Below are 57671 nucleotides of genomic sequence, written 5' to 3'. Positions count from 1 at the left end.
GCCGTGTTGCCGCCGAGCATGGGCAGCCGGGCGACCGGCTGTTCGGCCCGCAGCCGGGCGTACTCCGCCGGTGGGCTGAACGGGCACCGGCGGGGCAGCGGGAACGCCTCGATCCCGGCCACGCCCTCGGGCCGGTCGCCGCTCTCGGCCACGCCCTCGGGCCGGTCGTCGTGCCCGGTCACCGCAGCGCCCGCAGGCAGAGCAGGAGGCTGCGGGCCTCGATGTTGACCTGGTAGCTGAAGGCCGCCATCGCGGTCAGCTGGCGCAGGGTCAGCCAGGTGTAGCCCGGCGGCGTCGTGGTGGGGAAGTCCGCGCCGACCTCCACCACCATGTGCCGGGTGACCGCGTGGTGGAACCGCCCGCCCTCCTCGGACTGGAGCACGTCGTAGTGCACGCGCACCCCGTCGGAGAGCACCAGGTCCAGGTACTCGGGGCGGCCGGGCCGCGCGGGGCCGGTGAAGTTGTCCGGGGTGCACTGCACCGTCGGTCCGAGTTCGACGGTGTCCCGGTAGCCGGGCCGCAGGTCGGCGTGCGCCAGCACGTGCAGCACGCCGCCGATGCGCCGGACGACGAACGCCACGAGACCCGTCCCGCACGGGGCCAGCAACGGCTGGCACCACTGGGCCACCTCGCGGTTGCTGGCCCGCACCCGCCGACCCACGATGCGGAAGAACCGGCCCGAGCGGTGGCGGATCTCGTCGTCGGTGCGGTGCCAGTCCCGCACCTCGCGCAGCGGCACCCGCCGGGTCACCAGGGTCGGGCCGGCCTTGTTGGCGGTCAGCCAGTTGCGCACGTCGAGCAGCGACTGCCACGCGCCCTCGCCGACCAGCGAGGATGCCGCAACCCCGGCGCCGATCGTCCCGGCGTCGGGATCGGCGTCGGCGGCGGCCGCGTGGCCCGGCAGGCAGGACAGCACGGTACGGGCGTCCATGTTGACCAGGTTCGGCCGGTGCAGCAGGTCGTGGATCTGGCCGAGGGTCAGCCACACGAAGTCCTCGTGCGGTTCCACCTCGTCGGCGACCTCGACGACGATGTTGCGGTTGCGCTTGCCCCGGAACCAGGAGCCCTGCTCGGACTGGAGCACGTCCACCAGCACCCGGCCGCGCCCCGGTTCGAGGAAGTACTCCACGTACCGGGACCGGGCGCCGCGGTGGGTCCGCTGGTAGTTGCTCGGGGTGGACTGCACGGTGGGGGAGAACTGGACGCCGTTGACGTTGCCCGGCTCCATCTTGGCCTGCATGAGGAAGTGCAGCACCCCGTCGATCTCCCGGGCCAGGATGCCGAGGATCGCCCGGTCGGGCTGGTGGATGATCGGCTGCCACCACTCGCCGACCGGGCCGCGGTCGGTCCGCACGTGCAGGCCCTCCACGCTGAAGAACCGCCCGCTCTCGTGCACCAGGTCACCGGAGTCCGGCGCGAAGCGCCAACCGGTCAGGTCGGCGAACGGCACCTCGGTGACCTCGAACGGGTTCGCCCGCTGACGCTGCGCGAGCCAGGCCGCCAACTCCGCGACCGGGCGGGGGCGGTGGGCGGCCGACCGGGCCAGCCGGCGGCCGAGGTGGTCACGGTCGGCCCGCCCGGGGCCGGGTCGGGCGTCGGTGTGCGGCAGGAGCATGCTTCCTCCCTGACGGGGACGCGCTCGGCGGGACGCCGGTGGCCGGACGCCCCGGGTCGGGCGGGCGTCCGGCCGGTGGGTCAGCCCCCGGCCAGCGGCGGGATGATGGCGACCGTGCTGTCGGATCGGGCGGTCACCCGGGACCGGTCCGCGTTCTCGACGAGGTCCCCGTCGAGGTAGACGTTGTAGTAGGTCAGCGGCTCACCCGTGTCGTCGAGCAACCGGCGGCGGTAGACGGGGTACGTCTCGACGAACTCCTTGATCACGTCCCGCACGGTGCCCTCACGGCACTCGAAACTCTTCTGGCCCCGGTGGGCCCAGCCGGCCGACAGCAGCACCGTGACCATCGTTACCTCCCGTTGTCGTCCGCGTCGGGGACCGCCGCGACGTCACGCGCGCAGCGGAAGCCGAGGGCGAAGTTGGACCATCCGGTCGGGTCCCCGTACAACCGTTCCGCGCACCGGACCTGGTAGCGGAAGTTCATCCAGGACCCGCCCCGGATCACCCGGAACCGTCCCATCACCAGGTGGATCGTCGGGTCGCACCGGGTGTCGGGCGAGTACAGGTGCGCCAGCGTGGACGTCCACTCGTACACGTTGCCGGTCATGTCGGCGCACCCGTCGACGCTGTCGCCCCGCGGGGAGAAGGCGCCGACCGGGGTGGTCTGCGGCATCGGCCCCTGCGCGGCGTGGATCGCCCCCCACCAGGTCCGCCAGGCGGCCAGGTCGCCGAGCGCCCCGGCGGTGTGCTCGGCGGTGTTGGCGTTGCGGCTGTCCCAGGTGTCCCCCCAGGGCCAGCGCCGGTACGACGGGCCGGTGGCGGCCCGCTCCCACTCCGACTCGGTGGGCAGCCGCCGGCCCGCCCAGCGCGCGTACGCCTCGGCGTCCGGGTAGGAGATGTGCACCACGGGGTGGTCGTCGCGGTTGCGCAGGCCGCTGCCGTACCCGGCCGGACGGTGCCAGCAGGCGCCCTCGCGGATCTCCCAGTAGTCGCCGTAGACCATGCTGCCGCCGGCGCGTTCCGCCGACGTCACGTAGCCGGTGCGGGACACGAAGTCGGCGAACCGGGCCACGGTCACCGGGTGCCGGTCGATGAGGTAGTCGGGCAGCGTGACCGGCACCTGCGGCGTCTCGTCGGTGAACCAGTCCCGGGGGAACGCCTGCCCCTCGCTCTCCAGCCAGTCGAGCGTCCGCTCGGGCGAGCCCTGCAGGAAGGTCCCGCCCGGGATGCGGACCATGTCCGCCGGGGTCGCCTCCGACGCGGGCCGGGTGGCGTCGAGGTCGCCGATGCGCGCCATCGCCTCAGCTCCCGTCCGGTCCGCCGGCCGGGGACGGCACCGCCTCCAGGATGCCGACGACGCTCGGCGCCGGGCAGGGCGTGACGGACTCCAGCCGGAAGCCCGCCGCCCGCAGCAGCTCGCGGAACTCCGCGACGGTGCGTTCCCGGCCGCCGTGGCAGACCATCATGTTCAGGTCGTTCATGACGACCTGCGCGACGCTCGGCGCGGTCGTGACGGTCGTCGGCATCAGCGACTCGACGAGCAGCACCCGGCTGTCGGGCCGGGCCGCGCGGCGGACGGTCCGCAACACCCGCACGCACTCCTCGTCGTCCCAGTCGTGCAGCACACTCTTGAGCACGTAGGCGTCCGCGCCCGGCGGCACCGACACGAAGAAGTCGCCGGCCTGCACCCGGCACCGGTCGGCCACGCCCTGCTCGGCGACGGTGCGCGCGGCGTCGGCGACGCCGTCAGGGGTGTCGAAGACCGTGCCGCGCAGGTGCGGGTGCGCCGCGAGCACCCCGGCGAGCAGGGCGCCGCTGCCGCCGCCCACGTCCACGACGGTGTCGAGGTCGCCGAAGTCGTACGCCGAGAGCAGGGTGGGCACGAACGCCCGCGACCCCTCGGCCATGGCCGCGTTGAACGCCGCCTGCCGCTTCGGGTCCGCCATGAGGTGCTCGAAGCAGCTCCGGCCGTGCACGTGGTCCCAGGCCACCTCGCCGGTGCGCACGCTGTGTTCGAGATGTCCCCACGCCGCCCAGCTCTCCGGGCCGGAGAGCAGCAGCACCAGCTCCCGCATCGACCCGGTCACATCCGCCCGCAGCACCTCGCCCTGCTCGGTGAGGGCGAAGGTGCCCGGCGTGGGCTCGTCGAGCACCTCCAGGAAGACCAGCGCCCGCAGCAGCCGGCGCAGCGACGGTGCGTCCGCGTCGGTGGCCGCCGCGAGGTCGGCGACGTCCCGCGCGCCGTCGGCGAGCAGGTCCGGTATCCGCAGCCGGACCGCCACGTGCAGCGTCTGCGCCGTGAAGAACCCGTAGATCAGCTGTTGCATGCGGTGCCGCAGCCCGGGCCGGGCGGCGGTCGTGGTGAGTTCCATGCGCTCCTCCGGGTCGACGCGTCCGGTGGGTCAGCGGGCCACGGCGTCGGCGACGGCCTCGTCCGGCGACGGGGCGGCGATCAGCTCGGCCAGGTGCACCGCGATCGCCGTGACGGTGGGCTGCTGCCAGAACAGCGAGGCGGGCAGCACCTGGCGGTAGGTCTTCTCCAGCCGCCGCCGCACGATGACCGTCATGACCGAGTCCATGCCCTGCTGCACCAGCGGCAGGCGCGGGTCGAGCGCCTCGACGGCCAGCTTCATCTCGGCGGCGATCACCGCGCGCACCTCCTCGGTCAGGCGTTCGCGCAGCTCGTCCGGGTCGAGGTCGGCCAGGGACTGCCGGGCCGGGCCGCCCCCGTCGGTGTCGGCGGCCGGGGCGTCGGGGACCACCGGGTAGCGCAGGCCGCTGAGCCGGGCGACCACCGTGCCGTCCGGCCCGGCGACCGTGACGTCGACGGTGTCCTCCCGGGCGTCGTCCAGGACGACGTCGACGAGGGCGACGGTGGGCGCCGCGCCGGTGGTCCAGAGCCGCTCGATCGTGTCGACGAGGCGCAGCCGGGGCTCGCCGGGGAACGCGGCCGGCGCGATGGAGACCGCGGCGTCGACGACGGCGGCCCAGTCCCCGGCCGGCTGCGGGAAGCGGACCCGGGCCCGCAGCCCGCCGTTGCCGGTGGTGAGGCGGTCGACCGTCCACGGGAAACCCGTCTCCGGCACGCCGACGCGGGCCAGCCGGTCCCGGACGAGCCCGGGGTCGGCGACCACTCCGCCCGGCCCCCGGGCGTCGGCGGCCCGGGCCGGCGGCGCGGCGTCGTCCGTGACGCGCGCGGTGGCGTGGGTCAGCCACGGCGCGGCGTCCGCGCCGGCCGGGCGGGAGGCGAGCAGCAGCTTGCCGCCGTCGTCCACCACCTGGATCTCCTGGCGCCCGGCCGTGGCCAGCGGCACCCGCATCGACAGGTCGTGCAGGGTCACCGGCGCGCCGTCGCGGGCGCCGGCGGCGAGGAAGGTGGCGGCGAGCACCGCGGCCGGCACGAGCTCCGCGCCCTGCACGGTGTGGCTGCCCGGGTACGGACGGCTGGCGTCGCTGAGCACCGTGTGCCACAGCCGCAGGTCGCTGCCGGCGACGGTGGTCGCCGCGCCCAGCAGGGTGTGCGAGCCGATGTCGTGCCCGCCGGCGGCCACCGGTGCGGTGGGCTCGCGCCAGAGCTCCTGGTGCCGCCAGGCGTACCGGGGCAGGTCGGTCAGCCCGCCGCCGGGCCGCAGCCGCGTCCAGTCCACCTCGACGCCGTGGCAGTGCGCCTCGGCCACCGCGGCCAGGGCCGACCGGTGCCCGGGGGCGTGCCGGCGCAGGGTGGTCCCCACGTACCCGTCCTCGACGCCGGCGTGGTCCAGGGTCTCCCGCAGCGAGTGGGCGACCACCGGGTGGGCGGAGATCTCGACGAAGGTGCGGTGCCCGTCGGCCAGGGCCGCGCCGACCGCGTCGACCAGGCGCACGGGCCGGCGCAGGTTCGCCGCCCAGTACTCCCCGTCGCACCCGGCCGCGGCGCGCGGGTCGTCGAGCACCGTCGAGTACATCGGCACGGTGGCCGCCGAGACGCGCAGGTCGGCGGCGGCGGCCCGCAGATCGTCGGTGAGGGCGTCCATGTGCGGGCTGTGGAAGGCCACGTCGGACTGCACCCGGCGGACCGCGATCCGGTCGGCCGGCCACTGCTCGATCACGGCGTCCACGGCGGCGATGTCGCCGGAGACGACGGTGGAAGCGGGGGCGGACGCGATCGCCGCGACCAGGTCGGTGCGGCCGGCGAGCCGCTCGGCGACGTCGGCGAACGGCAGGGTGACCATGGCCATCGCGCCCCGGCCGGCGGCCCGCCGCAGCAGGGCGGACCGGCGGCAGATGAGCCGGGCCCCGTCGGCCGGGGTCAGGATCCCCGCGGTCACGGCGGCGGCGACCTCGCCGACCGAGTGCCCGATGACGGCGGCCGGGCGGGCCCCGTAGGCCCGCCAGAGCGCGGCCAGGCCGACGTGCATGGCGAAGGTCAGCGTCTGGATCCGGTCCACCCCGGCCAGCTCGGCGTCGGCGAGCGCCTGCCGCAGCGAGAAGCCGGCCTCCTCGGCGACGACCGGTTCGATCTCGTCGATCGCGGCGGCGAAGGCGGGCTCGTGGGCGAGCAGGTCGCGGCCCATGCCGGCCCAGTGCGAGCCGTGCCCGGAGAAGACCCAGACGGGCTGGGTGGGCCGGCCGGCCGGCGCCACCCCGGAGACCGTCGTGGGGTCCGGCTGGCCGGCGGCGAGCCGCCGCAGGGCGGCGACCACCTCGTCGCGATCCTGCCCGGTGACCACCGCCCGGTGGGGCAGGTGGGCGCGGCGGCGGGCCAGGGTGTGCCCGACGTCGGCCAGCTCCGGCCGGTCGTCGCCGTCGAGCCGGTCGGCGAGCCGGGCGGCCTGCTGGCGCAGGGCGGCGTCCGAGCGGGCCGACAGCGGGTACAGCGGCCGGGCGGCGTCGGCCGCCGGCGCCTCGGCGCCGGACGGCACGGGCGGCGCCTCCTCCAGCACGACGTGGGCGATGGTGCCGCCGTAACCGAACCCGGAGACCGCGGCCCGGCGCGGACCGTCCCGCTCGGGCCAGGGCAGCGTGCCGGTCACCAGGCGCAGCCCGCTGCCGTCGGCGACGGCGTCGATCGCCCGGCCGCGCAGCGGGGTGCCCGGGATCTGGCCGCGGTGCAGCGCCAGGATGGCCTTCATCAGGCCGGCGACCCCGGCGGCACCCTCCAGGTGCCCGATGTTGGACTTGATCGAGCCGATGAGGCAGGGCCGGTCGCCGGGGCGGCCGGCGCCGTAGACGGCGGCGAGCGCGGTCGCCTCGACGGGGTCGCCGAGCTGGGTGCCGGTGCCGTGCGCCTCGACGTAGTCCACGCTGGCCGGGGCGACGCCCGCCCGGTCGCAGGCCCGCCGGACGACGTGCTGCTGCGCGGGGCCGGACGGGGCCATGATGCCGTCGGTGTGGCCGTCCTGGTTGACGGCGCTGCCGCGGATCACCGCGAGGATGCGGTCGCCGTCGCGTTCGGCGTCGTCGAGCCGCCTGAGCACCAGCACGCCGCACCCCTCGCCGCGGCCGTACCCGTCGGCGTCGCGGTCGAAGGACTTGCTCACCCCGTCCGGGGCGAGGGTGCCGGCGGCCTGGAGGGAGGCGTTCTGCCCCGGGGCGAGCACCAGGTTCACGCCGCCGGCCAGGGCCACCGTGCTCTCCCGTAGCAGCAGGCTCTGGCAGGCCAGGTGCACCGCGACCAGGGACGCCGAGCAGGCCGTGTCGACGGCGACGCTCGGCCCGCGCAGGTCCAGCGCGTAGGAGATGCGGTTGGCCAGCGCGCAGGTGGCCGCCCCGATGCCGGTGTACGCCTCGACGGTCGGCAGGTCCTCCATCAGCCGGTCGCCGTAGTCGGTGGTGCTGACCCCGACGAAGACCCCGGTGTCGGTGCCGGCCAGCCCGGTGGGCGGGACACCGGCGTGCTCCAGGGCCTCCCAGCCGACCTCCAGCAGGATCCGCTGCTGCGGGTCCATCTCCGCGGCCTCGCGGGGCGAGAGGCCGAAGAACTCCGCGTCGAAGCCCGCCACGTCGCGCAGGTAGCTGCCGGCGGTGACGGTGTCGCGCAGGACCGCCTCGTACTCGGGGCCGCGCTCGCGGTAGGCGCGCCAGCGCCGCGCGGGAATCTCCCCGGCGGTCTGGCCGCCCTTGAGCAGCAGCTCCCAGAGGGCGTCCGGGGTGTCGACGTCGCCGGGCAGCCGGCAGCCGATGCCGATGACGGCCACCTGGTACGGGCGGTCGGCGGGATCGTCCCGGGTCATCGTCGTACCTCCGTTGGTCGGGTCGCGGCGCGGGCGGGTCGGTCAGCGGTCGACGTAGGGGTTGTCCAGGACGCGCAGGACGGCGGCGGTGAACTCCACGCCGGGGCCCATCGCGAGCCAGAGCACGTGGTCGCCGGCGGCGACCTCGCCGGTGCGCAGCGAGTGGTGCAGGGCGAGCAGGTGGTCGCTGGCCCCGCAGTGGCCGATCATGCGCCCGAAGTCCCAGGTGGACTTCTCCATCGTCAGCCCCAGCGGCGCCATGCAGCGCTGCTCGACCACCTCGCGGGAGTAGTTCATGAAGGAGACCTTGGCCAGGTCGGCCGTGCCGATGCCGGCCTCGGCGAGCGCCTGCTCCGCGACGGTGGTCATGGTCTCCTGCGCCTCGCCGAGCACGGCGAGCACGGGCGTCTGCTCGGTGATGTGGTAGAAGAGCCGGGCGCCGAAGTCGAGCTCCTTGGCCAGCGTCGCGCCGGGCGGGAACATCGGCTCGCCGCCGCGGTGCACCTCCTCGGCCTCGGGCACGGTGATGGAGCAGACCGACAGCAGCTCGACGAAGCCGCTCTCGGTGCTCAGCACCACGGCCGAGGCGGCGTCGCCGAGGATGAAGCCGAGGTTGGTGCGCCAGCGGTCCAGCAGCGGGGTGCCGTAGTTGTCGGCGGCGACGAGCATGGCCGCCTTGCGTTCCGGCGCGGCCTTCAGGTAGCTGGCCGCGAGTTCGAGCATGGTGAACATGCCGTTGCAGCCCTGCCGGATCTCGGTCGCCCGGGGCACCCCGCCGAGCAGGTAGTGCTGGATGTAGGAGTGCGCCAGCCAGCCCTCGGGGCCCTGGTGCCAGGCGGCTGCGTAGAGCAGCAGGTCGATGTCGCCGCGGCCCAGCTCACTCTCCTTGAGGGCGTCCTGGGCCGCGCGCAGCGCCATGTCCGGGGCGGGCATCTCGCCGGCGACGGCCGCGCCGCCCAGCCCGTGCGTCTCGATGTCCTCCTGCGGGTACAGGCCCTGGGCGACGGCCTCCTCGACGGTGACGGTCTCAGGAAGGTAGGCCCCGATCCCACGGATGTACGTTCCGGCGGTGCGCATCGGCTTCTCTCCTCGGCGTTGGAAATGATCGAGGCATTTCGCTTTAAGATTATATAGCGCTGCGCCGTCGGTCAATGGCTGTCGGTGCCGCCGCCGTCCAGCGACTCGTCGCCCCGCACCAGCCCGGACAGCAGCGTGACGAACGAGATCTTCGCGGGCAGCCGCCCCTGCGGGTCCACGATGGCCTGCGCCCGCAGGTGCAGCTCGTCCTTGCCGTGGGCGCCGGCGTAGAAGAACCGGGTCAGCTCCAGCAGCGCGCCGAGGAAGTCCCGGTAGCGGTCCTCGTACACCTGCATGATGTGGCGTTCCTTCTCGGGCGCGGCCAGCGCCTCGTGCACCGCCCGCGCCACGCTGAGCGCCCCGCGCATCGCCAGGGTCACCCCGGAGGACAGCAGCGGGTCGATGAAGGCGGCCGCGTCGCCGACCAGCACCCACCCGGGCCCCGAGAACTGGCTGCACGCGTACGACCAGTCCCGCGCGGCACGGTAGACGTCGACCCGCCGGGCGCCGGCGGTGAGCCAGGAGACCTCGGTCGACTCCGCGATCTGTTTCTCTAGCAACTGCTCGGGAGGCAGCCCCGACTCGACCAGCCGGGCCGTCGGGGTGACGTAGCCGATCCCGGTCAGCGTCGGGCTCAGCGGCGCGTACCAGAGCCAGCCCTGGGAACGGCTCTCGGTGAGCAGGTCGCCCTCGTTCTCGCCGGGGTAGCGCAGCGCGCCCGCGTAGTAGCTCCACACCGCCACGTTGCGCAGGTCCTCGTGCCAGGAGACGAGCCCGAAGTGCCGGCCGAGCCAGCGCTGCTGCCCGGACGCGTCGACCACGACCGCGGCGCGGGCCTCGATCGGGTCCGACTCCCCCCGGAACTGGTAGCTGACCCCCGCGATCCGGTCGCCGTCGGTCAGCGGCCCCCGGACGGTGGCGCCCTCGACGACCCGCACCCCCAGCTCTCTGGCCCGGTCCAGCAGCAGCGCGTCGAACTCGGCGCGGCGGACCTGCCACGAGTACTCGAACCGGGAGTCGCGGATCTCCCGGAACCGGAACGACCACGGGGTGGTTTGGTTCGCCCCCCACAGCAGGCTGCCGCCGTACTTGACCTGGAAGCGCAGGTCCGCCATCCGCTCCCGCAGACCGAGCGCGTCGAGGGTGGGGATGACGCCGGTGATCAGGGACTCCCCGATGTGGTAGCGGGGGAACTTGTCGCGCTCCAGGAGCAGGACCCGGTGGCCCTCCAGGGCGAGCAGGCCCGCCGTGCTCGATCCGGCCGGGCCGCCGCCGACGACGATCACGTCGTACTCGGGTTCGGGATGGCTCATGGTCGACAGATCCTCCTGCTCGGACAGGGGCGACGCGGCGCTCAGGCGCCCGGCGTGAACGCGATCGGCAGGCTGGCCAGGCCCCGGAACATGGTGCGCGGCTGGTAGGTCAGCCCGTCCGGGGCACAGGCCAGCCGCAGGCCCGGCAGCCGGACCAGGGTGCCCAACGCGGCGCGCAGCTGGGTGCGGGCGAGGTAGGACCCGAGGCAGTAGCGCATCCCCGCGCCGAAGGACATCGACGGGACCGGGTCCCGCCGGATGTCGAACTCGTCGGGCCGGTCGTACCGCCCCGGATCCCGGTTCGCCGCGCCGGCCAGGACGACCACGACGTCGTCGCGGCGCAGCCGCCGGCCGTGCAGCTCCACGTCGCAGTCCAGCTGCCGGGTGTTCGACTGCACCGACGGGTCGTACCGCAGGCACTCCTCGACGGCCCGGTCCAGCAGCTCCGGCCGGCCCCGGAGCAGGTCGAGCTGGTCCGGGTGGTCCAGCAGGCTCAGCAGGGCGTTGCCCACCTGGCTGGCCACCGTCTCGTGCCCGGTGAAGATGAACGTGACCACCGTGCTGACGATCTCGTTGCGGCTCATCAGGCCGCGGTCGTGCGCGGCGAGCATCAGCGTCAGCAGGTCGTCGCCGCCGTCGCGTCGCCGCCGGTGCAGGGCCCGCTCCACGTAGTCGGCGAACTCCGCGATGGCGGCGTGGCCGCGCAGCATGTCGTCGGCGCTGGCGCCCCGGTCCAGGGTCCGTCCCACGTCGCGCGACCAGCGCCCGACCGCCCGCCAGTCCGCGGCGGGCAGGCCGAGCAGGCCGAGCACCGCCCGCAGCGCCAGCGGGTACGCCAGCTCGTCGACCACGTCCGTCGCGCCCCGGGCCAGCGCCGGCCGCAGCAGGTCGTCGACGGTGCCGGCGATCACCGGCTCCAGCCGGCGCAGGGCGGACGGGGAGAAGGCCGGGCCGACCACGCCGCGCAACCGGCCGTGGTCGGGCTCGTCCTGGAACAGGATGATGTCGCCGACGATCTCGGCGAGCAGCCCGGGCCCGACGAGGTCGGTCCAGAACCGCCGGATGCCGGTGCGGGCGAAGCGCTCGTCGCCGAGCACCCCGCGCACGTCGGCGAAGCGGGAGACGTACCAGACGCCGTGCGCGCCCCGGTGCACCGGGTCGTGCCGCAGCAGCCAGTGGTAGGACGGGTACGGGTCACGCCGGACGTCGGCGTCGGTGGGATCGAACGCGGTCACGGCATCGACCAGCACGAGGTGCCCCTTCCAGTGGCTCGGCGCGTCGCCCGCCGCCGGCGGCCGAGGCCGGGCGGCGGGCGGTGCGACCGGATCAACCCGAGACGCGCTCGACGATGCGCCGTACCGTCTCCGCGGGCGTGGGCAGCGCGATCATCTCCTCGCGCACCTCCCGGGCGGCGGTGCGCAGCGACTCGTCCCCGATCAGCCGGCGCAGCAGGTCGGCGTCGACCTTGTCCGACGTGCTGACCAGGCCGAGGCCGCGCCGGCTGACGGCCTCCCGGGCGGTGTGCTGGAACTGGTCGCGCGGGTCCGGCGCGAGCAGCTGCGGGATGCCCGCGTCGATCGCGGTCATCACCGTGCCGCCGCCGCCGTGGTGGACCACCGCGGTGCAGGTGCGCAGCAGGGTGTGCAGCGGCGTCCAGCCGACCGCCCGGACGTTGCGCGGCAGCGTGCCCAGCGGGCTGATGTCGAGGTCGCCGAGGGCGAGCACGAAGTCGGCGTCCACCTCGCCGGCGGCGGCGATGATGGGCTCCACGGCGCCGATGCCGAACGCCTGGAGCTCGATGGTGCCCATGGTGATCGCTACCTCGGGCCGGGCGGGCACCGGCGGCAGCCGGTCGCCGAGGACGGCCCCGCCGCCGTACGGCACCCAGCGCATGAACCAGCCCTCGGGCTCCGCCTCGAGCAGCAGGCTCGGCGGGAACGACTCGATGGTCGCCACCGGCTCGGGCAGGTTGACCTGGTGCTTCTCCATCAGGTCGGTGAGGAAGGAGGCGATCGAGCGGTGCATGCCCCGGGTCCGCCAGGCGCTCTGGTTGCGCTGCACGGCCGGCACCCCGGCGCGGTCGGCGGCCAGCAGGCCGACGGTGGCGCCCTGTTCGTAGACCACCAGGTCGGGGCGGTAGTCGTCGACCAGGGCGATGGTCCCGTCGACCAGCGGGCGGTTCACCGCCGCGATCTGCACGCCCCACTCCTCCAGGTCGATGGCGGGACGGGTGGCGACGGTCTCGGCGAAGCGCGGGTTGTCCTTGGCCACCTGCTCGAAGACCTTGACCGCGCTGAAGTCCGGCGCCACGTCGACCACCTCCAGGCCGGCGGCGGCGGCCCGGTCGGCGTGCTCGGCGACCGCGATCAGCACGTCGTGGCCGGCCGTGCGGAAGCCCCAGGCGAGCTGGATCAGCGGGAAGAGGTGGCCGATGCCGGGGGAGGAGACGAACAGCACGCGCATGTCGGAGCCCTTCTGTTCGGGGTTCCGGCGGGGGTCACCAGCCGGACTTGATCGTTTCGACGACGTGGGACCGGTCGTCCTCGGTGAGCCACCAGCCCACCGGGATGTGGACCACCCGGTCCGCCACCCGGTCCAGTCCGGGCAGGGTGGTTCGGGCCGACGCGACGCAGCTGTGCGCGTCGTTGCGACGCGACACGACGCTGGTGGCGATGCCGGCGTCGTGCAGGCGGCGCATGAAGGCGGGGCGGTCGCGCACCTTCAGCGGGTACATCCAGAAGGCGGGCTCCCGGTCGTCGGCACGCTCGGTCTGCTCGACGCCGTCGATGCCCGCCAGCTCCTTGTCGTAGTACGCGGCGTTCTCCCGGTGCCGGCGCAGCAGCTCGTCGACCCGCTCCAGGTTGGACAGGCCGATCGCCCCACCGATCTCGTTGAGGATGAACCGGTAGCCCCACTCGGCGACGTCGTAGTCGCCGGTGATCCGGTCCGACGCCCGCTCGATGCCGAGCCAGCGGCGCAGCCGCAGCCGGTCGTACAGGTCGTCGTCGGGCAGCACGACGAAGCCGCCGCTGCCGGTCGTGAGGATCTTGATCGCACCGGTGCTGAACACGCAGACGTTGCCGTGCGTGCCCAGCGGCGCGCCGCGGTAGGTCGCGCCCCACGCCTGCGCACAGTCCTCGACGACCAGCGGACGGCGGTCGTACCCCGCCGTGGCCCGGTCCACGACGGCGCGCAGCCGGTTGAGGTCGACCGGGTAGCCGAGCCAGTGGACCACCACGATGGCCCGGGTGGCGGGCGAGATCTTCGCGGCCAGGTCGTCGAGGTCCATGTTGAGGGTGGCCGGGTCGACGTCCACCCACCGGATGCGCAGCCCGTTGGCGAGGATCGGCCAGTTGGTGCCCTCGAAGGTCAGCGGCGTGGTGAGCACCTCGCCCGGCTCGTCGTGCTCCGCCTCGCCGGCGCCCGGCCGGGCGGCGAGGCTCAGCGCCAGGTGGAGCCCGGCGGTGCCGCAGTTCACCGAGACCACGCGGGGGTTGCCGATGCGGCTGCCCACGGCCGCCTCGTACTCGGCGACGGTCGGCCCGTGTTCCAGCCGGCCGCTGCTCAGGACGGCGGAGACGCGCGCGCCGACGTCCGGAGACATGGCGACCTTGGACAGCGGGATCATGACACCCCTCTCGCTAGTTGCAACATGATTCTCAAGTGCCCGAGGGGGGTCGTCAAGGGAGCCCCGTCCATATCGCCCGTAGGGCGTTCTTCCTGCTTGCGGAACTCGTGAGCCGTCCGGTGTCGGGGTTGAGAAATGTATATCTTCAACGGGTCGCCGGACGCCGCGTCCGGCACCGGGTACGCGGGAGGTCCGGGTGTCGTCGCTGCATGTCCGGCTCGGACGGACCGGCCTGCGGGTCAGCCGGGTCGCCATCGGGACCGTCAACTTCGGCGGCCGGGTCGACGAGGCCGAGGCCCACCGGCTGCTCGACCACGCCGTCGCGCAGGGGGTCAACCTCGTCGACACCGCCGACATCTACGGCTGGCGGGTGCACCGGGGGTGGACCGAGGAGATGATCGGGCGCTGGCTGGCGAAGGACCCGACCCGCCGGGACGAGGTGGTCCTCGCGACCAAGGTCGGCAACCCGATGGGCGACGGGCCCAACGCCCGCGGCCTGTCCGCCCGGCACATCGTCGGCGCCTGCGAGGCGTCGCTGCGCCGGCTGCAGACCGACACCATCGACCTCTACCAGATGCACCACGTCGACCGGGAGGTCGGCTGGGACGAGATCTGGCAGGCCATGGAGCAGCTCGTCCGGCAGGGCAAGGTCCGCTACGTCGGATCCTCGAACTTCGCCGGCTGGGACCTGGTGCGCGCCCAGGAGGCCGCGCGGCGGCACCGCCTGCTCGGGCTGGCCAGCGAGCAGTGCGTCTACAACCTGGTCAGCCGGTACGTCGAGCTGGAGGTGCTGCCGGCCGCCGCCGCCGAGGGCATCGGGGTGCTCGTCTGGTCACCGCTGCACGGCGGGCTGCTCGGCGGCGTGCTGCGCAAGCTGGCCGACGGCACCGCGGTCAAGTCCGCGCAGGGCCGGGCCGCCGAGGCGGTCGAGCGGCACCGCGCCACCCTGACCGCGTACGAGCGGTTCTGCGCCGAGACCGGCCGGGACCCGGCGGAGGTCGGCATGGCCTGGGTGCTGCACCGCCCGGGGGTGACCGCCGCGGTCGTCGGGCCGCGTACCCCCGAACACCTCGACGGCGCCCTGCGGGCCCTGCACCGGCCACTGTCGGCGGCCGAACTCGCCCGGCTCGACGAGCTGTTCCCGCCGCCCGGCCGGGGTGGCGCCGCCCCGGACGCCTGGATGTCCTGACCTGACCCGTGCCGGCGCGCCCGGGACCCGACCACGGACGGAGCCGACGATGGCCCACTTCCTGATCGTCAACGTCGCCAGCCACGGCCTCATCCTGCCCACCCTGACCGTGGTCACCGAGCTGGTCCGGCGCGGGCACCGGGTCAGCTACGTCACCGCCGGCGGGTTCGCCGAGCCGGTACGCGCCGCCGGCGCCACGGTCGTGCCCTACCGGTCGGAGATCATCGACGCGGACGCCGCCGAGGTGTTCGGCTCGGACGACCTCGGCGTCCGTCCGCACCTGATGTACCTGCGGGAGAACGTGTCGGTGCTCCGGGCCACCGCCGCGGCGCTCGACGGCGACGTCCCGGACCTGGTGCTCTACGACGACTTCCCGTTCATCGCCGGGCAGTTGCTGGCCGCTCGCTGGCGGCGCCCGGCGGCCCGGCTCAGCGCGGCCTTCGCCTCCAACGAGCACTACTCGTTCTCCCGCGACATGATCGCCCTGGCCGGCACGATGGACCCCCTGGACCTGCCGGTGTTCCGCGACACCCTGCGTGACCTGCTCGCCGAGCACGGCCTGTCCCGGTCGGTCGTGGACTGCTGGAACCACGTCGAAGAGCTGAACCTCGTCTTCATCCCGCAGGCGTTCCAGTTCGCCGGCGACACCTTCGACGACCGCTTCGTCTTCGTCGGGCCGTGCTTCGGCGACCGGCGGTTCCTCGGCGAGTGGACCCGTCCGGCCGACGACCGGCCGGTGGTCCTGGTCTCGCTCGGCACCACGTTCAACGACCGGCCCGAGTTCTTCCGCGACTGCGCGCGGGCCTTCGACGGCCAGCCCTGGCACGTGGTGATGACGCTGGGCGGCCAGGTCGACCCGGCGGCCCTCGGCGGCCTGCCGCCCAACGTCGAGGCGCACCGCTGGGTCCCGCACGTCGACGTGCTGGAACAGGCGACGGTCTGCGTGACGCACGGTGGGATGGGCACCCTCATGGAGGCGCTCTACTGGGGGCGGCCGTTGGTGGTCGTTCCGCAGTCCTTCGACGTGCAGCCGATGGCCCGGCGGGTGGACCAGCTCGGCCTCGGCGCGGTGCTGCCCGGCGAGAAGGCCGACGGTGACTCGCTGCTGGCCGCCGTCGGGGCCGTCGCGGCCGACCCCGGGTTGCTCGGCCGGGTGGCGGCCATGCGGGGGCACGTCCGGCGGGCCGGCGGCGCGGTCCGGGCCGCCGACGCGGTGGAGGCGCACCTGGCCCGTGCGCGCTGACGACCGGGCCCGGCGGCGCGGTCCGCCGCGTGGGCCCGGTGGGGGCGGATCAGCGGGCGGCGGGTGCCGGGCGCGGCCGAGCTGGAGCAGGGCGAGCGGGCGCGTCGGCAGGCCCGGCGGGCGCGGCGCCGGCGCGGAGCTGCGCGGGAAGCAGCTGCTCGGTCAGCAGGGTGCGGTACCGCGCGACGAGCGGCTCGCCGGCCGGCCGGGCCGCGAGCCACCCGCCGACCAGCCGCGCCCCCTCGATGTACGTCACCGAGTAGGCCCGCCACAGCGGGTCGGTCAGGAAGGTGGCGATCTGCGCGGCCCGGTCGCGCGGCAGCAGCAGCCACCGGTGCAGGTGCTCCACCGCGTCGTCGAGCGACGCCCCCCGGTCGTGCAGCAGGATCGCCGCGTCCTGCCGGGCCGGCATCAGCTCGTTGACGAGCCCGACCATCCGCTCGACGAGTTCACCCTCGACGGGCACCCCCTCGTCGGCCAGGACCTCCGTGGTCCACCGGCCCCAGCCGGGCCCGGGCAGCACCGCCGCGGCGTGCTCGGCGGTGCCCTCCGCCACGAGGCACTGCGGCGTGTTGACCAGGGCGATGCGGTGCTCGTCCTGCCCCCGCTCCCGCACCAGGCCGGCCTCCTTGAGGCAGTGCTCGACGTGGTGGCCCGGGTACGCCTCGTGGGTGGCCATCAGCGGCAGGGCGGCGATGGCGCGCCCCGCCGTCTCGTTCAGCGTCACCGTGGAGCGGAACCCGCCGTGGTACCGGTTGAACGCGTTCCACGGCCGGTCGCGCACCACCTCGATGTCGACCCGCTCGGTCTCCGGCAGCCCGAGCAGCGGCCGGGCCCGGGCGCGCAGCGCGTCGGCGACGGCCCGCACGGCGCGGCCCAGCCGGTCCGGCGGCACCACGTTGCGCGCGTAGAACGCCTCGACCTTGTCCATCAGCCGACCGGTGCCCGGGAGCAGGGCGTCGATGGCGTCGTGGACGGCCGCGTACCGTTCGGGGTCGCCCAGCCGCACCTCGACGTCGAAGTAGGTCTGCACCTCCGCGAGGAAGCCGACCTGCTCGCCCGCCGCCCGCCGGGCCGCGCACTCCACCGCCGTCAGCTGGGCGGCCAGGAACCGCCGTCGCTCCGCGTCGAGGCCCGCGTCGTCCAGGCGGCGCAGCAGGTCGCGGGCCTGCCCGGCCAGCTCCGCCGGGTCCGGTGCCGGCTCGGCGGCGACCCGGTCGGCGAGGGCCGGGTCGCCGAACCAGCAGTCGACGTAGCCCTCGATGATCCGGCCCATCCGCAGCCCGAGCGCGAGGTAGTCGGCGACCACCGCGTCGGCGGCGCCGGCACCGGTCACCGGTCCACCCCGAGTCGCACGTCGGCCAGATCGGGCAGGCCGGCGAGCGCCGGCAGGGCGGCCGCGCGGCGCACCCGGGGACCGCGCGGCGCGGCGTCCGTGGCCCGCCGGAACAGCAGGGGTACGACCGCGGCGTCGGCGAGCAGCAGCCGTTCCACCTCCTGCCACAGCGCGACCGCCTCGCGCGGGTCGGCGGCGTCCAGCGCCCGCTCGACCATCCGGTCGACCCGGGGGTCGCGGTAGCCGCCGGGGTTGCCGGGCCCCGCGCCGACCAGCGGTTGCAGGAACACCCGGGCGTTGCCGTAGGCCCACGGCGCGGTGAACGCGGCGGTCGCCAGGTCCCACCGCAGGCCGGGCGCGTCGCCCGTGCCGGTCAGCAGCGCCCGGTGGTTGGCGTCGTCGAGCGCGACCAGGCGTACGTCGATGCCGGCGGCGCCGAGGTCGGCCGCCCAGGAGCGGGCCAGCGCCAGGTCCTCCGCCGTGTCGGGGTGCACCGCGGTCAGGACGAGCCCGTCCGGGTGACCCGCGGCGGCGAGCAGGTCGCGCGGGTCGGCGTCGGGGGCCGGGTCGGCGAGCGGGTCGGGCTCCCGGTGCCCGTCGTTGCCGGGCGGTACGACGGTGTGCGCGGCGCGGACCTCGGACCACGGGTCGGCGGCCCGCGCGATGCGCACCAGCGCCGCCCGGTCGACCGCCCCGGCGACGACCCGCCGCACCGCGGCGTCGGTGACGGCCGGGTTGGCGGGGTCGCGCAGGTTGAACACCAGGCAGGGGTCGAGCCGGTGGCCGGGCACCGGCCCGCTCGGCACGCCCCACGGCAGGTCGGCGTCGTCGGCGGCGAGCCGGTCGGCCAGGTCGCGCGGGCCGCCCGTGGCGGCGCGGAACTCCACCGCGTCGAACCGCTGCTGCCGGATCGGGTCGCTCTCCGCCCGCCAGGCCGGGTTCGGCTCCAGCCGGATCGTGCCGCCCGGGTGCCACGACACGACGCGGTACGGGCCGTTGGCGATCAGGTGGCGGTGCAGCTCGGCGCTGCCCGGCAGGTGGGCGTCGTACTCCGCCGGCGCCGGGGAGGCGCAGCTCTGCGCGAGCATGTCGACGAAGTCCAGGGCCGGTCGGTCGAGCTCGAAGACCACCGTCTCGTCGTCGACGGCGAACACCCCGGGGATGTCGTGGGCGTCCTGGAAGCCGGCGAGGAGGGCGGCGGTGGCCGGGCGGCCGGCGACCGCCGCGGCGTACTCGTCGCAGTACCGGCCCATGCCCCGCAGGGTGCCCCGGAAGTACGCCAGCGCGGGGTGGCGGGTGAGCGGGTTGGCCAGCCGCTTGAAGCCGCGTACGACGTCGTGGGCGGTCACCGGGCGGGGGACCGGGGTGTCCCAGAGCACGCCGGGGCGCAGGTGCACCACGTAGCAGCGGTGGCTGGTCCCCAGCCCGGCGTTGTAGGTCGAGGGCACGTCGGCGGCCAGGTCGGCGACCGGGGCGAGGGCGCGCCAGTCGTCCGGGTCGGGCTCGGGGCGGTAGCTGATCAACTGCCGGGTGCACAACCGCAGCAATTGGCGTTCGGCCGGCAGCCAGGCGGCGGCCGGGTCCGCCTGGTGGACGGCGGCGGGCCCGAGCAGCCGCAGGGTGCCCCGCGGCCGGGTGTCGTTCGTCGTCGTCGGTGCACTGCGCGCCCGCGTCACTTAGGACATCTCCTCGGCCAGGCGGACCATCGTCCGCACGGTGTGGTCGATCTCTTCCCGGGTGTTGAACAGGTGGGTGGTGATGCGCGCCGCGTAGTGCTGGTGCGGTGAGCCGGGCACGTCGAACTCCGTCCAGCGGGTCCAGATCCGGTGTTCGGTCTCCAGGCGCCTGACGAAGCCGATGAACTTCTTGATGTTCCAGGCGTCCTCCGGCCGGCGGAACGGGTTGAACGCGATCAGCGGCGAGCGCAGCCGCGGGTCGGCGCCGGGGGAGTACATGGCCTCGACGCCGAAGGCGTCGATGAGCCGGCCGCGGGCGTACTCGGCGAGGTCCATGATGTACGCCTCGATGCGGCCCCGGCCGATGTCGTCCCACAGCTCGAAGGCCCGGGCCAGGGCGGCGCCGCGTGCCAGGTTGGCGCTGCCGGCGCTCTGCAGGTAGTCGCCCATGTTGTAGCTCTCCACCGCGGTGGTGGTCCGCGGCGGCGGACTGCCCATCATCGGGTACCAGGTCGAGATGAGCGGCCAGAACGTGGGCAGCGGCAGGGGGTTGTGCTCCGGGATGACCTTGTTGCGGACGTAGATCAGCCCGGTGCCGAGCGGACCGCACTGGAACTTCGAGCCGGAGCAGGTGATGAAGTCCGCCCCGGTCGCCCGCAGGTCGCAGTCGAGCATGCCGGGGATCAACGCCCCGTCGATGACGGTGGTCAGCCCGTGCCGGTGCGCCAGCTCGCACAGCTGCCGGATCGGGAACATCGTCCCGGTGAACAGGGTGATCGCGGCGAACGAGAGCACCTTGGTCCGGGGCGTGATGGCGGCCTCGACCAGCTCGACGATCTCCTCGGCGCGCACCTCGTGACCGGACGGCGGGGTGACCGTCTTGAGCACCACCCCGAACCGGTTGCGCAGCAGGTTGAAGTTGGACAGCACGGAGTAGCACTCGTGCGTGGTCGTCACCACCTCGTCGCCCTCGCGCAGGTCGAGGCCGTGGATGACCCGGGCCACCCCCTCGGTGGCGTTGTGACAGATCACCATCTCGTCCTCGTCCACGCCGAACGTCCTGCCGATGGCGGCCCGGTACTCGGTGAACATCGCCGGGCGGTAGACGTCGAGCAGGCCGCCGGTCCACTGCCGGGTCACCCGGTCCACGGTGTCCAGCACCTCGTACGGCATCGCGCCGACCGTGCCCGTGTTCAGGTGCACGGTCGTCGGGTCCAGGGCGAACAGGTCGCGGATCTGGGCCCAGGAGGCGGTGCGCAGCGGGCTCCGCGCCGGGGACGCCGACGCGGCGGTCGGGCCGGGGGACTCCACGGTACGGCTCACGGTGATCCCTTCGTAGCCGACGACGGGCCGGGAGCGCGGTGCGTCCCGGGCCGGGGAACTGCCACCACTTTCTCAAGTGAAATTGACGCCGACTATCGCGCAAGTTGCGCTCCTAGCCGCCGCCGCACCTGACATGCACTTGACTCTGGTATAGCATTCGACGCAGTGCATCGGCACAGTCCGCCATCACGGGCCGGAGGGGACATGGACAGGTTGCAGTCGGCGCTGGCCCTCTACGAGGAGGCGATGGGCTACACCTACGCGGCCGCCCTGCGGGCCGCCGCCACCATCGGCGTCGCCGACCACCTGGTCGACGGCCCCCGTACGCCCGCCGAGCTGGCCGCGGCGACCGGCACCGACGCGGACGCGCTCCGCCGGGTGCTGCGCCTGCTGGCGGTCCGCGACGTGGTCCGCGAGGTCGACGGCCGGTTCGCCCTCACCGACAAGGGCGCCGCGCTGCGCTCGGACTCGCCGGTGCCGGCGCGGGCCGGCATCCTCATGTTCACCGACACCATGTTCTGGACGATGAGCCACCGGGTGGCGCGCGCCCTGGAGCCGGAGCGGCCGGCCTTCGCCGACATCTTCGGCGGCTCGCTCGACGCCTACTTCGACGGCGACGCGGAGGTCGAGGCGCTCTACTACGAGGGCATGGAGACGGTCAGCGCGGCGGAACACCTGATCCTCGCCCGCGCCGGCGACTTTCCCGCCACCGGCACCGTCGCGGACGTCGGCGGCGGCCGGGGCGGCTTCCTGCTCACCGTCCTGCGTGAGCATCCCGGCTTGCAGGGCGTGCTGCTGGACCGCGCGGAGGTGGTGGCCCGGCACCGGCTGGACGCCCCGGACGTGGCGGGGCGCTGGAAGGTCGTCGAGGGCGACTTCCTCCGCGAGGTGCCCCACGCCGACGTGCACGTGCTCAAGCGCATCCTGCACAACTGGGGCGACGACGACAGCGTCCGGATCCTCGCCAACTGCCGTCGGGTGATGCCGGCGCACGGGCGGGTGCTCGTCATCGACGCCGTCGTCCCGGAGGGCAACGACGCGCACCAGAGCAAGGAGATGGACTTCATGATGCTCGCCGCGCGCACCGGCCAGGAGCGCACCGCCGCCGAGCTGGAGCCGCTGTTCGCCGAGGCCGGGCTGCGCATGGACCGGGTGGTCGGCACCTCGTCGGTCATGTCCATCGCGGTCGGCGTGCCGGCCTGACCCGGGGAAGGGCGGCAGACCCGTGCCGGAGCACGACCAGCACCCCCGCCACGGCGGCACGCTGCGCTACTACGGGCCGGGTGGCCTCGACCACCTGGACCCCGCCGCCGCCTACTACGCCTTCTCCCACCAGGTCATCCGGCTCTTCGCCCGGCAGCTGTTCAGCTATCCCACCACCGAGGACGCCACCGCGCTGGTGCCGGTGCCCGACGTGGCGGCCGAACTGCCCACGGTGGACAACGGCGGCCTGAGCGAGGACGGCAGGACCTACACGATCCGCCTGCGGGACGGGGTCCGCTGGGACACCAGCCCGCCGCGCCCGGTGACCGCCGGGGACTTCGTGCGCGGCTTCAAGCGGATGGCCAACCCGGTCGCCGGCGCCGGCGCCATCGCCTACTACACGAGCACCATCGCCGGGATGGCGCAGTTCGCCGAGGGCTACCGCGCCCGCTTCGCCGGCCGTACGCCCACCGCCGCCGAGCTCGCCGACTACCAGAACGGCCACGAGATCAGCGGGCTGTGGGCCAAGGACGACCGGACCCTGGTGATCGAGCTGCTGCGCCCCGCCAACGACATGCTCAACCTGCTGGCGATGCCGTTCGCCTCCGCCGCCCCGCGGGAGTTCGACGACCTCGTGCCGGACGGTCCGGACTTCGCGCGCCTGGTCCGCTCCAACGGGCCGTACCGGATCACCAGCTACGTGCGGGGCAGCCACCTGACCATGGACCACAACCCCGCCTGGCGGGCCGACGCCGACCCGATCCGCCGCCGGTACGTGGACCGGATCGACGTCCGCATGGCCAAGGTGAGCGACGAGCGGGTCCGGGCCGAGATCGAGAGCGGGGCGGCCGACCTGTCGTGGGGCGCCGCCGTGGGCAGGCCCCGCCGGCGCACCGAGGCCGACCGGCACCTCGGCTGGGCGCTCAACCCCTACCTGGCGTTCAACCTGCACAGCCCGCACGAGCGGGGGGCGCTGCGCAAGCGCGCGGTGCGGCTGGCGATCGCGTACGCCGTCGACAAGGCCCGGCTGGTCCGGTTCTTCGACGACATGAACATCGGCACCGTGACCCGGCCCGCGCACACCGCCATCCCGCCGGGCAACTTCGGGCACCGGGCGTACGACCCGTACCCGACGCCGGGGGACCGGGGCGACCGGGCGCGCTGCCGGGAGCTGCTCGCCGAGGCCGGGTATCCCGACGGTCTGCGGCTGACGATGATCTACCGGATCGACGCGGTGCACGGCCAGGTGGCCAAGGCGATAGCCGAGGACCTGACCGCCGGCGGCGTCGACGTCCGGCTGGTGGAGATCGACCAGACCGACGAGTACTACCGCATCCTGCAGGATCCGGCCCGCGCGGCGGCCGGGGAGTGGGACATCACCCCGGCCGCGTGGATGCCGGACTGGTTCGGCAACAACGGGCGGTCGTACGTGCAGCCGATGTTCCAGTCCAACACCGGCGTCGGCACGGCCAACTACGGCGGCTACCACAACCCGCTCGTCGACGAGCTGATCGACCGGGCGCTGTCCGCCCCGACCGAGGCCGAGGCGGAGGAGCTGTGGCACCGGGTCGACCGGCAGGTGCTCCAGGACGTCGCGATCGTGCCGATCCTGGCCTGCGAGCCGACCATCGAGCACCTGACCAGCTCCCGGGTGCGGGGGGCGATCCCGCTGCCGCACGTCGACCGCTGGTACGACGCGGCGAACCTGTGGCTGGACCCGCCCGACTGAATTCGGCCCACGGCTAATAGCAGCCTTGACTGATATAAGCAGCTCTTGTAGTTTGGCCCCGACGGGACTTCGTGATCCGGCTATCCGAGTTCGCCTGTGACGCGACAGGAGTGAGCATGACAACCAATCCGGCCCTGGCCATCGAGACCCGCGAGCTGGTGAAGGTCTTCGGCCAGACGCGCGCGGTCGACGGACTGGACCTCGTGGTGCGGGCCGGGACGATCCACGGGGTGCTGGGCCCGAACGGGGCCGGCAAGACGACGGCCATCAAGATGCTCACCACCCTGATGCGACCCACGTCCGGCACCGCGTCCGTGCTCGGGCACGACGTGGTCCGCGAGGCCGCCGAGGTCCGGCGCCGCATCGGGCTCACCGGCCAGACCATGTCGGTCGACGAGGACATGACCGGGTTGCAGAACCTGATCCTCGCCGGCCGCCTGCAGGGCCTGCGGCACGCGTCCGCCGCCGCGCGGGCGGAGCAGCTGATGGAGGCGTTCGACCTCACCGAGGTCGGCAACCGGCTGGTGAAGACCTTCTCCGGCGGGCAACGGCGCCGCATCGACGTGGCCGCGAGCATGGTGGTGACCCCCGAGCTGCTCTTCCTCGACGAGCCCACCACCGGCCTCGACCCGCGCAGCCGCAGCGAGGTCTGGGAGATGATCCGGGCGCTGGTCCGCGACGGCGGCACCGTCCTGCTGACCACGCAGTACCTCGACGAGGCGGACCACCTCGCCGACGAGCTGACGCTCATCGACCGCGGCCGCATCGTGGCGCAGGGCACCCCGCCCGAGCTGAAGGCGAGCCGCGCGGCCGGCGTGCTGGACGTCCGGCTGCGCGACCCGGAGCGCCGGGCCGACGCGGGCACCCTGCTCGCCGGGGCCGTCGGCGCCTCCGTCGACCTCGACTCCGACCCCGCACGCCTGTCGGTGCGGGTGACCGACGCCGACCGGGCCGCGCTGGCGCTGGGTGAGCTGGCGCGGGCCGGCATCCACGTCGACGACTTCACGCTCGGCCAGCCCTCGCTCGACACGGTGTTCCTCGCCCTCACCGGTCACTCGACGCTCGACGCCAGCGAAGAAGAGGAAGCAGAGGTACGGGCATGACGACACCCAGCACGGAGGTGCGGCCGCTGCCGGCCGAGATCTTCAGCCGGTCGGTGGCCGGCGCGGAGCGACCGCCCCGCCCCGGTCCGCTCTTCGCCGTCCGCACGTTCGCCTGGCGGAACCTGATCAAGCTCCGGTACGTGCAGGACCATCTCGGCACCGCGGTGGTCTTCCCGATCATCCTGACGCTGGTCTTCACCTACCTGCTCGGTGGCGCGATCGCCGGGTCGCCCCGGGAGTACCTGCAGTTCTTCCTCCCCGGCGTGATCGTGCTGTCGCTGGTGTCGTCGAGCATGATGAGCGCGTTGACGCTCAACCGGGACATCGCGACCGGCATGTTCGACCGGGTCCGCAGCACGCCGATCTGGCAGCCCGCCGTGCTGGTCGGGGCGATGGCCGGCGACGCCGTGCGGTACGCCCTGACGTCGATCGTGCCGCTCTCGCTGGGCCTCCTGCTGGGCTTCCGGCCGGACGGCGGCCTGTCCGGCGTGGTGCTCGCCCTGCTCTACCTGCAGCTGTTCACCTTCAGCGTCGCCTGGCTGTGGATGCTGTTCGCGGTGCTGATCCCGCAGCCGACCGCCGCCGCCGGCGTCGTCAACCTCCTGCAGTTCGTGCTGCTCTTCGGCAGCAACATCCTGGCGCCGTCGCAGACCATGCCGGGATGGCTGGAGGCGGTGGTCAAGCTGAACCCGGTCACCCACGCCGCGACCGCCGCCCGGGGGCTGATGCACGGCACGGTGACCTCGGGAGAGATGGGCGCCGGCCTGCTGGCCTGCGCCATCCTCGTCGCGGTGCTCGCCCCGCCCACCATCTGGCTCTACAGCCGCAAGCAGCGCTGACGCACCCCGCCGACGGCCCCGGTGCCCCTGCTCCCCGGCAGGGCCCCGGGGCCGTCGCGGCGTCGCGTGCCGGATCGGCCCTCGCAGGTGTGCGGTCGGCCGGGGCGCCGCGGGCCGCCGGGTACGACCTCGGGGGAGCCGCCACCGGCCGGCGGACAGACGACAGCCCCGGTCGGACTCGTGTCCGTCCGGGGCTGCGACGTGGTGGGTCGAGCCGCTCCTGCCCGGCTACGAGCCGGACTGCACCAGCGCGGCCCAGGTCTCGGCGCGCTCCTGCGACACCCGCATCATCTCGGGGCTCGGCTCGAACTCCTCGGCCGCGTCCTCGGGCACCGGACCGCCGGGCAGGTCTCCCCGGACGAACATGCCGAGGAAGTCGAGGGCCATCTCCCAGCCGACGCCCACCTCCACGAGCATCGGCTCCGAGACCGTCGCGTGCTCGAGTTCGAGGAGGGTGCCGCCGCCGTCCTCGCTGAGGCGCAGCTCCACCTCGCTGTCGGGCTTGCCCTCGTACACCCAGCTGAGGGTGAGCCGACGCGGCGGCTCGCAGCGCAGGATGTCCCCGTGGGCGTTGCCCTGGAGGGCGAAGTGGCCGCCCTCGCGGAGGTCGCCCTGCGGCTCGATGAACCAACGGTTGATGCGGTTCGGGTCGGTGCAGGCGCTCCAGACCTCGTCGACGGGCGCGTCGTAGCGCTGCCGGATGATGATGCTGCGGGCGTCGCCGGCCGCGATCCGACGCCGGCCGAGGACGCGTTCCGTCGCCTGGCCCGATGCCACCGGGTTGTTCACTTCTTCGCCCCTTCCTCATCGATCTTGGCCTGGAACGACTGGAGGATGGTCGGCCAGCCCTTGTCCATGCCGTTGCGGACCCGCTTGGCGTGCTTGGTGCCCATCCGGTCGAAGTGGGTGTGCTCGACGTCCACCCGGGTCTTCTTCTGGCCGTCGGCCACGAAGGTCACGGTGAACTCGCTGGCGTTGTCCGGGTCGATCCGGCCGAAACCGTTGAGCCGCCAGCCGATGACCAGCGTGTCCGGCTCGTCCACCTTCCGGATCAGGCCGAACGTGTGCTCCTCGCCCTGCTCGTCGATCTCGTACCAGCGGCCGCCCTTCTTGTCGACGCCCAGCGGGGCCCCCACCTTGGTGGTGCGGAAGTTGTTCGGCCACCACTCGGGGAATCCCTCCAGGAACACCTTGAAGGCGGTCTTCCGGTCGGCCTTGACCGTGACGCTGTGCCGGACGAACGGGTCGTAGTTCGGGGGCTTCGGCTTCTTCTCGGCGGTGCTCTTGGTCGCCGTGCTCTTCGCGGCCGGCGCGGTCTTCTCCTGAGTCATGTCTCGTCCTCACTGTCGCTGTGCGGAAGATGGGCGCGTCAGGCGGGGTCCGCCCATCCTCCTCCATAAGTCGGCACGAACGTAAGTTATAGTTTATACGTAGTCCGGTCAATCGCGCGGCGAGCGCGGCGGACCCCCGCCGGGTGTCGGCCCTCCCGTGTGGCGGAAGGCGTCGCGGCTCAGTCGCCCCACCGCAGGTAGGCCGGCGCGGGTCGCCCGGGGAGCAGCCGCAGTGGCGCGTGGTCCAGGCCGAGCACCTCCCGCATCGCGATGTTCTCGCCCGGCCACTTCGGATTGTCGAGCTCGTCGAAGGCGACGATGCTGCCCTTCGTCAGGTAGGGCCGGATGGCCTCCAGGACCGCCTTCGTCGGCTCGTAGAGGTCGAGGTCGAAGTACGCCAGCGCGATGACGGTCTGCGGGTTCTCCGCGAGGTAGCGCGGCACCGTCTCGCGCACGTCGCCCTCGACGAGCACGCTGCGCCGGGTCACGTGGCCGAAGAACTCGCTGCACTCGTGCGCGTCCAGCACCTCCCGCAGGTACGCGGGGTAGCCGCCCGGCACCGCGAAGCGGCCCTGGTACGCCGTCGGACCCACCCGGTCGACGTCGTTGACGTCGGGGAAGCCGGTGAAGGTGTCGAAGCCGACGATGCGCCGCAACGGGTTGTACGGCTCGTAGACGCCGCGCAGGGCGGCGAAGGTGGCGAGGTGGCGACCGAAGCGGACGCCGAACTCCATGATCACGCCCGGCACGTCGAGGACCTCGCGGTAGAGCGCGTCCATGGAGAGCAGGTCGGTCATCTGGTGGCGGCGCAGGAACAGGGGGAGGTTGTTGACCAGTTCCTCCGTCGGGATGGGGGAGTTGGTCAAGAGCTTCGTCAGGCGCTGGGTGGTCTCCGTCTCCTCCGGTGAGTCGTGCACGAACGCACGCAGGTCCTGACCGTCGCCGCTGTCCATCCGCAGCCTCCACTAGCTAGATCACTTTATAGTTTCAAGCGTAATGGAGGGGTGTTGTCGACACAACACGGTCGCGCCGGCCGAGATCCTCTGGCTGCTGGGGCTGTCACCATCTCCGCAAGATGGACCACTGTAGATCGACTTGCCCGTGTGCTAGATATGACTCAAGTAGACGGGTCGCCCCTGCCCCACTCCCGGAAAGGCAAGTGATCGCCGTGCGTGTGCTGTTCGCCAGTCTCGGAACCCATGGCCACACCTACCCCCTGCTGCCACTGGCCACGGCCGCCCGTGCGGCGGGCCACGAGGTCACCTTCGCCACCGGCGAGGCCTTCGCGGGCACCCTGCGGAAACTGGGCTTCGAACCGGTCGCCACCGGGATGCCGGTCTTCGACGGGTTCCTGGCGGCACTGCGGATCCGCTTCGACACCGACAGCCCGGAGGGCCTGACCCCCGAGCAGCTCAGCGAGCTGCCGCAGATCGTGTTCGGGCGGGTCATCCCGCAGCGCGTCTTCGACGAGCTCCAGCCGGTGATCGACCGGGTGCGGCCCGACCTGGTGGTGCAGGAGGTCAGCAACTACGCCGCCGGCCTCGCCGCCCGCAAGGCGGGCATCCCGGCCGTCTGCCACGGGGTCGGCCGGGACACGCCGGACGAGCTGACCGGGTCCATCGAGGAGGAGGTGCGGGGGCTGGCCCAGCGGCTCGGCCTCGACCTGCCGCCCGGTCGTATCGACGGCTTCGGCAACCCCTTCATCGACATCTTCCCACCCTCGCTGCAGGAGCCGGAGTTCCGGGCCCGGCCGCGGCGGCACGAGCTGCGCCCGGTGCCCTTCGCCGAGCAGGGCGACCTCCCGGCCTGGGTGTCCTCCCGCGGAACCGGGCGCCCGCTGGTCTACCTGACCCTGGGCACGTCCAGCGGCGGCACCGTCGAGGTGCTGCGGGCGGCGATCGACGGGCTCGCCGGCCTCGACGCCGACGTCCTCGTCGCCAGCGGCCCCTCCCTCGACGTCAGCGGGCTGGGCGACGTGCCGGCCAACGTGCGGCTCGAGTCCTGGGTGCCGCAGGCGGCCCTGCTGCCCCACGTCGACCTGGTGGTGCACCACGGCGGCAGCGGCACGACCCTCGGCGCCCTCGGGGCCGGTGTGCCGCAGCTGTCCTTCCCGTGGGCGGGGGACTCCTTCGCCAACGCCCAGGCGGTGGCCCAGGCCGGTGCCGGTGACCACCTCCTGCCCGACGCCATCAGCCCCGACGCGGTGGCGAGCGCCGCCAAGCGGCTGCTGGCCGACGAGGGCTACCGGAAGGGGGCGCGGGCCGTGGCGGCCGAGATCGCCGCCATGCCGGGCCCCGACGAGGTCGTCGGCCTGCTGCCGGAATTCGCCGGCCGGAGCGCCGGCTGACGGCACACCGCCGGGGTCGGCGTCCGTCGGCCCCGGTCGGGCGGCCGTCGTCCGCGCGCCCGACGCGCCGGCCGGTGTGCGGCCCGCGGGGCGGCCGCCCCGCCCTCCGTTCCCCGACGCCGGGGCGAGCCGTCGCGCCGTGGGCGGCGAGGGCGCGTGCCGCTCAGTCCTGGCCGTCGTCGGTCGCCGGGCGGCGCGGCCGGCGACCCTCGGACCCGCCGGTGCGCTCCCCGGCCTGGCGCGCGCGACCGCGCGCGAGCTCCGTGCCCAGGGCGTCGAGGCGCTGGTTCCAGAAGCGCCGGTAGCGGTCCAGCCACCGGTCGAGCTCCTGCAGGGGGGCGGGGTCGACCGCGTAGAGCCGACGGGTGCCCTGCGGGCGGACGGTGGCGAAGCCGTTCTCGCGCAGCACCCGCAGGTGTTGGGAGACGCCGGGCTGGGAGATGCCGAACTCGCGCTGCACGACCGCGCCGACCTCGCCGGCCGACAGCTCGCCGTCCGCCAGCAGCTCGATGATGCGCCGGCGGACGGGGTCGCCCAGGATGTCGAACGCGTGCACGGTACGACAATATCAGACCGTGGTTATAGAAGCGGCGGATTCGCCCGCTCGCTCCGCCGGTCCCGCCCGTCGGCGGGTGGCGGACGGGCGGCCGGGCCGCGAGGGGGAGAGATGTTCGGACCGGAGCACGCCGAGGTGTACGAGGCGGCCTACCGCGGCCGGGGCAAGAGCTGGCACGCCGAGGCCACGGACGTGGCGGACCGGATCCTGGCCGCCCGTCCCGGCGCCGCCCGGCTGCTGGACGTCGGCTGCGGCACGGGCGCGCACCTGGAGACCTTCGCCACCCGCTTCCCCCACGTGGAAGGGCTGGAGCTGGCCCCGGCGATGCTGGCGCTCGCCCGCCCCCGGCTGCCCGGGGTGCGCCTGCACGCCGGGGACATGCGGGAGTTCGACCTCGACGCCACGTTCGACGCCGTGACCTGCCTGTTCACCGCCGTCAACTTCCTCGGCACGGTGGGGGAGATGCGCGCCGCCGTGGCCAGGATGTCGGCGCACCTGGCGCCGGGCGGCGTGCTCGTGCTGGAGCCGTGGTGGTTCCCGGAGCGGTTCATCGACGGGTACGTCGGCGGCGACCTCGTGCGCGAGGAGGGCCGCACCGTGGCGCGGGTGTCCCGGTCCACCCGGCAGGGCCGGGTGACGCGGATGGAGGAGCGCTGGCTGGTCGGCGACGCCGCCGGGATCCGCGAGTTCAGCCAGGTCGGCCTGCTCACCATGTTCACCCGCGAGGAGTACGACGCGGCGTTCGCCGACGCCGGCTGCGAGGCCGCGTACGTCGAGGGCTGGTTGACGGGCCGGGGCCTTTTCGTGGCGACGCGCACCGGCGGGTCCGCCACCCCGTCAATGGGTTGACCGCCCGGATCGGGTGGCGCGGCGGCCGAGATATCCGGGCCGTTCATATAGCCGACAGGACGCTAGCCGTGGCATTGCTGACGTGGCAGTCTCCTGTTCACAACGATCTATTCGTCAGTTGTCGGAAAATGCTGGACCGGACGGTCGTTCCGTTGTCGTGACCTGTTCACGATCCGGTCGGAATGTGTCGCGGTTCAATTCTCCGTGCCTGACCGGATCGACCACGACGGCGTGCTGCGCCCGGCCGAGGACGGCGGGGGGACGCCGTGCGGTCCGGCCGGCCACGGCGGACCGCACGGCACCCCGACCCCCCGTCGCCCGCCGCCGCGGAGGCGCCTCGACACCTCTCGATCGAGGAGCGACGTGACCGACACCGACGGACGACCGCACCGACTGCCGGCTCTCACCGGGTACCGCTTCTTCCTCGCACTCACCGTGGCGCTGGTCCACGTCTTCTCGACGTCCCAGCTCTTCGCCGACGACGCACTGCAACTCGGGCTGGGGCTGACCACCCCCCTGGCCTCGGCGGCGCTGGCCTCGTTCTTCACCCTCAGCGGCTTCGTCCTGACCTGGTCGGCGCCACCGGGCGACACCGCCGCCCGGTTCTGGTCCCGCCGGTTCTGGAAGATCGTGCCCCTGCACGTGCTCGGCTGGGCCGTCGCCGTCGGGTTCCTCGTGGCGACCACGGCGCCCTCGCCGGCCACCGGCGTCTCCGCCGACCTGGAACCAGGGCCGGCGGTGACGAGCCTGCTGCTGGTTCAGGGGTGGGTGCCCTCCTGGGACTACCTGTCCTACCTCAACGCGCCCGCCTGGTCGATCTCCACGGAGGCGTTCTTCTACCTGCTCTTCCCCCTGCTGCTGCCGCTGGTCCAGCGGATCCCGGCGCACCGGCTGTGGCGGTGGTGCCTCACGTTCGGCGGCGGGATCCTGCTGGTGTCGGTGGTGAGCCCGCTGCTGCCGGGGGCGCCGCAGCTGGGCTGGCTGCCCTTCAACCTCAACGAGTACTGGTTCGTCTACACCTTCCCGCCGGTGCGCCTGCTGAACTTCCTGCTCGGCATGGTGCTGGCCCGGATCGTGCTGACCGGCCGGTGGCGTCCGGTGGCCCGCTGGAAGCTCGTGCTCGGCACGGTCCTCGCCTTCCTGGTCACGCCGATGCTGCCGTTCACCTTCATCTTCAGCGCCGCGCTGTTCGTGCCGTTGTTCGCCGTGATCCCCAACCTGGCGCTGGCGGACCTGGCGGACCGCGGGCGGGTGCTGCGCGGCCGGGCCCTGGTCGCCCTCGGCGACGCCTCCTACGCGCTCTACATCATCCACTTCCCGATCATGCTGATCGTGCGCCACCTGGTCGGCGCCGAGCGGCGCTTCGGGGCCGGCACCGCAGCCCTGATCGCCCTGGGCATCCTGCTCGTCTCGACACTCGTCGCGCTGGGCCTGCACCGGTGGTTCGAGGAGCCGCTGCGGCGGCGCTTCGCCGCGCCGCGTCCCGCCGGCCGGCCCGACCTGGGCACCGGTACGGGGCCGGCGACGATCCTGCCCCAGCAGGTCTGACCACCACCCGGCCGCGCGGGTTCCCCGGCCCGGGTCCACCCGGGTCGGGGCGCCGGCCCGGGTCCACCCCGGGCGCGCGTGCCCGGCGGGAGGGACGGCGACCCGCCGGTGGCCGCCGGGCGCCGCCCCGAGGGACGCGCCCGGCGGCACGGACCGGCGCGCACCCCGACCTACCGGACGACCAGCCCGTCGTCGGCCTGCGCCGTCCACCACGGGTTGCGGCGGGCCCACTCGACGGTCCGGCGCAGGCCGGTCACCAGCGGCACCCGGGCCCGCCAGTCCAGCAGCGCCGCGGCCTTGCCGCAGTCCGGGACGCGGCGCGGGATGTCCTGGTAGCGGGCCCCGAGCCCGGCGCCGGTGTCCGCGCTCAGCGCCGCCACCGGCACCCCGGCCACCGTGCCGGCCAACCGGACCGCCTCGGCGACGGTGGTCTCCACGCTGCTGCCGATGTTGAAGCACTCGCCGACGGCCCGCGGATGGGCCGCCGCCAGCAGGGTCGCCTCGGCCGCCTCGTCGATCCAGGTGAAGCACCGCGTCTGGCGGCCGTCGTCGTAGACCACGGGCGGTACGCCGCGCAGCAGCCGGGCGATGGTGCGGCTCAGGACGTAGGCCGGGCGCTGGCGCGGGCCGTAGACGTTGAAGTACCGCAGCACCGTCACCGGCAGGCCCTCCTGCCGGTGGAAGGCGAAGGCCAGGTGCTCGGCCGCCGCCTTGCTCGTCGAGTACGACCACCGGTCCGTCGCCGTGCTGCCGAGCACCCGGTCGTCGTCCTCGCGCCACGGCACCCGCGGATTGCGCCCGTACACCTCGCTCGTGCTGGACACCACGACCCGGGCGCCCGCGCGCAGGGCGGCGCGCAACGCGTTCCGGGTGCCGTCCACGTTGATCTCGACCACGTCCAGCGGGCGACTGAGGTACCGGTCGACGCCCACGACCGCCGCGAGGTGGTAGATCTCGTCCACCCCGGCGGCGGCCCTCGCCAGCGCGTCGGCGTCCCGGACGTCCCCGCGGACGTGCCGGATCGCACCCGGCGGGTGCGCGAGGTCGGGCGGCGGGTCGGCGAGGTCGTAGACGACGACCTCGTCACCCCGGCGGGCCAGCCGTTCGACGACGTGGCTGCCGACGAAGCCGAAGCCGCCGGTGACCAGGGATCTGGGCACTGTCGCTCACCTTCCAATGCCGCGGTATGCGAAGCCGAACCGGTGCAGCTCGCGGATGCGCGCCGGCGAGAGGTGCATGCGCCCGTCGAAGACCAGGCAGGGCTGGTCCACCTGCCCGGCCAGTACGCCGAGGTCGAGCTCGTGGAACTGGCGGTGCCCGGCGAGGAAGGCCAGGCAGCCCGCCCCCGTCACCGCCTCCTCCAGGCTCGCCGCCGGCGCGACGCCGAAGCGGGCGACGATCTCGGCGGGGTCGGCCAACGGGTCGAAGATCCGGACCCGGAAGCCGCTGTCGCGCAACGCCGCCACGACGCCGCGTACCGGCGTGTTGCGCACGTCGCCGGTGTCGTTCTTGAACGCGGCGCCGAGCACGGCGATCGTCGTGTCCGACGGGTCCCGCCCCAGCTTGACCAGCTCGTCGCCGATGACGGCGGCGGTGTGGCGGGGCATGTCGTCGTTGACCGCGCGGGCCGTCTCGACCGTGCGCAGGGGCACGCCCCGGTCCCGGCCGTCCCGCCAGGCCATCCACGGGTCCTTGGTCAGGCAGGAGCCGCCGACACCGACCCCGGGCAGCAGCAGGTTCACCATGCTGCTGCCCTTGGGCAGGGTGTTCGCCGCGCCGATCACGTCGAGGACGTCCACCCCGAGCACCGCGCAGTACCGGGCCAGCTCGTTGGCGATCGCCACGTTCGCGTCGATCCACCAGTTGGTCGCGAGCTTGACCACCTCCGCGGCCTCGGCCGACGGCACCTGCCGCACGTCGACGCCGAGCGCGGACCGCCAGAACCGTTCGGCCGAAGCGGCGCTGCGCGGGCCGCACCCGCCGACCACCACCGGCAGCGTCCGCACCTGCGCCAGCGCCACGCCCTCGGCCAGCCGCTCCGGGCAGAAGGCCAGCCCGAAGTCGCGCTCGTGCACCAGCCCGCCGCTCTCCAGCAGGGGCGCGACGAGGGTGCGGGTGGTGCCCGGGGAGACCGTCGACTTGAGGATGACCAGTTGTCCGGCGCGCAGCCGGGGAGCGATCTGCTCGCACGCCGCCACGAGCTGGTCGGTGACCATCTCGTGGCCGGGGTCGGTGGGCGTGCCGACCGTCACGATGACCACGTCCGCCCCGTCGACCGGGTCGTACGACGTGCTGGCCGTCAGCCGTCCGGTGGCGGCGAGGTCCCGGACCGCCTCGGCCAGGCCGGGCTCGGGCAGCCGGCAGCGGCCGGCCCGCAGGTCCGCGACCGTGCCGGGGTCGCTGTCGACCGCGACGACCTCGGCGCCGCGGCCGGCGAGGGTGACGGCGAGACAGGTGCCGACGTAGCCGGCACCGGCGATGACCACCCTCAGCGGGGACGGTCCGCCCGGGTCGGGAAGGAACGGCATGATGGCCCGGCACCGCCTTCCTGGTCACGACCTCGTGGTCCTGTCGCCGACAAGAGCGCGTGCCCGTGCCGCCGGGTCACGCGATGGCCGCCGTGGCGAGCGCGGTGCGGCCGGCCGTCCAGGCCGGGCCCGAGCGGCCCGCCGGTCCGGACAGCCGCATGAACCGCTCGACGAGCCGGCACACCGGGCCGATGGCCAGTGCCGGCGGGTCGGTCGGCCGCGGCGGCGCGGCGTCGACCCGGGCGACCGCGTACCCGTCCTGGGGCAGCACCAGGTCGGTGGTGCCGAACAGGTGGCTCGTGGGCTCCTCGTCCACCAGGGCGCGGGTCAGCGTGCTGTCGCCCCGGACCAGCACGACCCGGGCCTGGTACGGGCCCGGGCGGGTCGCCACCCGGACCGGCGAGCCGCCGGCCGCCACCGCCCAGGCGGTCGGCGCGTCCGTGGCCTCCCGGTCGCCGCGCAGGCCGACCAGCACCAGGTCGCCGGGCGCACTGCCCGGCACGTGCAGCATCAGCCGGGGCCGGGCCACCTCGGCGGCCGCGTGGCGCAGCCAGCCCGCCAGGGCGTGGCAGGGCCGGCCGGCCAACAGCCGCGACATCTGCCGGAAGTGCCCCGGCGACGTGCCGACGAGCCGGGAGAACTGGGTCGTGAAGGTCCCGGCGCTCGTGTAGCCGACGTGGCCGCTGATCGCGGTCACCGTGAGGCCGGAGTGCAACAGCATCCGGCGAGCCTCCGCCATCCGCAGCGCGGCGAGGAAGCGGGCCGGGGTCATCGTGGTCACGTCGCGGAACAACCGGTGGAAGTGGAACGGGCTGAAGGGGACCACACGGGCCAGGTCGGCCAGCTGCAACGGCTCCGACAGATGCCGGCGCATGTAGTCGATGGCCCGCGCCGCGGCCGCCTCACGGGACTGTTCCACCGTGTTCCGGGCAACGCCAGACGTCGATTTCACATCAGCTCCCTGTGGCAGTGGATCGGGCACCGCAGAGGAGTCTGCGCAGTCCTCCTTGACGTTTTCTTGAACGCCTCGGACACCCGCTGGTGGCGCCCCGCACGCCTCAGCCGAGCAAGTTGGGAGAAGCAGATCCGATGAACGCCGTGAAACATGGGTCCGGAGCGGTACGGCGATCCGGAGCTTCACTCGGAGCTGGATTTGGGCGAACCATTTCGCCAATGTCGTCAGATTTACCGCGTCCCACCTGCTCGAGGAGTGCGCCATGCCCGCAAATTGGCGAGCCATTCGTCAATACGTCCTGACGCCGGGGATGGCCCAGACCACGTTCGCGACCCGGGGCTTCCGGGCCCGCGACGAGGCGACCCGCGAGCGGCTGGAGTCGGTCGGCGCCCACTTCCTCACCGGCTACGGGCACGCCGTCGGCGCCCGGGGCCCCGCCGAGGCGACCGTGGCGCTGGAGACCGTCGAGCCGGAGCTGCGCGGGTTCGCGTACGAGGGCGCGGCGATGGGCTTCGCCGTCCTGGACGGGCTGACCGGTGGCCGCCGGGTCGCCGAGTTCCTGGCCGGGCCGGCCGCCCGGCACGTCTACATGGTCCACGTCGGGGTGGGCTGGGCGATGGCGCGACTGCCCCGTTGGCGCCGGCACGCGATCCAGCCCGCCGACCGGCTGCTGGGCTGGCTCGCCCTCGACGGTTACGGGTTCCACCAGGCGTACTTCCACACGGGGCGGTACGTGCGCTCGCACCGGCGCGACGAGGTGCTGCCCTGGCCGGGCGACCCCGTCGGGCGGTGGACCGGGCGGGTCGTGGACCAGGGCATCGGCCGCGCGCTGTGGTTCGTCGAGGGCGCCGACCCCGACCGCATCGCCGACACCGTTGACGGGTTCCCGCCGGACCGGCACGAGGACCTGTACAGCGGGGTGGCGCTGGCCGCCACGTACGCCGGTGGGGCGTCGCCCGAGGAGCTGCGGCGGCTGCGCGAGCGCGGCGGCGCGTACGCCCCCGCGATGGCCCAGGGCAGCGCCTTCGCGGCGGAGGCCCGGGAGCGCGCCGGGCTCACCACCGTGCACACGGCAGCCGCCACCGAGGTCTTCTGCGGTGCGCCACCGGCCGAGGCGGCGGCGGTCACCCAGGCCGCGCTGGCCGACCTCGACCGGGACGGGCCGGAGCCGGCCTACCTGGTGTGGCGGCAGCGGATCGCCAAGCAGTTCGTGACGCTGGGGAGGTGCTGACCCTTGTCGGCAATCATCACAATGTTCCGCCGGCAGTTGGCCGGGCTGGTCGCGCTGGTGCTGCTCACCGGCATGTACGTGCTGGTCCGGCAGCCGGAGGCGAACGCCGACGAGCGGCGCGCCATGGCACAGCCGTACCGGTTCACGCCGATGTCGCTGCCGATGCCCGGCGGCCTGCCGCAGCAGTCCATCCGCCAGGTCAACGGCGCGTACCGGCACCTGGCGGCGTGGATCTCCTCCGTCGGCTCCGGCGTCGCGATGAACGACCTGGACGGCGACGGGCTCGCCAACGACCTGTGCGTGACCGACCCGCGGGTCGACCGCGTCGTGGTCACCCCGGCCCCGACCGCCGGCGCCGACCGCTACCAGCCGTTCGTCCTGGACCCGGCGCCGCTGCCGATGAACCCGCACATCGCGCCGATGGGCTGCCTGCCCGGCGACGTCAACGCCGACGGCCGCACCGACCTGCTCGTGTACTGGTGGGGCCGGACCCCGGTGGTCTTCCTCGCCCGGGCGGACGCGACCGGGCTGTCCCGGGACGCTTACCGGCCCGTCGAGCTGGTGCCCGGCGCGGCGACCGACGGGGGCCGGTACGCCGGGCCGAAGTGGAACACCAACGCGGCCACGCTGGCCGACTTCGACGGCGACGGGCACCTGGACGTCTACATCGGCAACTACTTCCCCGACAGCCCCGTCCTCGACCCCGGCGTCCACGGCGGGGTGGCGATGAACCGGTCCATGTCCAACGGCCTCAACGGCGGCGAGGACCACGTCTTCCGCTGGACCGGTGGCAGCGCGGGCACCGCCCCGAGCGTCTCCTTCGCCGAGGTTCCCAACGTCTTCGACACCAAGGTCTCCCGCGGCTGGACCCTGGCGGTCGCCGCCAACGACGTCGACGGCGACCAACTGCCCGAGCTGTACGTGGCCAACGACTTCGGGCCGGACCGGCTGCTGCACAACCGGTCGGAACGGGGGAGGATCGCCTTCGCGCCGGTCGAGAGCCCCGGCCTGCCCGGCCTGACCCCGAAGTCCAAGCGGCTCGGCCACGACTCGTTCAAGGGCATGGGCGTGGACTTCGGCGACCTCGACCGCGACGGCATGTTCGACCTGTACGTCGGCAACATCACCACCTCGTTCGGCATCCAGGAGAGCAACTTCGCCTTCGTCAACACGGCCGCGAACACCGACGAGCTGCGCGCGGCGCTGCGGGCCGGCGAGGCGCCGTGGCACGACCGGAGCGCGGAGCTGGGCCTGGCCTGGAGCGGGTGGAGCTGGGACGTGAAGTTCGGCGACTTCACCAACCGGGGCGAGCCGGCCATTGTGCAGACCTCCGGCTTCGTCAAGGGCGAGGTCAACCGGTGGGCGCAGTTGCAGGAGGCGGCCACGGCCAACGACGACCTGCTCGCTCACCCCCGCTGGTGGCCGAAGGTCGAGAAGGGCGACGACATCGCCGGCGGCCAGCACCTGGCCTTCCACGTCCGGGGCGCCGACGGCCGCTACGAGGACCTGAGCGAGGAACTGGGCCTGGCCGACCGGGTGCCCAGCCGGGGCATCGCCACCGGCGACGCCGACGGCGACGGCCGGCTCGACTTCGCCGTCGCCCGGCAGTGGGACGCGCCGGTCTTCTACCACAACGACAGCCCGGGTACCGGGTCCTTCCTCACCCTGCGGCTGCTGCACGAGCAGGCGTCGGCCGCCGACCCGCTCGCCGGGGCGGGCTCGCCCGCGGTCGGCGCGCACGTCCGGGTGACCACGCCGGACGGCCGGGTGCTCATCGACCGGGTCGACGGTGGCAGCGGCCACTCGGGCCGGCGCAGCAACGAGGTGTCGCTCGGGCTCGGCGACGTGACCGGCCCGGTGTCGGTCCACCTCAGCTGGCGGGACCGGTCCGGCGTCCCGCACGAGCAGGAGCTGTCGCTCACCGCCGGTCGACACACCCTCACCCTCGGCACTCAGGCTCGGGAGGTCTCGCGATGACGCAGAAGCCGAAGAAGGACCCGCGGATCACCGCGCTGCGCAGGTTCGCCATCTCCATCACCATTCTGAACGTCGCGGGCTACACCGTGCTCGGCTTCGAGCAGGCCTGGGCGTGGCCGCTGTTCGCGCTCGCCACCGGCTACGCCGTGGAACTCGTGCTGGAGACGATCGGCGCGCGGGCCGAGCGCCGCCCGCCCCGCTACCTGGGCGGCGGACCACGGGGCCTGGTCGAGTTCCTCTATCCCGCGCACATCACCGCCCTCGCGGTGAACATGCTGCTGTACGTCAACGACCGCCTGCCGGTGATGCTCTTCGCGGTGGCCGTGGCCATCAGCGGGAAGTGGCTGTTCCGGGTGCCGGTCAACGGCCGGCTGCGGCACTTCATGAACCCGTCGAACTTCGGCATCGCGGTGGTGCTGCTGCTGTTCCCGTGGATCTCCATCGCGCCGCCGTACCAGTTCACCGAGTACCTCGAAGGCCCCGCCGACTGGATCGTCCCGGCGGTCATCGTCGTCTTCGGCACCATGCTGAACGCGAAGCTCACCGGCCGGATGTGGCTGATCGCCGGCTGGCTGGGCGTGTTCGTCCTCCAGTCGGTGGTGCGGGGACTCGTGCTGGACACCGCCATCCTGCCGGCGTTGGCGACCATGACCGGGGTGGCGTTCGTCCTGTTCACCAACTACATGATCACCGATCCGGGGACCACCCCGTCGCGGCCGCTGTCGCAGTTCGCCTTCGGCGGCGGGGTGGCCCTGGTCTATGGCGTCCTGACCGGCGCGTCCATCGTGTACGGCCTCTTCTTCGCCACCGCCATCGTCTGCCTGATCCGCGGCGGCTTCCTCTGGTCGCTGCACGCGGTGCGCGTCGCCGCCCGCGACGGCAAGGGCACGACGCCCGCCGCGGGGACGCTCGACGGCGCGGTGCCACCGGCGGTGGCCCGGGAGATGGTGCGGGCATGAGCAGGATCGCCGTCGTCGGCCTGGCCTGCCGCTTCCCGGACGCCGCCGGCCCCGGACAGCTGTGGGAGAACGCCCTCGCCGGGCGGCGCGCGTTTCGTCGCCTGCCGGACGAGCGGATGCGGGCCGCCGACTACTGGTCCCCGGACCCGGCCGCCCCCGACCGCTACTACGCCGGCAACGCGGCCGTCATCGAGGGGTACGAGTTCGACCGGGTGGCGTTCAAGGTCAGTGGCAGCACGTACCGGTCGACCGACCTCACCCACTGGCTGGCCCTCGACATGGCCGCGCAGGCGCTCGCCGACGCCGGCTTCCCCGACGGGGACGGGCTGCCGCGGGAGCGGACGGGGGTGGTCGTCGGCAACACCCTCACCGGCGAGTTCACCCGGGCCGGCATGATGCGCCTGCGGTGGCCGTACGTCCGGCGCGTCGTGGGTGCCGCCCTCGGCGGGCAGGGCTGGGACGACGACCGGGTGGCCGGGTTCCTCGCCGACCTGGAGCGCTCCTACAAGGCGCCGTTCGCCGAGATCACCGAGGACAGCCTCGCCGGCGGCCTGTCCAACACCATCGCCGGGCGGATCTGCAACCACTTCGACCTGCACGGCGGCGGGTACACGGTGGACGGCGCCTGCGCCTCCTCGTTGCTGTCCGTGGTCACCGCCTGCCGGAGCCTGACCGACCTCGACGTGGACGTCGCGGTGGCCGGCGGCGTGGACCTCTCCATCGACCCCTTCGAGATGGTCGGCTTCGCCAAGACCGGCGCGCTCGCCAGCGACGAGATGCGCGTCTACGACCGCCGGTCCAACGGGTTCTGGCCCGGCGAGGGCTGCGGCATGGTGGTGCTCATGCGGGAGCGGGACGCGCTCGCGCAGGGCCGGCGCATCTACGCCTCGGTGGCCGGGTGGGGCGTCTCCTCCGACGGCCGGGGCGGCATCACCCGGCCGGAGGCGGCCGGCTACCGGCTGGCCCTGCGGCGCGCGTACCAGCGGGCCGGTTTCGGGGTGGACACGGTGCCGCTGTTCGAGGGGCACGGCACCGGCACGGCCGTGGGCGACGGCACCGAGCTGCGCGCCCTGAGCGAGGAACGCCGGGCGGCCGACCCGGACGCCGACCCCGCGGCGATCGGATCGATCAAGGGAATGATCGGGCACACCAAGGCCGCGGCCGGGGTGGCCGGCCTGATCAAGGCCGTGCTGGCCGTGCACCACCAGGTCATCCCCCCGACCGTCGGGTGCGTCGAGCCGCACCCGGAACTCACCGCCGAGCGGCCCGCGCTGCGTGCCGTGCGACGCGCCGAGGAGTGGCCGGCCGGCGCTCCCCAGCGCGCCGGCGTGACCGCGATGGGCTTCGGCGGCATCAACACGCACCTCGTCGTCGACGGCCCCGCCCGGCCCCGCCGCCGGTCGCTGGACCGGCGGACGCAGCAGCTCGCCCGGTCCGTGCAGGACGCCGAGCTGCTGCTCGTCGACGCGGACACCCGCGACGAGCTGCACGAGCGGCTGGCGGGTCTGCGGTCGACGGTGTCCGGGCTGGCCTTCGCCGAGCTGGGCGACCTCGCCACCACGCTGCACCGGGGCCAGCGCGGCCGCGCGTACCGGGCGGCGGTCGTGGTCCGGTCGCCGGAGGACGCCGAGCGCGCCCTCGACCTGGCGGCGCGGGCGTCGGCGCCCGACGGCGCCGGGACACTGGTCGACCCGGCGCGGGGCGTCTTCCTCGGCCGGGTCACCCGGCCGGCCCGCGTCGGCTTCCTGTTCCCCGGCCAGGGTTCGGGCCGGGGCTGGGTCGGCGGGGCGCTGCGCCGGCGGTTCACCGAGGTCGACGACGTCTACCGCGCGGCCGGGAACCTCCCCGGAGACGGCGCGGCCGGGTCGACGGCGTCCGCCCAACCGCGGATCGTCACCGGCTCGCTGGCCGGGCTGCGCGCCCTCGCCGCGCTCGACATCGACGCGACCGTCGTCGTCGGCCACAGCCTCGGCGAGCTCACCACGCTGCACTGGGCGGGCTGCCTCGACGAGGACGAGCTGCGGGAGCTCGTCACGCTCCGGGGCGAGACCATGGCCGCGCACGCCCCGCCGGGGGCGATGCTCGGCGTCACCGCCGGGCCGGAGGAGGCCACCGCCCTGCTGGCCGGCAGCACCGCGGTGATCGCCGGCTACAACGGGCCCCGGCAGACGGTCGTCGCCGGCGCCGACGACGCCGTGGGCGAGGTGGCCCGGCGGGCCGCCGCGGCGGGCGTGAACTGCACCCGGCTGCCGGTCGGGCACGCCTTCCACTCGCCGCTGATGGCGCCGGCGGCCGACGCCTTCGCCGCGCACCTGCGGTCGCGCCGGTTCGGGCCCGTGCTGCGCCGGGTCGCCTCGACGGTGACCGGCGCCGTCCTGGCGCCCGACACCGACCTGCCGCAGCTCCTGCACCGGCAGATCGAGGCGCCGGTGCGCTTCGCCTCCGCGCTGGCGTGCGCCGCCGCCGAGGTCGACCTGTTCCTCGAGGTCGGCCCCGGGAAGGTGCTCACCGGTCTGGCCCGCGAGCAGGCGCCCGACGTGCCGGCGCTGGCGGTGGACACGGACGCCGAGTCGGTGGCCGGCCTGCTCGCCGCGGTCGGCGCGGTGTACGCGCTCGGCGGACCCGCCGCGTACCCGGCCCTGTTCGAGGACCGGCTGACCCGGCCGTTCGAGCTGGACCGGGCCCGCACGTTCTTCGCGAGCCCCTGCGAGGCGGCCCCCGAGCTGGCCGGGCCGGCACCGGCCGCGGTCGACCAGGCCCCGCCCCGCCCCGCCGAGGTGCCGGTGCCGGCGGACACCGGCGCGCTGGAGCTGGTGCGGCACCTGGTGGCGCGGCGCGCCGAGCTGCCGGTGGAGGTGCTCCGCGACGACAGCCGGTTCCTCGACGACCTGCACATGAGCTCGATCACCGTCGGTCAGCTCGTCAACGAGGCCGCGCGGGCCATGGGCCTGCCCGCGGTGGCGATACCGACCAACTTCGCCACCGCCACCGTCCGCGAGATGGCCGAGGCGTTGCAGGCCCGGGAGCGCGAGGCGCCGCACGAGCGCGCGGACCTCGTCGCCGGGGTCGCGCCGTGGGTGCGTACCTTCGTCGTCGACCTGGCCGAGGAGGCGCCGCCGGCGACCGACCCGACGGAACCGTGCGGTCGCTGGCAGGTGTTCGGCGGCCACCGCCTCTCCGACGCGCTGCGACGGGCCCTCGAGGCGGGCGGGGTCGGCGCCGGCGTGCTGGTCTGCCTGCCGGACGAGCCCGGCGAGGAGCACCTCGCGACCGCGGTGCGCGGGGCCCAGGCGGCCCTGCGCCAACCCCCCGGCGGGCGCCTCGTGGTGGTGCAGCCGGCGGCGCGGGCCACGGCGCTGGCCAAGACCGCCCGGCTGGAGGGCGATCGGCTGCGGACCACCGTCGTGACCACCCCCCTCGACCCGGCCGCCGTGGCGCGCGTCGTCGCCGAGGTCGCCGCCACCGACGACTTCACCGAGGTGGTGTACGACGCGGCCGGCGTCCGCCGGGTACCCCTGCTGCGCCCGTCGCCCGCGGTCGACGGCGAGCCGGGCGCGCTGCCGCTGGGACCGGCCGACGTGCTGCTGGTGACCGGCGGCGGCAAGGGCATCACCGCGGAGTCCGCCCTGATGCTGGCCCGGGAGAGCGGCGCCCGGCTGGCCGTCCTCGGCCGGTCCGACCCCGCGGTCGACGAGACCCTGGCCGGCAACCTGAAGCGGCTCGCCGACGCCGGGTCCGACCTGCGCTACCTGCGCGTCGACGTGACCGACGCCGGCGCGGTGGCCGACGCGGTCGCGGCGGTCACCGCGGACTGGGGCCCGGTGACCGCCGTGCTGCACGGGGCCGGGCAGAACACCCCGGCGGCGCTCGGTGACCTCGACGAGGCGGCCCTGCGCGGCGTGTTCGCCGCGAAGGTTGACGGCCTGCGGGCCGTCCTGGCGGCGGTCGACCCCGCGCGACTGCGCCTGCTGGTCACGTTCGGCAGCATCATCGGGCGGGCCGGTCTGCACGGCGAGGCGCACTACGCCGCGGCGAACGAGGCCCTGGCCGAGCTGACCCGGGAGGTGGCCGCGACCCGTCCGGGGTGCCGTGCCGTCTGCCTGGAGTGGTCGGTGTGGTCGGGGGTCGGCATGGGGGAGCGGCTGTCGGTGGTCGAGTCGTTGAGCGGCTCCGGCGTCACCCCGATCAGCCCGGACGACGGCCTGCGGGTGCTGCGCGAGGTGGTGGCCGACGACACGCTGCCGCCGGTGGTGGTGGTCACCGGGCGCACCGGCGGCCTGGAGACGGTGCGCTACCACCGCTCGGAGCTGCCGCTGCTGCGCTTCACCGAGCGGCCGCTGGTCCGCTACGACGGCGTCGAGCTGGTCTGCGAGGTCGACCTGGCGCGCACCACGGATCCGTACCTGGAGGACCACCGGCTCGACGGGGACCTGCTCTTCCCGGCGGTGCTCGGGTTGGAGGCCATGGCGCAGGTGGCCACCGCCCTGGCCCGACACCCCGGGGTGCCCGTGATCGAGGACGTCCGGTTCGACCGCCCGGTGGTCGTCGACCCGGAAGCCGGCACGACCGTCCGCATCGCCGCGCTGGTCCGGTCGGAGCAGGTCATCGACGTCGTCCTGCGCAGCGCGGCGACCGGCTTCGCCGCCGACCACTTCCGCGCCCGGCTCCGGTTCGCGCCCGACGAGGCATGCCCGGTCGACACCGCGGCGCCGGCCCCGGCGGAGTTGCCGGCCGTACCGCTCGACCCGGCCCGCGACCTCTACGGCGACGTGCTGTTCCAGGCCGGGCGGTTCCGCCGGATCAGGGGGTACCGGCAGGCGGCGGCGCGGGTCGCCGAGGCCGAGGTGGTCACCAGCGACGCCGGCTCCTGGTTCAGCGCCTTCCTGCCGGGCCGGTTGGTGCTCGGTGACCCGGGCGCCCGGGACGCGTTCATGCACGGCATCCAGGTGTGCGTACCGGACGCGACGCTGCTGCCGGAGGGCATCGACCGGATCTGGTCGGCGGGCCCCAAGCTGTCGGCCACCGAGGCCGTGACGATGACCGCGCGGGAGCGGGAGCAGCACGGCACCGCCTACGTCTACGACGTCGTCGTCCGGGACGCCACCGGAGCGGTGATCGAACACTGGATGGGGCTGCGGCTACGCGCCGTGCGGCCGCACGCGCCGCAGGGAGCCTGGCCGCCCGCGCTGCTGGGGCCGCTGCTGCAGCGACGGCTCGCCGAGGTGTTCCCCGGAGACATCGCGGTCGCCGCCGCGCCCGGGGGCGGGGCCCGCGACTCCGGTGCGCTGCTCGCCCGTGCGCTGGGCCGCCCCGTGGTGGTGCGGCACCGCCCCGACGGCCGGCCGGAGGTCGACCTGCCGTACACCGTCTCCGTGGCGCACTCCGCGCCGCTCGACCTGGCCGTCGCCGGCGTCGGGGCGCTGGCCTGCGACGTCGAGCCGGTGGCCAGCCGGGCGGCGGACGCGCGGCGCGACCTGGTGGGCCGGCACGCGGCCCTGGCGGAACTGCTCGTCGCGGAGGTCGGCGACCCACCGGACCTGGCGGCCACCCGGGTCTGGTGCGCCGTCGAGTGTCTGCAGAAGGCCGGGCGGCCCGAGGGGCGGCTCACCCTGCTGCCGGGGGCTGCCCCCGACGGCTGGGTGGTGCTGGACGCCGACGACGTCCGCGTGGCCACCCGGGTGGTCGCGGTGGCCGGCGCCGCGGCTCCGACCGTGGTGGCGGTGCTGGCCGGGTCGGGGCGGTGAGCATGCCGCGCTACTACGAGTACCGGCACGTCGTCGGCTTCGAGGAGACCAACCTCGTCGGCAACGTGTACTACGTCAACTACCTGCGCTGGCAGGGCCGGTGCCGGGAGATGTTCCTGCACGAGCACGCGCCGGACATCCTCGACGAGCTGCGCGCCGACCTGAAGCTGTTCACGCTCAAGGCGGAGTGCGAGTTCTTCGCCGAGCTGGCGCCGTTCGACCGCCTCGCGGTCCGGATGCGCCTGGTCGAGCTCACCCAGACCCAGATGGAGCTGGGTTTCGACTACCTGCGGCTCGGCGGCGACGACCTGCTCGTGGCCCGGGGGCGGCAGCGGATCGCCTGCATGCGGGGGCCGAACGGGCGGACCGAACCGGTCCGGGTGCCGGCGGGCCTGGTCCGGGCGTTCGCCCCGTTCCGGTCGGCCACGGCGGGACAGGGGTGAGCGGCATGCGCTTCGACACCAGGCTGGTGCACGGCGGCCGCCGGCCGGCGGCCGGCACCGGGGACGTCGTCCCACCGATCCACGTCTCCACCACCTACGAGCGCCGGGTGCAGGACGAGCCCCGCTACTTCTACGGGCGGGGCGAGAACCCCACCCGGGAGGAGCTGGAGGAGTGCCTCGCCGGCCTGGAACGGGCACCCTTCGCGACCGTCTTCTCCTCCGGACAGGCCGCCGCGGCGACCCTGCTGTCGCTGGTGCGGCCCGGGCAGTGCGTGGTGAGCACCGACGACGTGTACTCCGGCACCGACGGCCTGTTCGACCTGGCCGCGCGGCAGGGCGTGCGGGTGCGGTACGCCGACCTGAGCACCCCGGAGGGAGTCGCGGCGGCCCTCGCGGAACCGGACCTCGCCCTGGTCTGGATCGAGACGCCGACCAACCCGCTGCTCACCGTGGTGGACGTCGCCGAGGTCAGCCGGCGGGCGCACGGGCGGGGCGCCCGCGTGGTGGTGGACAACACCTTCGCCAGCCCGGTGCTCCAGCAGCCGCTGGCGCTCGGCGCGGACGTCTCGCTCTACAGCACCACCAAGTCCATCGCCGGCCACGCGGACGTGCTGGGCGGCGCTCTCGTCTACCGGGACGCGGACCTGCACGCGGCGGTGCGGGCGTACCGGACGACGGCCGGGAACGTGCCGGGCGCGCTGGACTGCTTCCTGGTCCGCCGTGGGCTGCACACCCTGTCGCTGCGGGTGCACCGCCAGGTCGCCACCGCGCGTGTCCTGGTGGAGCGGCTGCGGGCGAGCCCCGCGGTGGGCGCGATCCACTATCCGGGGTTGCCGGAGCATCCGCAGCACGCGGTCGTCAAGGCGCAGATGGGCGCTCCCGGCGCGATCGTCTCCTTCGACTACCTCGGCGGCTCCGCCGCGGAGCTGCTGGACCGCTTCACGCTCTTCACCTGCGGGGTCAGCCTCGGTGGCGTGCACTCCCTCGTGGAGTGCCCGGCCCTGATGACGCACCGTCCGCTGTCGGCCGAGGCGCGGTCGCGTCGGGGCATCGGCGACTCGCTGATCCGGTTGTCGGTCGGCATCGAGGACCCGCACGACCTCGCCGAGGACCTGTCCCGGGCGCTGGCGGGCGGGCCCTGAGCCGGCGGCCCGCCCGCGTCCCGCCGTCCACCCGCCTGCCACGAAAGGGGCCGTACCCATGGTCATCCGCGAGATCGACACCACCCTGCCGGTCGTCCGGACGCTGCCCGCGCCGGGTCGCTACCTGTGCGGCCTCACCTTCGACGGTGAGTTCTTCTGGCACTCCGACCAGGAGGCCGGCGAGATCTACGCCCTCGCCCGGCACGATGGGGCCGTCGTGCGGACCCTGTCCTGCCCCCGGGTGCGGGCCGACCTCACGGTGGGCGGCGGCGCGCTGTGCCAGGTCGGCGGCCGCCCGAAGCGGATCCTGCTGATCGACCCGCTCACCGGCGACATGCTCGGCGAGAAGGAGGTGGCCCCGCCCAGCGGCCGGCTCTGCGGGGTGGAGACCAAGGGCGTGGCGATGTGGATGGGGTTGCGGGGGCCGTCGGTCGTCCAGCTCCGTGACGTCGCCACGATGACCGTCCAGCGTGAGTTCCCCGTGCCCGGCGTGCCGTCCGGGCTGACGGTGGCCGGTGACCTCGTGGTCTACGCCGACTTCGAGGGCGCGATGCTGCGGGCGGTCGACGCCCGGCACGGCACGCTGCGCGGGGAGGCCCCCGTGGTCGGTCGCCCGGTCGGCCTGACCTGGGACGGCGCCCTGCTCTGGTACGCCGACTTCGCCGGCCGTCGGCTGGCGGCGGTGCGGCTGCCCGACCTGCTCGCCACCGGCGCGCAGCCCGGCTGAGCGGGCCGCCCGGCTGCGCGCGCCGCCCGGTCGACCCGCAGCCGCCGTCAGGCCCGGTCGGGGACGTAGTCGTTGCCGGCGTACCAGTCGCCGCGGCCCCGCGGCAGCAGGTCGAGCACGCTCCAGACCGGGCTCAGCAGGTCGATGCCGCGTTCGCCGCCGTCCGGGAAGCTCGCCGGGGCGGAGTAGAAGTGCCGCACCCGGTCGCCCTCGGCCCGCAGCACGCTGACCATCGGTCGCTGCGTGCCGTCCGGGTGCTCGGCGCGCAGGTCGGCGTTGAACGACGTGCCGTGGCTGGACAGGACCCGCAGGCCGGTCCAGCCCCGGCGCCGGGCCCAGGACCGCAGCCGGGGCAGCGGCGCCTTGGCCACCACCGCCACGGCGGTGTGCCGGCGCAGGTGCGGGAGCACCCCGTGGAAGCCGTCCACCCACAGCGAGCACATGGGACACGCCTCGGCGGCGTCCGGGGCGTACATCAGGTGGTAGAGGAAGAGGGTGTCGTGCTCCTCGAACAGGTCGCGCAGCCGGACGCTCCGGGCCGGTCCCGGCTGTTCCAGGTCGGCCGGCCCCTCGGCGAGCCGGTAGTCGGGCAGCAGCGGCCCGGGCGGCAGCCGGCGCCGCGCCGCGGCGACCCGTTCGAGCCGGTCCCGCAGGTCCTGTTCGGCCGACGCGAGCGACCGCCGGGCGGCCACGTACGCGGCGTCGGCGCCGACGGGCCAGCTCGGCAGCTCGGTCTCCTGGTCCACGTCGGTCATCCGGCTCTCCTCCGCGACGGTCGGGCCACTCCCCGCAGGCTACCCGCCCCCTACCCGGCGTGATGTTTCCACCACTCCGACCTCCCATGCGTTACGCTTTAAAAATGCGTGGTGTTTTGCTCGCTGGTGGCACCGGCTCGCGAATGTGGCCGGTGACCCGGGCGGTCTCCAAGCAACTGATGCCGGTCTACGACAAGCCGATGATCTTCTATCCGCTGAGCACCCTCGTGACGGCGGGCGTGCGGGAGATCCTCATCATCACGCGTCCCGACGAGCAGTCGCTGTTCCGGCGCCTGCTGGGCGACGGCCACCAGTGGGGCCTCGACCTGCGGTACGCCGTGCAGGAGCGCCCGGAGGGCATCGCCCACGCGCTCCTGCTGGCCGCGGAGTTCCTCGCCGGCGGCCCGGCCGTGCTCGTCCTCGGCGACAACATCATCCACTCCGCCGAGCTGGACCGGCAGCTCGCCGAGCTGACCGACGTGGACGGGGGGCTGGTCTTCGGGCTCCCGGTGACGGACCCGAGGCCCTACGGCGTGCTCGACTTCGACGAGTGCGGCGCGGTGCGCGACATCGTGGAGAAGCCGCTGGTCCCGCCGTCCCGGTACGCCGTGCCCGGCCTCTACGTGTACGGCTCGGACGTGGTCTCCGTCGCCGCCGAGCTGACGCCCAGCCCTCGCGGCGAGCTGGAGATCACCGACGTCAACCGGGCCTACCTGCGCCAGGGCCGGCTCCAGGTGCGCCTGCTCGGGCGGCGGACCGCGTGGCTGGACACCGGCCGGTTCGGCGACCTGATGAAGGCCGCCGAGTACGTCCGGGTCATCGAGGAGCGGCACGGCGTCAAGGTGGGCTGCGTCGAGGAGGCGGCCTGGCGGGCCGGCCTGCTCGACGACGCGGCGATGCGCCGCCTCGCGGTGCCGCTGCGCGCCAGCGGGTACGGCGACTACCTGCTGCGCCTGCTCGACGGCGAGCGCCCCGTGCGGCCGGCCGCCGTCCGGTGAGGCCGCGGCGTGCCGGGTGCGGCGGCCGGCCGGGGCCGTTGCTCGACCAACTTGCCAATCATATAGTGATCTGAGGCCGAGTCCGCCTGCGAGGAGAGCGACATGACCGCCGTCCAGTTCGACTCCGTGGCCTTCAAGGCCGAGCAACGCGACACCTGGAACGCGGTCAGCGCCGGGTGGGACTTCTGGCAGGACCGGTACGAGCGGGCAGCGGCGCCGGTGACCGACTGGCTGCTGCGCGCCGCCGCGCTCCGGCCCGGGCACCGCGTGCTCGACGTCGGCTGCGGGACCGGCGAGCCGTCGGTCAGCGCCGGCCGGCTGGTCGCCCCGAGCGGCCGGGTGCTCGGCATCGACCTCGCCCCCGAGATGGTCGACCGGGCCCGGCACTGCGCCGCCGGCCTCGGCCACCCGATCGAGTTCGCGGAGTCCGACGTGGAGGCCCTCGACCTGCCGGCGCACTCCTTCGACGCGGTGCTCAGCCGGTGGGGGCTGATGTTCGCGGTGGACCGGCGGCGGACCCTCGCGGACCTGCACCGCCTCCTGGCGCCCGGCGGCGTGCTCGCCGCGGCGGTCTGGGGCCCGCCGGAGGCCAACCCGATGACGTCCCTGGGCTTCCGGACGCTGGCCGCCGGCCTGCCGGACCCCCCGCCGGGGCGGCCCGGCCCGTTCAGCATGTCCGACGCCGCCCGCACCCGCGCCGAGCTGCTCGCCGCGGGGTTCACGGACGTCGCCACCGTGCCCGTCGGGATCGCGATGCGCTTCGGCTCCGTCGACGAATACCTCGGGTACACGCGGGACGTGACGCCGCCCGGGGTGCTCGCGGCGGTGCGGCGGCAGCTCGGCGCCGACGCGGAGCGGGCGGGCTGGGAGCGGCTCGCCGAGGCCGCCGCCGCCTTCGCCGACGCGGACGGCGTGGTCACCCTCCCCGGCTCGGCGCTCTGCCTGCGCGCGCGCCGCGCCGCCGACGCCTTCGCGGCGCCGACCGGCGCCGGCCGGCCCGAAGCCGCCGGGTCCGGCCCGCCGCCGGCGGCCGGGCCGGGGAGGGCCGGATGACCGCGCCCTGCCCGAGCGCACGCCCGGTCCGCCCGCCGGCCGGCCACCCCGCCCTGCTGGCGCTGGCTCAGTCGTACGTCGACGACGCTGCCGCCCGCGGCGAGCTGCCGCGCCGGGACCTGCGGCGGCTGCGCGGCACCCGGGTCGACGTCGACCCGCAGTTCTGTCGCACGGTGGCCCGGCACTTCGACCGGGCGCCCCGGCGGGACCTCGGTCCCGACCTGGCGGCCCGCTACCGCCGGTTCGCCGAGGAGAACCTGCGCCACTTCGCCCTGCTGGCCCGGGCGGGGATCCGCGTCGAGCCGTGGCGGGGCCCCGGGCAGCCCTACCGGGGCGCGGCGGACCTGATCGACCGCCTCGACCGCACCGGTGTGCTGTACGTCTACCTCACCCGGGAGGGCCACGGCCCCGACGGGCCCGCCGCGGACCACCCGCTGTGCGCCCCGTCCGGTGTCACGGCCGGCGGCGTACCGCTGCTGCACAACGACATCTTCCGGGCGGTGCACGACGTCTTCGGCCACGTCATGCTCGGCGCCTCGATGGGGGTGGCCGGCGAGTTCCTGGCCGCGTACGGGCACATGGCGATGTACTCGCCCGAGGTGCACCCCGTCGTCTTCACCGAGCAGGTCAGCCAGATCTGCTGGTTCTTTTACGGCCCGCACCTGGCGGACCGGTCCGGGCGGTGGCCCCGGCGCGGCGAGCCGGGGTGGATCCCCCCGTCCGAGCGGCCCTACCCGGAGCAGAAGCTCTTCCCCTGCCCGCCGGGTTTCCTCGACCGCTTCACCGCAAGCTTCACGGAGGAAGCAGGATGACCGACACGGCTGCCCACCCCCTGTCCGCGGTGCGGGCGGAGTTCCCGTTCCTCGACCCGTCCGGGTACGGCCCGCCGCTGGCCTACCTCGACAACGCCGCGACGACGCAGAAGCCCCGGTCGGTCCTCGACGCGGTGGTCGACTTCTACACCACCTCGAACAGCAACATCGGGCGCGGCTTCTACGAGCTCAGCCGTCGGGCCACCGGCCGCTACGAGGAGGCCCGCGAGGTCGTCCGACGCTTCGTCAACGCCGCCCACGCCGACGAGATCGTGTTCACCCGGGGCACGACGGACGCGGTCAACCTGCTGGCCGACACCTTCGCCGAGCGGATCGTCGGCCCGGGCGACGACATCGTGGTCACCGGCATGGAGCACAACTCCAACCTGCTGCCGTGGCGGCGGCTCTGCGAACGGCGCGGCGCGAGGCTGCGGATCGTGCCGTCGCCCGCCGGCGGGCCGGTCCGGCCCGAGGACCTGGCCGCCGTCCTGGGCCGCCGGACCCGCCTCGTCGCGGTCAGCCACGTCTCCAACGTGCTCGGCACCGTCAATCCGGTCCGGGAACTCGTCGCGGTGGCGCACGAGCGGGGCGTGCCCGTCATCGTCGACGGCGCGCAGGCGGTCGCACACCTGCCGGTCGACGTGCGGGAGATCGGCGCGGACTTCTACTGCTTCTCCGGGCACAAGGTGTACGCCCCGATGGGCTCCGGGGCGCTGTACGGCCGGCGCGAGCTGCTCGCCGACCTGCCGCCGTACCAGGTCGGCGGTGGGACGGTGAAGGGCGTCTCGCACGACGTCCCGGTGTCCTACGTGCCCGTCCCGGCGCGGCTGGAGGCCGGCACCCCGGACATCGGCGCCGCCGTCGGGCTGGCCGCCGCGTTGACCTGGCTGGACGGTCTCGGCCGCGACGCGGTGCGGGCGCACGACGCGGAGCTGGTCCGGTACGCCGTCGACGTGCTGCGCGACGTGGACCGGGTCCGGGTCGTCGGCGACCCGGCCGCGGACCCGGCGGGCATCGTCTCCATCGCCGTGGACGGCCTGCACCCGTACGACGTGGGCGGGCACCTCGACCGGCACGGCGTCGCCGTGCGGTCCGGCGTGCACTGCGCCAGCGCGTTCCTCGACGACCTGGGGCTGCTCGGCACGGTGCGGCTCTCCTTCGCGGTCTACAGCACCCGCGGCGAGGTCGACCGGGTCGCCGAGGCGCTGCGCACCGTGCGGGCGGGGGAGTGGACCACCCAGTACCCGGACACCCGGTTCCGGTGACCACCTGGCCGAGCCCGGTCGCCACCGGGGAACCGGGCTTCGACACGCTGCCGGCCGGGGAACTGGCCTCGGCCGCGCTGGACCGGGCCCGCCGGCTCGGCGCCTCGTACACCGACGTGCGGCTGCGGCGGGTTCGGGCGCTGCGCGAGCGCGTCCGCGACGCGCAGCCCGAGGGCACCCAGGAGAGCGTCGAGACCGGGGTGGGCGTGCGGGTCCTCGTCGACGGCACCTGGGGGTTCGCCGCGGGCGTCGACCTCACCCCGGCGGGGGTCGCCGACCTGGCCGCCCGGGCCTGCGAGCTGGCCCGGATGCTGCGCCCGCTGCGCGGCGCGCCGGCGCGGCTGGCGCCCGAGCCGGTGGGTGGCCCGGCGGTCTGGGAGTCGCCGTGCGAGGTCGACCCCTTCGCGGTGCCCGCCGCCGAGCGCACCGCCCTGCTGGCCCGCTGGTGCGCGGTGCTGCGCGACGGCGGCGTCGACCTCGCCGAGGCGTACCTGCAGGTGTTCCGCGAGTCCACCGTGTACCACGACAGCGAGGGCCGGCGGATCCGGCAGCGGCGGACGTGGTTGCACCCGATGGTGATCGGGTTCCGGATCGACTCCGACAGCGGCACCTTCGAGACGATGCGCACCCTCGGCCCGCCGGCCGCGCGCGGCTGGGAGTACCTGACCGGGGCCGGCTGGGACTGGGCGGGGGAACTCGCCCGGCTGCCGGGGCTGCTGGCCGCCAAGCTCGCCGCCCCGTCCGTCGAGCCGGGGGAGTACGACCTGGTCATCGACCCGACCAACCTCTGGTTGACGATCCACGAGACCGTCGGGCACGCCACCGAGCTGGACCGCATCCTCGGCCGGGAGGCGGCCTTCGCCGGCACGTCGTTCGTCACCGCCGACGACATCGGGTCGCTGCGCTACGGCTCGCCCGCCATGAACGTGGTCGCCGACCGCACCACCCCGCACGCGCTCGCCACGATCGGCTACGACGACGACGGCGTGGCCGCCCGCTCGTGGCCACTGATCCGCGACGGCGTGCTGGTCGGCACGCAACACGACCGGCAGACCGCCGGCGCCGCCGGCCTGGACCGCTCCACCGGCTGCGCGTACGCCGAGTCGTACCGGCACCTGCCCGTGCAGCGGATGCCGAACGTCTCGCTCCGCCCGGCGCCGGGCGGGCCGGACACCCGCGAGCTGATCGGCCGGGTCCGCGACGGGCTGTACGTGGTGGGCGACAACAGCTTCTCCATCGACATGGCGCGGGTGAACTTCCAGTTCACCGGGCAGCGCTTCTACCGCATCCGGGACGGCCGGCTGGCCGGCCAGGTGCGCGACGCCGCGTACACCGGGACGACGCTGGAGTTCTGGCGGTCGCTGGAGGCGGTGGGCGGCCCGCAGACCTGGCTGCTGTCGGGCGCGGGGCAGTGCGGCAAGGCGCAGCCGCTGCAACTCGCGGCCGCCGGGCACGGCTGCCCCTCGGCGCTGTTCCGACGCGTACGCGTGACCAGCACCCGGACGGAGGCGCCCGCGTGAGGACCCCGAGCCCGCAGGAGACGGTCGAGATCGCCCTCGCCGCCGCGCGCGGCGAGGACTGCGTGGTGATCGTGGAGCAGGGCGCGGACGTGCACCTGCGCTGGGCGGACAACGCGCTCACCGGCAACGGCAGCGGCGACGGGCACCGGGTGTCGGTGGTGGCCGTCGCGGCCGGCCGGGTGGGGGCGGTGTCGCTGTGCGGACCGGCCGACCGGGCCGAGATCGTCGCCCTCGTCCGGGCGGCGGAGGAGGCCGCCCGGCAGGCGCCGCCGGCACCGGACGCGCGGCCCCTGCCCGCCCCCGCCGCCGGATCGCCGCACTGGGACGATGCGGTCCCGGCGGCGGCGTCGGCGGTGCTGGCCGGTCTGGTCGACCAGCTCGCCGCGGGGTTCGGCCGGGCGCGGCGCGACGGCCGGGTGTTGCACGGGTACGCCGAACACCGGCTGCGCAGCACGTTCCTCGGCACCTCGGCGGGCGCGCGGCTGCGGCACGACGAGCCGGCCGGGCACCTGGAGCTGACCGCGCGCGGCCGCGACGGCCTGCCGGTCTGGACGAACGCCGTGACGACCGACTTCACCGACGTGTCGGTGCCCGCGCTGCAGGACGAGCTGGACCGGCGCCTGCGCTGGGGCCGGCGGCGGATCGAGCTGCCGCCCGGGCGCTACGAGTGCCTGCTGCCGCCGACCGCCGTCGCCGACCTCATGAACTACGCCTACACCACGGCGGGAGCCCGCGCGGCGGCGCAGGGCCGGACGGTCTACAGCGGGACGGGCGGCCGCACCCGGATCGGGGCGCAGCTCGCCGGCGTGCCGCTGACGCTGCGCAGCGATCCGGCGGCCGACGGGCTGCGCTGCGCCCCGTTCCTGGTGGCGCCCTCGTCGACGCCGACGCGGTCGGTGTTCGACAACGGTCTCCCGCTGGGCCCGACCCGCTGGTGGGACGAGGGCCGCCTGCGGTCGCTGGTGCACACCCGCGACAGCGCCGACGAGCTGGGCATGCCGCTCACGCCCTTCGTGGACAACCTCATCCTGGAGGGGCCGGGCGGCGCGTCGGCCGCCGACCTGGTCGCGGCCACCCGGCACGGCCTGCTGGTGACGAGCCTCTGGTACATCCGCGAGGTGGACCTCGCCACCATGGCCCTCACCGGGCTGACCCGCGACGGCGTCTACCTGGTGCGCGACGGCGAGGTCGTCGGCGCGGTCAACAACTTCCGGTTCAACGACAGCCCGCTGGCGATGGCCGCCCGCGTGACCGAGGTGGGCGCCACGGTGCCGACCCGCGCCCGGGACTGGGGTGACGCCGTGGCGCGTACCGCCATGCCGATGCTGCGCGTCCAGGACTTCCGGCTCACCGCCGCCACCCGCGCGGTCTGACCCACCGCCCGCCCCGGCGCCACGCCGGCGTCCGGCGGGTGGGCGTCTCGACCCTCCGGCCCGTCGACGAGCAGCCCACCCGGCCCGTCGGGGGCCCGTCCACGCCGGACCCGGTCCGGTATAGGAACAAATAGCTTTCGTGGGATCTGCGCGGGCGGGATTCGGGCCCTGGGACCGGATGATCCCCTGTAGCCATACGCGAAACCGGACATTATTTCGCGAACGATCAATGTGAGCCCGTTGACAGCTACTTTAGAAAACAATAGCGTTTGGCCCAGTGGTCCTCCGGGTTGAGCAAGCGTCACAGACGGCGCCAGGCATCCGGGGAATACAGGGAGGTGGAGCCGTGACTGACACGGCGAGAGAGACCTACGAGTCACTCAACATCGAGCCGAAGCCGCTGCGGCCGCACATCCTGGCTGCGGCGACGGTCGTCTTCGGCGACGACTACTACGGTGGTCGTCGGGAGACGATCAACCTGTCGGGCTTCGTGCAGATGAACAAGTGGCCGATGCCGGGGTTCAAGCACACCGTCGACGAGGACGGGACGGCGAGCTTCAACCTGGAGCTCATCAGCGCCCCCGAGGTCGGCATCAAGGGGTTCAGCTACACGCTGAACGACCGGATCCAGATCCTGTCGAACCCGTACCTGCCGAACACCGGTCACATCAAGCAGATCGTGCCCGGCAAGAACTTCCCCGCGGAGTTCTACATCCGGCGGTTCGGCATCCTGGAGACCAGCACCATGCGGCTGGCCCACCGGGGTGTCATCGACGTCAAGGGCATCGTGGACGGCCTTCCGCCGTACAAGACCCCGCTCACCTCGCCGTTCCTCGGCCGCCCGTACGGCGACCAGGGCGAGGTCATGCCGGCGCACAACGTGGTCCGGGGCACCAACCTCCCGGCCGCGTGGTACCCGTCGAACGACGACAACGAGGCCGTCGGCAACACGCCGAGCGCCTTCTTCGCGTCGAGCATCGGCCCGTGCGTCTCGATGCTGGTCGACCCGTCGATCATCATCCAGGCCTCGACCGAGGCGAAGATCAAGGTCGAGGTCAACGGCCGCACCGAGGAGATCGAGCTCGCCGGCGACTACCCGCTCGCCGCGGGCGCCGAGATCCTCCTCTTCGGGCCGGAGAAGCACGACCAGGGCTCCGGGGTGCTGGCCCAGCTCGCCCGCGTGGCGCTGGTGGGCAACAGCCCGGCTCTGGGCGGCAAGGTCATGCTGCGGGCCAGCTTCTTCACCGTCTCGGGCGGCCAGCTCGGCGACGGCAACGAGGAGAGCCTGAGCCGGCTGCGCTACCCGGGTGAGCTGCACTTCGACGCTCACTTCGAGCTGGTGACCCCGTCCGCCACGCTCTACGCGGCGGCCCCGGTGCACCTGAGCGGCCAGCTCAAGGACCTGGAGCCGACCGGCACGCTGCTGACCGCCGACCACGCCGACGCCGCGCTGCGGACGAAGGACGGCGAGTCCCGGGCGCGCCTGACCGGCGTGTCGATGAAGCTGGGTGACGCGCTGGTGGGTTCGGAAGCCTACGTCAGCGCGTGACGACCAACCGCCGTTGGTAGTCCCGAAAGACGTCGTCCCGGGTGGCCTCCTGTCACCCGGGACGCCGTCACTCTCCAGGGGTGGCAGACATGTTCGAGCGGTTCACCGACCGAGCGCGACGGGTTGTCGTCCTGGCCCAGGAAGAGGCCCGGATGCTCAACCACAACTACATCGGTACGGAGCACATCCTGTTGGGCCTGATCCATGAGGGTGAGGGTGTCGCGGCGAAGGCTTTGGAGAGCCTTGGCATCTCCTTGGAGGGTGTGCGTCAGCAGGTCGAGGAGATCATCGGCCAGGGTCAGCAGGCGCCGAGCGGGCATATTCCGTTCACGCCGCGGGCGAAGAAGGTGTTGGAGCTGTCGCTGCGTGAGGCGTTGCAGCTGGGGCACAACTACATCGGCACGGAGCACATCCTGCTGGGTTTGATCCGTGAGGGTGAGGGTGTTGCCGCGCAGGTGCTGGTGAAGCTGGGTGCGGACCTGAACCGGGTTCGTCAGCAGGTGATCCAGTTGCTGTCGGGCTA

At 74.2% G+C, this 57671-nt stretch carries 45 protein-coding genes and 1 pseudogene (1 of these 46 running past the window's edge); 24 read left to right on the top strand and 22 right to left on the bottom strand.

Going from position 1 to position 57671, the window contains the following annotated elements; genetic code table 11:
• The 11 genes from ACGF7U_RS26760 to ACGF7U_RS26710 form a co-directional block, all read right to left on the bottom strand.
• Positions 1-182, bottom strand: the 5' portion of a protein-coding gene (locus tag ACGF7U_RS26760; RefSeq protein ID WP_393111194.1) for a cytochrome P450. It extends 1087 nt beyond the left edge of the window; the window shows 182 of its 1269 coding nt (coding positions 1-182); the start codon lies at positions 180-182; the stop codon falls past the left edge of the window.
• Positions 179-1615, bottom strand: coding sequence for an NDP-hexose 2,3-dehydratase family protein (locus tag ACGF7U_RS26755; RefSeq protein WP_393111192.1), 1437 nt, complete (start codon positions 1613-1615; stop codon positions 179-181). The genes ACGF7U_RS26760 and ACGF7U_RS26755 overlap by 4 nt, the downstream gene beginning before the upstream one ends.
• 80 nt (positions 1616-1695) lie before the next feature.
• The gene (locus ACGF7U_RS26750) at positions 1696-1962 is read right to left on the bottom strand and encodes a MoaD/ThiS family protein (protein WP_393111190.1); all 267 of its coding nucleotides are present in this window, start codon (positions 1960-1962) and stop codon (positions 1696-1698) included.
• A 2-nt stretch (positions 1963-1964) separates the two neighbouring features.
• Complete coding sequence (locus ACGF7U_RS26745; RefSeq protein ID WP_393111188.1) at positions 1965-2912, bottom strand: formylglycine-generating enzyme family protein; 948 nt, start codon at positions 2910-2912, stop codon at positions 1965-1967.
• A 4-nt stretch (positions 2913-2916) separates the two neighbouring features.
• Complete coding sequence (locus ACGF7U_RS26740; RefSeq protein ID WP_393111186.1) at positions 2917-3987, bottom strand: methyltransferase; 1071 nt, start codon at positions 3985-3987, stop codon at positions 2917-2919.
• Between the two features lie 30 nt (positions 3988-4017).
• Positions 4018-7827: a type I polyketide synthase gene (locus tag ACGF7U_RS26735; protein ID WP_393111184.1), complete on the bottom strand. Its 3810-nt coding sequence runs from the start codon at positions 7825-7827 to the stop codon at positions 4018-4020.
• Between the two features lie 42 nt (positions 7828-7869).
• A complete protein-coding gene (locus ACGF7U_RS26730) occupies positions 7870-8904 on the bottom strand; it encodes a ketoacyl-ACP synthase III family protein (protein WP_393111182.1) in 1035 nt (344 codons plus the stop codon).
• 71 nt (positions 8905-8975) lie between these two features.
• The gene (locus tag ACGF7U_RS26725; RefSeq protein WP_393111180.1) at positions 8976-10217 is read right to left on the bottom strand and encodes a tryptophan 7-halogenase; all 1242 of its coding nucleotides are present in this window, start codon (positions 10215-10217) and stop codon (positions 8976-8978) included.
• Between the two features lie 41 nt (positions 10218-10258).
• Positions 10259-11467 carry a cytochrome P450 gene (locus ACGF7U_RS26720; RefSeq protein ID WP_393111178.1) on the bottom strand — a complete coding sequence of 403 codons (1209 nt, stop codon included), beginning with the start codon at positions 11465-11467 and terminating at the stop codon, positions 10259-10261.
• A gap of 76 nt (positions 11468-11543) precedes the next feature.
• Positions 11544-12680: a nucleotide disphospho-sugar-binding domain-containing protein gene (locus ACGF7U_RS26715; protein ID WP_393111176.1), complete on the bottom strand. Its 1137-nt coding sequence runs from the start codon at positions 12678-12680 to the stop codon at positions 11544-11546.
• Between the two features lie 34 nt (positions 12681-12714).
• Positions 12715-13845 (bottom strand): DegT/DnrJ/EryC1/StrS family aminotransferase, encoded by a 1131-nt coding sequence (locus tag ACGF7U_RS26710; protein WP_393111174.1) that lies wholly within the window; start codon positions 13843-13845, stop codon positions 12715-12717.
• A gap of 196 nt (positions 13846-14041) precedes the next feature.
• Between ACGF7U_RS26710 and ACGF7U_RS26705 the strand changes: the two genes are divergently transcribed.
• Both ACGF7U_RS26705 and ACGF7U_RS26700 read left to right on the top strand, forming a co-directional pair.
• Positions 14042-15034, top strand: a complete 993-nt coding sequence (locus ACGF7U_RS26705; protein ID WP_393111172.1) for an aldo/keto reductase — start codon at positions 14042-14044, stop codon at positions 15032-15034.
• A 49-nt stretch (positions 15035-15083) separates the two neighbouring features.
• Positions 15084-16277 (top strand): macrolide family glycosyltransferase, encoded by a 1194-nt coding sequence (locus tag ACGF7U_RS26700; RefSeq protein WP_393111170.1) that lies wholly within the window; start codon positions 15084-15086, stop codon positions 16275-16277.
• A 49-nt stretch (positions 16278-16326) separates the two neighbouring features.
• Here ACGF7U_RS26700 and ACGF7U_RS26695 read toward each other — a convergent pair whose 3' ends face one another.
• Genes ACGF7U_RS26695 through ACGF7U_RS26685 form a run of 3 tightly spaced genes read right to left on the bottom strand, consistent with a single transcriptional unit; the run spans position 16327 to position 20612 of the window.
• Positions 16327-17553 carry a DUF885 domain-containing protein gene (locus tag ACGF7U_RS26695; RefSeq protein WP_393111346.1) on the bottom strand — a complete coding sequence of 409 codons (1227 nt, stop codon included), beginning with the start codon at positions 17551-17553 and terminating at the stop codon, positions 16327-16329.
• A 56-nt stretch (positions 17554-17609) separates the two neighbouring features.
• Positions 17610-19289, bottom strand: coding sequence for an ABC transporter substrate-binding protein (locus ACGF7U_RS26690; RefSeq protein ID WP_393111168.1), 1680 nt, complete (start codon positions 19287-19289; stop codon positions 17610-17612).
• Positions 19290-20612, bottom strand: a complete 1323-nt coding sequence (locus ACGF7U_RS26685; protein WP_393111166.1) for an aminotransferase class V-fold PLP-dependent enzyme — start codon at positions 20610-20612, stop codon at positions 19290-19292.
• 204 nt (positions 20613-20816) lie between these two features.
• On the opposite strand from ACGF7U_RS26685, the gene ACGF7U_RS26680 reads away from it, so the two are divergent.
• The 4 genes from ACGF7U_RS26680 (at position 20817) to ACGF7U_RS26665 (ending at position 25486) form a co-directional block, all read left to right on the top strand.
• Positions 20817-21815 (top strand): methyltransferase, encoded by a 999-nt coding sequence (locus tag ACGF7U_RS26680; RefSeq protein WP_393111164.1) that lies wholly within the window; start codon positions 20817-20819, stop codon positions 21813-21815.
• Between the two features lie 22 nt (positions 21816-21837).
• A complete protein-coding gene (locus tag ACGF7U_RS26675; protein ID WP_393111162.1) occupies positions 21838-23544 on the top strand; it encodes an ABC transporter substrate-binding protein in 1707 nt (568 codons plus the stop codon).
• A 116-nt stretch (positions 23545-23660) separates the two neighbouring features.
• A complete protein-coding gene (locus tag ACGF7U_RS26670; RefSeq protein WP_393111160.1) occupies positions 23661-24647 on the top strand; it encodes an ATP-binding cassette domain-containing protein in 987 nt (328 codons plus the stop codon).
• Positions 24644-25486: an ABC transporter permease gene (locus tag ACGF7U_RS26665; protein ID WP_393111158.1), complete on the top strand. Its 843-nt coding sequence runs from the start codon at positions 24644-24646 to the stop codon at positions 25484-25486. Before ACGF7U_RS26670 ends, ACGF7U_RS26665 begins: the two co-directional genes overlap by 4 nt.
• A 228-nt stretch (positions 25487-25714) precedes the next feature.
• Here the strand turns inward: ACGF7U_RS26665 and ACGF7U_RS26660 are convergent, their stop codons facing one another.
• From ACGF7U_RS26660 to ACGF7U_RS26650, 3 genes are all read right to left on the bottom strand, one after another.
• Entirely contained in the window at positions 25715-26275 is a 561-nt protein-coding gene (locus tag ACGF7U_RS26660; protein WP_393111156.1) for an SRPBCC family protein, read from the bottom strand.
• A complete protein-coding gene (locus ACGF7U_RS26655; protein ID WP_393111154.1) occupies positions 26272-26817 on the bottom strand; it encodes an SRPBCC family protein in 546 nt (181 codons plus the stop codon). The genes ACGF7U_RS26660 and ACGF7U_RS26655 overlap by 4 nt, the downstream gene beginning before the upstream one ends.
• Positions 26818-26996: 179 nt before the next feature.
• Positions 26997-27770 (bottom strand): class I SAM-dependent methyltransferase, encoded by a 774-nt coding sequence (locus ACGF7U_RS26650; RefSeq protein ID WP_393111152.1) that lies wholly within the window; start codon positions 27768-27770, stop codon positions 26997-26999.
• A gap of 206 nt (positions 27771-27976) precedes the next feature.
• Here ACGF7U_RS26650 and ACGF7U_RS26645 point away from each other — a divergent pair, with 206 nt between their 5' ends.
• Complete coding sequence (locus ACGF7U_RS26645; RefSeq protein WP_393111150.1) at positions 27977-29164, top strand: nucleotide disphospho-sugar-binding domain-containing protein; 1188 nt, start codon at positions 27977-27979, stop codon at positions 29162-29164.
• Positions 29165-29327: 163 nt separating this feature from the next.
• On the opposite strand, the gene ACGF7U_RS26640 is transcribed toward ACGF7U_RS26645, so the two are convergent.
• Complete coding sequence (locus ACGF7U_RS26640) at positions 29328-29720, bottom strand: ArsR/SmtB family transcription factor (protein ID WP_393111148.1); 393 nt, start codon at positions 29718-29720, stop codon at positions 29328-29330.
• Positions 29721-29831: 111 nt separating this feature from the next.
• On the opposite strand from ACGF7U_RS26640, the gene ACGF7U_RS26635 reads away from it, so the two are divergent.
• Complete coding sequence (locus ACGF7U_RS26635) at positions 29832-30569, top strand: class I SAM-dependent methyltransferase (protein WP_393111146.1); 738 nt, start codon at positions 29832-29834, stop codon at positions 30567-30569.
• 363 nt (positions 30570-30932) lie between these two features.
• Positions 30933-32117, top strand: a complete 1185-nt coding sequence (locus ACGF7U_RS26630) for an acyltransferase family protein (RefSeq protein ID WP_393111144.1) — start codon at positions 30933-30935, stop codon at positions 32115-32117.
• A gap of 170 nt (positions 32118-32287) precedes the next feature.
• On the opposite strand, the gene ACGF7U_RS26625 is transcribed toward ACGF7U_RS26630, so the two are convergent.
• The 3 genes from ACGF7U_RS26625 to ACGF7U_RS26615 form a co-directional block, all read right to left on the bottom strand.
• Positions 32288-33277, bottom strand: coding sequence for an NAD-dependent epimerase/dehydratase family protein (locus ACGF7U_RS26625; protein WP_393111142.1), 990 nt, complete (start codon positions 33275-33277; stop codon positions 32288-32290).
• A gap of 6 nt (positions 33278-33283) precedes the next feature.
• Positions 33284-34603, bottom strand: a complete 1320-nt coding sequence (locus tag ACGF7U_RS26620; protein WP_393111344.1) for a nucleotide sugar dehydrogenase — start codon at positions 34601-34603, stop codon at positions 33284-33286.
• Between the two features lie 118 nt (positions 34604-34721).
• The gene (locus ACGF7U_RS26615; RefSeq protein WP_393111140.1) at positions 34722-35597 is read right to left on the bottom strand and encodes a helix-turn-helix domain-containing protein; all 876 of its coding nucleotides are present in this window, start codon (positions 35595-35597) and stop codon (positions 34722-34724) included.
• A gap of 265 nt (positions 35598-35862) precedes the next feature.
• Here ACGF7U_RS26615 and ACGF7U_RS26610 point away from each other — a divergent pair, with 265 nt between their 5' ends.
• The 7 genes from ACGF7U_RS26610 to ACGF7U_RS26580 are packed head-to-tail and all read left to right on the top strand — an operon-like array spanning position 35863 to position 47823.
• Positions 35863-36831, top strand: a complete 969-nt coding sequence (locus ACGF7U_RS26610) for a DUF1702 family protein (protein ID WP_393111138.1) — start codon at positions 35863-35865, stop codon at positions 36829-36831.
• A 3-nt stretch (positions 36832-36834) separates the two neighbouring features.
• Complete coding sequence (locus ACGF7U_RS26605; RefSeq protein WP_393111136.1) at positions 36835-38808, top strand: CRTAC1 family protein; 1974 nt, start codon at positions 36835-36837, stop codon at positions 38806-38808.
• Positions 38805-39767 carry an enediyne biosynthesis protein gene (locus ACGF7U_RS26600; protein WP_393111134.1) on the top strand — a complete coding sequence of 321 codons (963 nt, stop codon included), beginning with the start codon at positions 38805-38807 and terminating at the stop codon, positions 39765-39767. Before ACGF7U_RS26605 ends, ACGF7U_RS26600 begins: the two co-directional genes overlap by 4 nt.
• Positions 39650-45511 (top strand): SDR family NAD(P)-dependent oxidoreductase, encoded by a 5862-nt coding sequence (locus tag ACGF7U_RS26595; RefSeq protein WP_393111342.1) that lies wholly within the window; start codon positions 39650-39652, stop codon positions 45509-45511. Before ACGF7U_RS26600 ends, ACGF7U_RS26595 begins: the two co-directional genes overlap by 118 nt.
• Positions 45512-45513: 2 nt before the next feature.
• Positions 45514-45954, top strand: a complete 441-nt coding sequence (locus tag ACGF7U_RS26590) for an acyl-CoA thioesterase (RefSeq protein WP_393111340.1) — start codon at positions 45514-45516, stop codon at positions 45952-45954.
• A 5-nt stretch (positions 45955-45959) separates the two neighbouring features.
• Positions 45960-47096 (top strand): trans-sulfuration enzyme family protein, encoded by a 1137-nt coding sequence (locus ACGF7U_RS26585; RefSeq protein WP_393111132.1) that lies wholly within the window; start codon positions 45960-45962, stop codon positions 47094-47096.
• Positions 47097-47154: 58 nt separating this feature from the next.
• Complete coding sequence (locus tag ACGF7U_RS26580) at positions 47155-47823, top strand: hypothetical protein (RefSeq protein WP_393111130.1); 669 nt, start codon at positions 47155-47157, stop codon at positions 47821-47823.
• A gap of 47 nt (positions 47824-47870) precedes the next feature.
• Here ACGF7U_RS26580 and ACGF7U_RS26575 read toward each other — a convergent pair whose 3' ends face one another.
• Positions 47871-48578, bottom strand: coding sequence for a DUF899 family protein (locus tag ACGF7U_RS26575; RefSeq protein ID WP_393111128.1), 708 nt, complete (start codon positions 48576-48578; stop codon positions 47871-47873).
• Positions 48579-48682: 104 nt separating this feature from the next.
• On the opposite strand from ACGF7U_RS26575, the gene rfbA reads away from it, so the two are divergent.
• The 8 genes and pseudogenes from rfbA to ACGF7U_RS26535 all read left to right on the top strand — a co-directional run.
• The gene (gene rfbA / locus ACGF7U_RS26570; RefSeq protein WP_393111126.1) at positions 48683-49576 is read left to right on the top strand and encodes a glucose-1-phosphate thymidylyltransferase RfbA; all 894 of its coding nucleotides are present in this window, start codon (positions 48683-48685) and stop codon (positions 49574-49576) included.
• A gap of 102 nt (positions 49577-49678) precedes the next feature.
• Positions 49679-50530: pseudogene (locus ACGF7U_RS26565) on the top strand (class I SAM-dependent methyltransferase); the annotation flags it as partial.
• 95 nt (positions 50531-50625) lie between these two features.
• Positions 50626-51441: a crotonobetainyl-CoA--carnitine CoA-transferase gene (locus ACGF7U_RS26560; protein WP_393111124.1), complete on the top strand. Its 816-nt coding sequence runs from the start codon at positions 50626-50628 to the stop codon at positions 51439-51441.
• Positions 51438-52706 carry a cysteine desulfurase gene (locus ACGF7U_RS26555; protein ID WP_393111122.1) on the top strand — a complete coding sequence of 423 codons (1269 nt, stop codon included), beginning with the start codon at positions 51438-51440 and terminating at the stop codon, positions 52704-52706. Before ACGF7U_RS26560 ends, ACGF7U_RS26555 begins: the two co-directional genes overlap by 4 nt.
• A complete protein-coding gene (locus ACGF7U_RS26550) occupies positions 52670-54226 on the top strand; it encodes a TldD/PmbA family protein (RefSeq protein ID WP_393111120.1) in 1557 nt (518 codons plus the stop codon). Before ACGF7U_RS26555 ends, ACGF7U_RS26550 begins: the two co-directional genes overlap by 37 nt.
• On the top strand, positions 54223-55599 hold the full coding sequence (locus ACGF7U_RS26545; RefSeq protein ID WP_393111118.1) for a metallopeptidase TldD-related protein: 1377 nt from the start codon (positions 54223-54225) through the stop codon (positions 55597-55599). Before ACGF7U_RS26550 ends, ACGF7U_RS26545 begins: the two co-directional genes overlap by 4 nt.
• 346 nt (positions 55600-55945) lie before the next feature.
• A complete protein-coding gene (locus ACGF7U_RS26540; RefSeq protein ID WP_393111116.1) occupies positions 55946-57148 on the top strand; it encodes a DUF6004 family protein in 1203 nt (400 codons plus the stop codon).
• A gap of 89 nt (positions 57149-57237) precedes the next feature.
• Positions 57238-57671: Clp protease N-terminal domain-containing protein (locus ACGF7U_RS26535; protein ID WP_393111114.1), on the top strand; the 434-nt coding region annotated here is incomplete at its 3' end.

The sequence above is a fragment of the Micromonospora sp. NPDC047670 genome (genome assembly GCF_043204915.1).
Taxonomy (GTDB): Bacteria; Actinomycetota; Actinomycetes; order Mycobacteriales; family Micromonosporaceae; genus Micromonospora.
This window is presented reverse-complemented; position numbering and strand designations above follow the sequence as displayed.

Coding starts and splice junctions, on each gene's coding strand:
- ACGF7U_RS26755 (WP_393111192.1), bottom strand. CDS start 1,615: ATGCTCCTGCCGCACACCGACGCCCGACCCGGCCCCGGGCGGGCCGAC.
- ACGF7U_RS26750 (WP_393111190.1), bottom strand. CDS start 1,962: ATGGTCACGGTGCTGCTGTCGGCCGGCTGGGCCCACCGGGGCCAGAAG.
- ACGF7U_RS26745 (WP_393111188.1), bottom strand. CDS start 2,912: ATGGCGCGCATCGGCGACCTCGACGCCACCCGGCCCGCGTCGGAGGCG.
- ACGF7U_RS26740 (WP_393111186.1), bottom strand. CDS start 3,987: ATGGAACTCACCACGACCGCCGCCCGGCCCGGGCTGCGGCACCGCATG.
- ACGF7U_RS26735 (WP_393111184.1), bottom strand. CDS start 7,827: ATGACCCGGGACGATCCCGCCGACCGCCCGTACCAGGTGGCCGTCATC.
- ACGF7U_RS26730 (WP_393111182.1), bottom strand. CDS start 8,904: ATGCGCACCGCCGGAACGTACATCCGTGGGATCGGGGCCTACCTTCCT.
- ACGF7U_RS26725 (WP_393111180.1), bottom strand. CDS start 10,217: ATGAGCCATCCCGAACCCGAGTACGACGTGATCGTCGTCGGCGGCGGC.
- ACGF7U_RS26715 (WP_393111176.1), bottom strand. CDS start 12,680: ATGCGCGTGCTGTTCGTCTCCTCCCCCGGCATCGGCCACCTCTTCCCG.
- ACGF7U_RS26710 (WP_393111174.1), bottom strand. CDS start 13,845: ATGATCCCGCTGTCCAAGGTCGCCATGTCTCCGGACGTCGGCGCGCGC.
- ACGF7U_RS26700 (WP_393111170.1), top strand. CDS start 15,084: ATGGCCCACTTCCTGATCGTCAACGTCGCCAGCCACGGCCTCATCCTG.
- ACGF7U_RS26695 (WP_393111346.1), bottom strand. CDS start 17,553: ATGGGCCGGATCATCGAGGGCTACGTCGACTGCTGGTTCGGCGACCCG.
- ACGF7U_RS26680 (WP_393111164.1), top strand. CDS start 20,817: ATGGACAGGTTGCAGTCGGCGCTGGCCCTCTACGAGGAGGCGATGGGC.
- ACGF7U_RS26670 (WP_393111160.1), top strand. CDS start 23,661: ATGACAACCAATCCGGCCCTGGCCATCGAGACCCGCGAGCTGGTGAAG.
- ACGF7U_RS26665 (WP_393111158.1), top strand. CDS start 24,644: ATGACGACACCCAGCACGGAGGTGCGGCCGCTGCCGGCCGAGATCTTC.
- ACGF7U_RS26655 (WP_393111154.1), bottom strand. CDS start 26,817: ATGACTCAGGAGAAGACCGCGCCGGCCGCGAAGAGCACGGCGACCAAG.
- ACGF7U_RS26650 (WP_393111152.1), bottom strand. CDS start 27,770: ATGGACAGCGGCGACGGTCAGGACCTGCGTGCGTTCGTGCACGACTCA.
- ACGF7U_RS26635 (WP_393111146.1), top strand. CDS start 29,832: ATGTTCGGACCGGAGCACGCCGAGGTGTACGAGGCGGCCTACCGCGGC.
- ACGF7U_RS26610 (WP_393111138.1), top strand. CDS start 35,863: ATGCCCGCAAATTGGCGAGCCATTCGTCAATACGTCCTGACGCCGGGG.
- ACGF7U_RS26600 (WP_393111134.1), top strand. CDS start 38,805: ATGACGCAGAAGCCGAAGAAGGACCCGCGGATCACCGCGCTGCGCAGG.
- ACGF7U_RS26590 (WP_393111340.1), top strand. CDS start 45,514: ATGCCGCGCTACTACGAGTACCGGCACGTCGTCGGCTTCGAGGAGACC.
- ACGF7U_RS26585 (WP_393111132.1), top strand. CDS start 45,960: ATGCGCTTCGACACCAGGCTGGTGCACGGCGGCCGCCGGCCGGCGGCC.
- ACGF7U_RS26580 (WP_393111130.1), top strand. CDS start 47,155: ATGGTCATCCGCGAGATCGACACCACCCTGCCGGTCGTCCGGACGCTG.
- ACGF7U_RS26575 (WP_393111128.1), bottom strand. CDS start 48,578: ATGACCGACGTGGACCAGGAGACCGAGCTGCCGAGCTGGCCCGTCGGC.
- rfbA (WP_393111126.1), top strand. CDS start 48,683: ATGCGTGGTGTTTTGCTCGCTGGTGGCACCGGCTCGCGAATGTGGCCG.
- ACGF7U_RS26560 (WP_393111124.1), top strand. CDS start 50,626: ATGACCGCGCCCTGCCCGAGCGCACGCCCGGTCCGCCCGCCGGCCGGC.
- ACGF7U_RS26555 (WP_393111122.1), top strand. CDS start 51,438: ATGACCGACACGGCTGCCCACCCCCTGTCCGCGGTGCGGGCGGAGTTC.